The sequence below is a fragment of the Cernens ardua genome (assembly GCF_051251085.1).
GTDB lineage: Bacteria > Pseudomonadota > Gammaproteobacteria > Pseudomonadales > Halomonadaceae > Cernens > Cernens ardua.
The window spans coordinates 1-57,671 of record NZ_JBPCZH010000005.1; the positions used below are offsets into that span (position 1 = coordinate 1).

Consider the following 57,671-nt stretch of genomic DNA (forward strand, 5'->3'; position numbering starts at 1 on the left):
TTAGCGCCGATGGTAGTGTGGGGCTTCCCCATGTGAGAGTAGGTCATCGTCAGGCATCTATCCCAGAGAACCCGTTGTGTCGGAAGGCACAGCGGGTTTTCTTTTTGTCTGGAGGAAATATACCTCGTCAAATGCAGGATAAGGCTCTGTAAGCAAAACTTACGCATCCCTCTTGACCCTTCTGCCTATTCCTTGCGCCATCCCTCTTGACCCTTCTGCCTATTCCTTGCGCCATCCCTTGTTTTCATGACGTTGCTTTTCATGAAGCTGAAGAAATACTCTGGATTGTGAATATCCCTGCCTCATTGAGTTATACTGCGATAATACCGATTATTTTTTCCCGCCAAGCTGATAGAGTAGTACCTGAAAGAGGTAATCCGCAGTAAAGCAACTGCCGTTAATCAGTTTGTCGATGTCAGATTGGAGTTATCTTGAATACCAAGGTCGTAGGCAAGTCTCTGTTGGGTATTGTTAGTCTGATTGTTCTTGTTGTCAGCCTGACCTTTATCCTTTGTGGAATTTATATAGAGTGCACTCAGCAGAATGGCACAGGTTATGAGCTGGCCTTTGTGAGCCTCATTGTCTTTGCTTTTGCTCTCTGGGCAAACCTGTACGCTCGGAAGGGGCTGAATACGGCTCAGTTTGCTGATGAGCAGGCATCGCTTCGTAAAAGAAAGAATTCTGATGCCCCGATGCTACGTACGGGGGATGAATCGGACACTGACCATGAAATGCCGAAGTTACATCTTTCTTCGGAAGATGAGCATCATGAAACGCTAGCGTATAGTACAGAAGAACAACATACTGGTCGTCAGAATGAGCTAGGGCATGTAGATGCTTCTAATCACGAAGAAGCGTCTCATACGCCTCCTAAATGGTGGTATGCCGACAATCGAGAGGAACCAACCCTTAAGTTTGCTCATCGCCATGATGCTGTCGATTCTGACGAGGCAGGCCCCATTGTAGTTCGTCAAAACGATGATGATCTGCATGAAGAGTCTGACTTTGAACGCGAAGATGAATCTGAATATCAACAGGAGCCGGTCTCGCCCATTATCCCCAATGATCAGGATGATGAGTCTGCGCTCAAAAGCAAACATGGGTGGTTTGGATTCGAAGAGTATGAAGAACCTGAATGGGTAGAAGAAGAAATATCATACTCGGAAAAGGATGAAGTGACTGATGAGGAGTACGATCAGCCGGAGTCTATATCAAATCAATCCACTCCAACCGCTACTCTTCACGATAAAACGTCAGAGGGTTCTCATGGCAACCATAACCTGGAACAGGCCCCTTCGACTATCCAGGGGATTCATCCTGCACCTCAGCAAAAACCTCGTATTCGTGTAACGGCCAAAGTTCAGGAAACAATACCCAAAAATTGAAATATATGCGTTTCGTAGAAGAATAGACACATTGCTATTGCCTGGCCGCAGATCTATTTCCAGGGTTGTATGAGTTAATCCAGGCATTTTATACCTCCAGCCCAAACAGGCGATATAGGGCTATGATGTATATTTGTAGCCGCTATATCCTGACTACCCCTATATTTTGACCTCAAAAATTTATAAAAATTGATAACAACAGCTGGTCTTTAGAATTCTATTACGGGAATTGCCGTATTTCCCAGTGACAAGTGAAGTTATTCGGTCGGCCAATACAATTAGATGAAGGTGATAAAGATGAGTATTAACAATAATACGCAAACTCATCGTACCGATTCCGTACGTTCCCCAATAGGATTAAAGAAAGATTCGATTGGAATTGCTCATGTCGTCTTTTTCGTCATAGCCGCTGCTGCACCCATGACAGCCGTTATTGGCGTTACTCCTGCGGCTATGGCATATGGTAATGGCGCTGGGGTCCCCGGGACCTTTATTATCGCTGGCATTATTTATCTCCTCTTTTCACGCCCATACTCTGCCATGTCGTTGTACATCCAAAAAGCCGGGGCTTTTTATGAGTACGTCACGGTTGGCTTGGGAGCTGCATTGGGCCGGGCAAGTGGCGTCATGGCAGTACTGGCATACTTTTCTGTACAACTAAGCATTTACTCTCTGTTGGGGATTTTTATGCGAAATACGATGCTTGGCATCGATGTTTCACTGCCCTGGTGGTTATGGACACTGATTACTCAAATCTTTATTTTTATTTTTGGGCTGAGGAATATCGAAATATCCGGCCGGATTTTGGGGATTTGCATGATCGCAGAAATTGCGATTCTATTACTTCTTGATGTAGCAATACTGCTACATGGAGGAGGGCCTCAGGGAATTGGCCTTACAGGTTTCGGTATATCCCAGGTATTCTCACCGGGGTTGGGAGCTTCCATGGCTCTTGTAATGGGGGCATTCATTGGATTTGAAGCGACGGCCATTTTTGCAGAGGAAGCCAAAACACCCAAACGAACCATTCCTCGTGCTACGTATAGTGCGGTTATTGTCATTACAGCTTTCTATACTTTATCCAGTTGGACTATTTTGCAATATTACGGAGTCGAGAATATCCAGGAAGCGGCCCGGGCGAATCCCAATACGCTTTATTTCAATGCAGCACATATGCTACTTGGCCACTGGGCTGTGGATATAATGAATTTACTGATGTTGAGTAGTATGTTTGCCTGCCTTCTTTCATTTCATAATAGCCTTAATCGCTATTTGTATTCCCTGGGACGTTATATGAAGGTTTACCGAGGGCTTTCACATCTACATCAACAACATAAATCGCCTTATATAGCAGGTATTGTTCAGTCTTCAGCGATCATTATTACGCTTTTCTTGTGTGGTATTAGTAGGGTGGATGTCTATTCTACTGTCTATCTGTGGATGGCGGGTATCGCCATTATTGCCATCGTCGCCGTGCAGATTCTGGTAATGATATCGGCAATGGTATTTTTTCGACGTATTGAACATCATTTTTCAATCATGACTAGCATCATTACGCCTGTATTGGCTTGTTTGGGACTTGGCATATGTCTTGGACTCATTATTTCACGGCTGGGTCTACTGACAGGTATTCATGGTCTTTCTACATGGGTATTCCCGGGCGTTGTGATCATTGCAGCAGTTATTGGTATAGGGACAGGTACAAGGAAAAAGACCTGAGCCGAGGGGAAGCAAGGAGGGATATGAGGTTTCTTCCAGAAGCTTGTGCTTGAATCTCCGCCTGTAGGGAAGTCTTACATCGCTCATTTATTTGCTTTGGCTACTTTGTGACTCGATCCAGTTTTGAACAACGGACATATCTTTTTCGCCCATTTCATTTTTTGCAATGTCCCCGAAAATCGTACGTAGAGTGTTTAGCTGTGGTGTATAGACATGGTGTCGATGGCTTTCATCTTCGGCAAAGGTGAGATCCTTTAGCAAAAATTTGGCTGCCCCGGATACGTGATAGTCCTTTTGAATCAAACGTCGCTTGCGTGATTCCAGTAAGTGGCTTCCTGCATATCCACCTGCTAGAGCCCTGAATAATTGTTCCAGTTTAATGCCCGCACGCTCGGCAATAATACTAGCTTCGCTCAAGGCCGTAATCGTTGAGGCGACTATCATCTGATTGCAGGCTTTTGTAATTTGCCCGGTTCCCAGTTTCCCCATGTAAAGAGGTGTTCCACATGCCTCCATAATCAGGGATATCCTGTCATAAAGTGATCTATCTCCTCCCATCATGATAGAGAGGGTTCCCTCTTTTGCGCCCTCTGTTCCACCACTCAAGGGTGCATCCATTATAGTTATTTTGCCATGTGTCATCGTTGTCAGCTTTTCCGACAGCTCACGCACTCCTTGCGGCGATGATGTTGAACAAATCACGATGACGATAGGATGCCTGGTCCCCGCCAATATCCCATCAGTGCCTTTGAGTAATGCTTCAAGTTCAGGTAAATCTGGAAGCACGGAAATAATAATATCACTGTCAAGAGCAAGATCCTTGGGAGTCTCACGCCATACACCGCCAATTTTCTCCAGCTCTTTAAGTTTCGTGCGACTTCGTCCTGTAATATTTACGACACTGACCAAAGGAGAGGCAAGTAAATGTTCGGCCATTGGAGATCCCATATGTCCCAGCCCTAACATACCGATCCTGAATAGAGGTTTTCCTTCTGTCATATCATCGTTCCAATAATTTATTTATAGTGATAAAGAAAAAACGCCGTCAGAAACGGCGTTTTTGGTTAGAAGCATATGATTGAATGAAAAATATTATTTGATGGAAATAGGTAGATTAGATGCCATGACAGGTGTTTTTTTGCCTATAGAATGACGGGTGGATCTTGTTTTTCTAGAAGGTATATTATTAAAGGCATCGTCGGTTTCGCCAAGATCTCTTCCTTTTGTTTCCGGCGTTGTAAAAGTAGCCCAAATAGTGAGGGTTGCCAGAACCATGACATACAACGCAAGCGGTACCCACGAGTTCGCGAATAGTGCCAGCAACAGCGTACCGATGAAAGGTGCGATACCACCGGCAATTACCGCGCTGAACTCTCGTGTAATGGCTACACAGATATAACGGTTACGGTTGCCAAAGAGTTCGGGAAGTGCTGCGCACTGTGCTCCCAACATAATATTGATGCTAAATGCATAGGTGATTGCGAGTACGGGAATAATCATCCAGCTCGAACCATGTGCCATCAGGGCCCAGGCAGGAATGGCCAGTACCCATTGTACGATGGCTCCGATTCTGTAAATACGCATCCGACCATATCGATCACTCAGGGCGCCAGCGAAAGGAATGATAAAGACACTCAACGCTGCACCTATCGCAATCGCCAGGGGTCCTTTCCATGGCGCTATCCCCACAATATTGGTGATGAAGCTCACTGCCAGTGTTTGGTAAATGGCGGAACTCCCATTTTCTGCCATACGCAGCCCTATACCACGAAGCATGCTGGGTAGCGAAAATTTGAAGGCATCACGCGTCGGATGATTGGCAACCTGTTCCTGACGTTCCAGTTTGACGAACGTGGGGCTCTCTTTCATTTTCATGCGTACATAGACTGCAACGCTGATCAAAAGTGTAGAAAGCAGGAAGGGAACACGCCACAACCAATCCATGACCACTTGTTCATTAACGATACCTAATAGAAAGAATACACCCGATGCGATAATAATCCCTACCATGATTCCGACGAAGGGGAGGGATGCAACGTAGCCACGACGATTGGGGGGAGCATATTCAGCCATTAATACCGTAGCGCCTGCCTGCTCGGCACCGGCTCCCAGCCCCTGCAATACCCTGAGAAGAACAAGCAAAATGGGCGCGGCGATACCGATGGTTTGACCCGTCGGCAATATTCCAATCAAGGTTGTTGAGCCGCCCATGAGAGCGATTGTGATGATGAGAATTGCTTTTCGTCCCAAGCGATCACCCAGTGCACCAAAAAAGATTCCACCTAGCGGCCGTGCCATGAAGCCTACGGCATAAGTGGCGAATCCCGCTGCAATCCCTGCAGACGCACCTAGTTCAGGAAAAAACAGGCGGCCAAAAATGAGGGCCGCGGCGAGCCCATATAAAGCAAAGTCATAGTACTCAAGAGCGCTTCCTACGCAGCTGGCCCATGTTGCTTTACGCAGGTTATCCAGATAATCAGGATCTTCCCAGGCGGAATTGTCTTTTGATTGTGTCGGATTTGGTGCCATTGCCAGCCTCCCGTTATACAAAGACGGTACCAATGCGTCTATGTAACCGATCCCATAATATCGTTCGTACAAATAAGACTATTTAGGTGGATAAAATAGTTCCTAGATGTTAATGGTATGAAGTAGGACGGTAATTAAATTATTGATGCTCACTGGAGCAGTTATCTTCTAAATAAAAATCACTCGTTAGTGTGTTTTCAACTAATGACTAATTCTCAAAGGGAAGTAATAGGACTTCAGCAGTTCTAAAAAATAGAGACAATATTGGAATTGGTTTGCAAGCCCTTGAATACCAATGATTCGAGTGTATAGAAGTTGACAGATAAGTCGTTTAAACGTTGGTCTAAATAAGACTATTACCCTATAAGACATATATTTATTTAATTTATAAGTTTTTTATAGTTTGTTGTTAATAAAACTACATTTTATGGTATGTATTTATATAATGAGAGGTTGAAAAAGAAGACAATATTTAAAATGTGAGTAATTTTATTACCAAACCAACCTCGTGCTGAGGTTGGTTAATGTACATACATGAGTTCAATTTGGAGGTTTTGGTTGCACTCATGGCAAAACGTTAACTAACTCGCTCAAGAAATGCCGCTGTTCTTGGGTCTGTTGGATGGTTGAAGATGTGTTCAGGGGGGCCTTCTTCAATAATGTTGCCACCTTCCATGAAAATGATTCGATCCGCAATCTCTCGGGCAAAACGCATCTCGTGTGTGACGATGAGCATGGTCTGATGGCTTCGTGCAAGATCCTTTATAACGTTTAGCACCTCATCGACCCATTCCGGGTCCAATGAGGATGTAGGTTCATCAAAGAGTATTAGCTCAGCGTTGGCAGCCATCGCACGTGCAATGCCTACACGTTGTTGCTGCCCTCCCGAAAGTTGACTGGGATAGCTATTCGCCTTGTCTGCAAGGCCCACTCGACCAAGAAGTTGCCGAGAATGCTCATAGGCTTTTTCCTTTGGCATTTTGTTAACAACAATGAGCCTTTCCGCAATGTTTTGCAGAGCTGTCTTATTGGCAAATAAGGCATAGTTCTGAAATACAAAAGCCGTATGTCTGCGTAGCATCAGTGTTTGGGATTTTGATGCATGCGCAAGATTTGCAATAAAAAGTGTCCCGAGTGTCAACTGCCCTGTGTCTGGCTTTTCCAGCAGGTTAATACACCGAAGCAGGGTGGACTTTCCTGTTCCTGATGGGCCGATGACCACGACAATTTCACCTTGTTGAATGGTGATATCTATGTTGTTGAGCACCGTGTGTTCACCATAGCGTTTGGTAAGGCTACGCAGGGTGAGGGCATTATTTTCCGAAGTCATGAAGATATCCTGTCAACTGGAAATTCTAGCGGCTATAGGCATGGTTTAGTTTATGCTCTAGCCACCGTTGAGCGAAGGAGAGTATTTCCACCATGACCCAGTAAATGATGGCAACAGTCAGGAATGTTTCGAAATACAGAAAATTGCTGGCGGCCTCTTTCTGGGCGGCACTCATAAGTTCGGTTACACCCAATGTGAAAGCCAGCGAGGTGGACTTTATGACGTCAATGAAGTAGTTGACCAGTGTTGGCACCGCGACTCTGAAGGCCTGGGGGAGCACGATCCGTCGCATCAGCTGACTTTGTGTCATACCGATAGAGAGCGCTGCGTCTACCTGGCTGTGCGCCACCCCCGTAATGGCCGCTCTTATGGATTCTGACATGTAAGCCGCATAATTGAGCGAAAGGCCCAATATCGCAGCTTCAATACCATTGATGGATGTGAGCGAGGCAAACAGCTGCGGTAATCCATAGTAAAACAGAAAGAGCTGCACCAGTATGGGGGTGCCTCTAAAAAAAGAGACAAAAACAAGAGTTAGCTGATTAAGCACCGGTATACGCAATACCCTGATTACAGCAATCAGCATGGCTAATATCAGGGCAAAAAACATGGATGCCACGGCAATTTCCAGAGTGAGTGGAATATAACCGATGAGGTAAGGCACCAATTGCAGCATGTAGTGATAATTCAGCATGGTCGAACTCTTCTATCAATGTGCTGATTCGGGGGCATCCGTCAGGTTACTACCCAGCCATTTTTCGGACAGTTTGGCCAGGGTGCCATCCTGTTGAAGCTGGGCGAGTGCTTTATCTATATTGGTTTTCAGTGCTTCACCCTGCGCATTTTTGCGGAAAGGATAGGCATTCTCGATAATCGAAAATGGCTGACCTACCATTTTCAGCGGCAAGTGAGACATCTTGATAATCCGGGCAATACTGGAGCGATCCATAACGAAAGCGTTGAGCCTGCCCAGCACTACATCCTGCTCGATACCACTGTCATAGGTACGGATATTGATCTGTTTTGCGTTTGGTAATTGCTGCAAGAGCTGTTCGAAATTGGAGCCCAGATTAACACCGACACTTTTACCGCTCAGATCGGCGGGAGAGTTGATGTTATTGGTTGAATTCTTCACCGCAAGCTGCGCACCGTCATAAATATAGGGTGTAGAGAACAGATACTTGGCTTTGCGCTCTGGAGTGATAGTGATCTGGTTGGCGATCGTATCGATACGACCTGCATCCAACATGCCAGCAAGGCCAGAAAAGCTTGCTGTCACAAACTGGACGTTATCTCCCAGCTTTTGGCCGATGGCATTCATCAAATCCACCTCAAACCCCTGGAGTTTTCCAAAGTTTTCGAAGGTATAGGGATAATAGCCACCCGACATGCCGACGCGAATGGTGTCAGCTTTCGCCATAAGCGGGCTTGTCAACAAAAGACCGGCAGTGATAACAGCGAGTAATTTTTTCATGAGGTACCTTCCATAAGGAATCATTTCAGGCGATAAACATGCATGAGACCACAGCACTACATGTTCATCCAAAGTCTAATAGGCGCACAATACAGCTAAAATGGGTAAATGGGAAAGAACCGGCATTTATAAACATAGTGTTATAATCTGTTAATAAACACTGGCTTAGGATAAATGAATGCAGGAAAATAAGTAGGGCATAGTGGTAAGGATAGGCTAATAATGCACACTGCGCCTATGCCCATATGTGACTATCTTTATGGGCGCTTGCTACTGAGAGGGAGCGTTTCACTCTGAGGGAGCGTGTTACTACATCGAAGTTACTACATCTAAGTTACTAGATCGAAGTTTTCTTCCTGTTTCGCTTTTGGTTGCTGTTGTGTGTGTATCGCAATGTTGAGCTACACGTAGATGACAGTATCGCTTATGGTGAAGCGAAGGGTATATGATGATAAAGTTTTTCGAATAATGTCCCCGGGTTGATTTTCATGCATTTTCACCCAACTATATTAGTAAGAAAGCAGGACTTTATTCACTGGGGGAAGTGGGCATGATTATTTCCACCAGAAATGCCGAACAGCGTTGAATACGTCCAACAAGTCTTGAGCACTTACACCGCTATAAAAATAAAATATTGCGCGCACAGGGGCTGGGGAATTCCACCCCTTCATCCTGATTCAAGCCGTTTTATGCTCTCACCCCACTTACCTGACAGGAGATTTTCATGAGTAATTCCAGTCAATATCCGGATATACAGCTTTTCATTGATGGCCAATGGCGCGATGCAAAAGGTGGCAAAACGATTGATGTTGTGAATCCCGCGACAGAAGAAGTTATCGGTAAGATCGCTCACGCAGAACAGGCAGATTTGGATGATGCGCTTGAGGCTGCCGAGAAAGGTTTCAAGGTGTGGCGCAACGTTTCGGTTCTTGAACGCCATGGCATTATGAAAAGAGCGGCTAGCATCCTGCGTGAACGTGCAGATTATATTGCCGACATCATGTCACAGGAGCAGGGTAAACCGGTTCAGCAGGCCAAGTTGGAGACGTTGGGTGCGGCCCACACTATCGAATGGTTTGCCGAAGAAGGCCGCCGTGCTTATGGGCAGGTAATTCCTTCACGTGATCCTGATGTGCGTCAGATCACAATCAAGCAACCGGTTGGCCCCGTGGCTGCCTTTACGCCATGGAATTTCCCGATCAATCAGGTGGTGCGTAAATTGTCTGCTGCCGTATGCGTTGGGTGTTCCATCATCGTTAAGGCGCCTGAAGAAACACCGGCTTCTCCGGCTGAATTGATTCGTGCCTTTGTGGATGCAGGTATTCCGGATGGCGTTGTCAATCTGGTCTATGGTGTGCCGAGTGATATTTCCGAATACCTGATCCCGCATCCTGTTATCCAGAAAATTTCGTTCACCGGGTCGACCCCCATTGGTAAACACTTGTCTGCCTTGGCCGGTCAGCACATGAAACGTGCCACGATGGAGTTGGGTGGACACGCACCCGTTATCGTTTGCGATGATGCAGATATTGAGCTTGCAGCACGTGAGATGGCGAGCACCAAATTCCGTAATTGTGGTCAGGTCTGTATTTCACCCACGCGTTTTCTGATTCAAGATGGTGTCTTCGATAAATTCCTTGATCTCTTCAAGACTGAAGTGGAAAAACTCAAGGTCGGTGCAGGTGATGAAGAGGGCGTGGATGTTGGACCCCTTGCGAATGAGCGTCGTATCCCAGCTTTGGAATCGATGATCAAGGATGCGACTGAAAAAGGCGCGAAGCTGGTAACGGGGGGGAAACGCCTGTCGAGAAAAGGCTATTTCTTCGAGCCCACTATTCTGGCCAATGTTCCGGTCTCCGCTTCTATTATGGAAGATGAACCCTTCGGGCCAGTGGCTATTGTGAATAGTTTTGCGACACTGGATGACGCAATTACTGAAGCAAATCGTTTACCCTACGGATTGGCTGCCTATGCCTATACCAATGGGCAGGCAAATGCGTTGCGAATTTCACGTGATGTTGAAACCGGTATGTTGACGTTAAATCATGTGGGCTTGTCCATTCCTGAATTGCCTTTTGGTGGGATCAAGGACTCAGGATATGGAACCGAGGGTGGAAGTGAGGCAATTGAGTCTTATCTTAATACCAAACTTTACACTCAAAAGGCGCTCTACTGATACGGCCTTGGTAATATGACATTCCTAGGGTGAAATAATCGGGAGGCCTCTACACGGTGTTAATCACCGTGGGGAGGCCTCCCTTTTTTGCTGTTCGTGTATTGCCCTTGTATTGCTACCAGCCTATTGACCGCAACAACGTTTGTACTTCTTGCCACTACCACAGGTACACGGCTCATTCCTTCCCGGTTTCTTGCTGGCAGATATTTCATCAATCATGTCGCCTCTGATGTAATACCAAGAGCCTTGTTCCTTTACGAAACGTGAGCGCTCGCGCAAGGTCCGAAGGGATTCTTTCTGATCAGGTAGTCGAAAGCTGGCGCGGAATTCCACTATAGCTTTGTCATTCTTTTCTCGAACATCCAATATTTCCAGTGCTTTCCAGTCTACCTCTCTGACAGAAAGCCCAGCTGCATTGAGTTGAGCCGCATCGGGAGCTTCTGGATGCCAGGTTTCGAGCAAATAATGGCCTAATCCACCGAGTGCGAATGCGCTGTAACGCGAGCGCATCAATGCAACGGCACTTTGTGCGACATGACGATGATAGTGCAGAGGAGCGCAGCAATCAGAGTAGCTTGACCCTGAACAGCAAGGGCACGCTTCTGTACTGTATTCACTGAGTAATGGAGACATGTTCGTGGATGTAGTTGAGAGGTGGATGTAGTTGAGAGGTGGCTGTAGTTGAGGATGACAAGTGAGCCATAATCACGTAATTAAAACCGAAAACAGCATGTATCACATCATAAGAGATACCTGACTGAAATTCTTGTTAGCGATTAGAACATGTCACCCTGTCGCGAAAACGATTAACTCTCCAATCCGAACGCTGGTCAGGAAACTGCATAATCCCCTTGCTCGGAGCCGGCCAACAAGCCCGTTTCACGAAGATCCAGCTCTCTTACCAGACTATTCAGAAGTTCATCATTGATTTTGTTGTGATTACGTAAACGATAGTATTCCGCACGCTCCGCATGGAGGGCTTGCCGAACCAGAGCCTGCCAAACCTGCCTTTGGAGTCTGGAAAGTTGTTCACCCGCTTCGGTAGAGCCCTCACTTATGCGTTCACGGTAGGCATTGAGGATTTGAGTGCTCTGCTCTGCATAGACAACAATACGATTGTCCTGTTTCGTTTCAGCCTGACTCTCCTGTCCATCACCCTGTTCCAAGGCAGCCTGCTCAGCGTGTACCTTTTCCACCCAATTATGTCGGCAGGCCTCAATACGCCGAATAGCGGCTTCGGCGGCACATTTTCGAGCCCAGGCCTCTTCGTCATCGTGGCTATTATCCTTGGGTAGATCCAAACCATTCAATAACCAGGGGATACCGATACTACCGGACAGCAGTGTCAACAGAATGACGCAGGTAGCAATAAATATCAGCAGATCCCTTGCAGGAAAAGGGGAGCCATTAGCGAGTGTTTGGGGGAATGACAAGGCCGCTGCTAGCGTGATTGTACCTCGTATACCCGCCAGCGTAGCGGTTAGCACCAGCCGTAATGAATAGGGCCGGCGTGCTTTTCCCCTTTTTCTGAAACGTTTGACTATGTTGGCAATAAAGACGGCGCTGGATACCCAGATAAAACGCATGGCCAACAAGGCTAATGTAATGATCACTCCATAAAAGCATAGTTTTACCAGCACCATATATTCGCCATGCTTGAGTGGCTCTGCAAAGGCGCCACCAAGGATGTGAGGAAGCTGGAATCCCAATAGCAGGAATACCAGTGAATTGAGTACAAATTCAATGGTTTCCCACATACTGCGTGTTTTTAATCGAGTCTGGATTTGATCCTGGCGTTTCAGGTCGGTGGCATTGACCACAAGCCCTGCCGATACAGCGGCCAAAATACCCGACATGCCAAAATGTTCGGCAAGAAAGTAGACCGCAAAAGGTAACAATAATTGAAGCAGGACAATCTGGGTAACCGAGTTCTCCCCCCCATGCCGGTCGATCAATTGGGTTCTCAGGATACTGAAGAGCCAGGCAATCAACGCACCCAGTATAAGACCACCGAAGGCAATGAAAATGAAGCTGAGTGCCACTGCCTTGATCGAAAAAACGCCCGTTAATGCAGCCGCTACGGCGAAGTTGAATGCGACAAGCCCTGATGCATCGTTCATCAACGATTCGCCCTCCAGCATGTGGAGCAGGCGTGGGGGAACAGGCAACTTACCTGAAATAGCTGAAACGGCGACTGCATCTGTGGGGGAGAGAACGGCGGCTAATGCAAAGGCAATGGGTAAAGAAATTTGCGGGATTAGCCAGTTGATCAAAAAACCAACAATGAGTACTGTAAACAGAACCAGCCCCAGGGCTAGAGCGACAATCTGCTTGCGCAAGGCCAGTAGCTCACGCTGCGGAAAGCGGCGTGCATCCGAAAAGAGTAACGGCGCAATGAACAATAACAGAAAAAGCTCAGGCTGAAGCGAAACATGTATTCCCTGTGCGGGCCATGCCAGCAGAGCGCCAAATGCAATCTGAACCAATGGTGTTGGCAAGGATGGGACGAAACGCGCCGCAATACCTGTGGCAGAAGCAACAAACAGCAATATCAGGACGAGGTATATGGTATCCATTCTTGGTCAACACGGTAAGCGGTAAACGGGAAGTCAGCTCGGTTGTATCTACGTGATAATGTGGTTATCGAGCGTAGGCTGACGGCATGAAAGTACATGAAATGAACAGCATAAGCGACTGTATCGCTGTATTTACAGAGATAGCTTGGCTGAAAGAGACAAAATAAGGCTATATGTTACTTCTTGCATGAGTAAGGCAATGCTTTACATCACCATCAAGAAGAGAGAACTCTGTATTTTGCGACGCCGCCTTTCCCAGATAGTTAACCCTTTCATGGGGGCCAACAGGGCTCACTGTACTTACATGATTATGCTACCATCATACCATGAGAAAAATGTAAAGTGTGTCAGTCTTAAGTAACAATATGCCTGATATAAATGGCAATATTAATCACTTCATGTAGCGATTAGTGTGCCTGATGTAGTTGACCCTGACGGTTACTGGCACGCCAGAGCCGAATGATTTCTGCTGAACGCGATGTCAGATGTTTCGCAGTTTGATCAAGGGCGACGGAGAGCGTTGTTACTCCTTCGCTTAACGCGAATGCAGCTGTAATTCCCTCTTCATGTGCCTGTTGCCAACCATCTCCCAAATGCCCTACCAGTGCGATACAGGGGATATTCATTCTCTTGGCGATACGTGCAGCGCCCACAGGCGTTTTCCCTCCCAGGCTTTGGGCGTCCAGAGCACCTTCACCCACGATTAGCAGGTCAGTATCAGCGAGTAGTTGTTCAAAACCAATCTGTTCTGTCACTAGCTCGATTCCCGGGCGCAGGTCGGCGTTCAAAAAGGCTTTGGCAGCAAACCCCATCCCCCCGGCAGCCCCAGCACCTGCCACTGCCCGATAGTCAGCACCCAGCACATTGGCGGTATAGTCTGCCAAACGTGTCAGTGCCTTATCCAGTCGCTCAATATCCCTAGGGCTGGCGCCTTTTTGTGCACCAAAAACATGGCTGGCACCTTTCGGACCGGTAAGCGGGCTGGATACATCAACAGCCGCCTGGACCTGCGTCTGGCGAAGACGAGGGTCCAATCCGCTTAGATCAATATAGGAAAGTTGCGCCAGCGCTATACCGCCCGGGGGTAACGGTTTCCCTTCACGGTCAAGTAACTGACCGCCCAGTGCCTGAAGCATGCCGGCGCCACCGTCGTTGGTCGCACTACCACCGAGCGTCAACAAAATTTGATCGACACGATGATCAAGAGCTTCTTTGATAAGCTGACCAACGCCGAAGGTTGAAGTTATTCGTGCGTCGCGCTCTTCAGGGGCAATATCCTGAAGGCCTGCTGCTTCAGCAAGTTCGACAATCGCTGCGCTCTTGCCATCCCCAACATGATGAAGTCCCCAGCGTGCCTGTTTTTTTCTTCCCAGAGCATCGTTCACCTGTAGCGTCTTGAGCTCGATCCCCTCAAGACATAAAAGTGCGTCTAATGTTCCTTCTCCACCGTCTCCCAAAGGGCACTCAATAATCTGACTCTCAGGCCATGCATTACGTACCCCTTGTGCCATGGCAGCAGCTGCTCCTGAGGCGGATAGGGCATCCTTGTAACTATCGGGGGCCACGACCACTTTCATGGAGTCTCCTTTTATGTCGTTTGGGATATTTATCTGTCGAGATCATCGAAGGAACGGAGTCTTAAGGGAAACGAAAGTGATAATCAATCTCGTTTGATGCCTAATACATGTGAAGTCGGAGCCTTGTAAGGGCGTTATCCGTTTTCTTCATATTTGCAGCGGCCTATTGCGGGCAACCGTTATTGCCGCGTTAAGCCGTATCCAGTTCATCCGGAAATTCATGATGAGCTGACTCACATTGACATTATGCTGCCATCAGTCATGCCATTTGCACACCCTTTATAAAAAGACTTTCCTACACAAGCGCATGCTTAAGGTCTTGTAGAGAGATGTAACATTGGGAATTGCTTATGAAGGGATCTCAGGAAACATTGTGTTCCGTCAGCAATGCCGTGCAATACAAAGGTGAATGACTCGCTTATGGCGCTGTTTTTAGGGATTTCTCAAATGTCTCATCCTGCTCGCATTGCCTGTTATCTTACTGTCAGCACCCTTGGATTTTGGACATCTGACCTTTACGCGTCGGACGCCGAGAGAGATTCGAAAGCCTCTTATAGCACCCGTTTTGAAACGCTCACGGTGATGGGAAATGCCCTTTATTCCATGCCCCCATCGGAGCAAATCGGTGGTTATTCGGTCGATTCCGCTTATGTTGGCACGAAGACACCTGCGGCACTTCGTGACATTCCCCAGTCAGTCAGTGTGGTGACATACGATGTTATCCGTGATCAGAACGATCACACGCTCGACCAATTGGCTCGCAATGCTCCTGGCCTTCGCATACTGACTAATGATGCCGGGCGGTCTTCCATCTATTCGCGTGGGTATGAATATGATTCTTTCGAAATCAATGGGCTCTCGGCACCGATGAGCAGCATGATGGGGACCGTTCCTCAGTTGGCAGCGTTTGATCGTGTTGAGATCATGAGTGGCCCTTCTGGTCTGTTTGATAGTTCGAGTGAAATGGGGGGAATCATTAATCTGCGGCTGAAGCGTCCCACCCGTGAGTTTCAGGGTAGTATCAAGGGCAGTTATGGCAATTGGCAGCAGCGTTATCTGGAAAGTGATCTAGCGGGACCTTTTGACAGGGCCGGCCATCTTCGAGGCCGCATTGTTATTGCCAATGACTATTCCCACGGTTTTATACGCCATAATACGAATGATGATAATACGTTCTATGGTACGCTCGCGGCTGATCTTGACGCTGATACAGAGTTGAACCTCTCCTTCCTGCGTCAAACGTACCATATCAATCCCTACAACGGACTGGGAACGCGTACCAACGGTGCACTCTTGAATGTACCAAGGAGTACGTCATTTGGTGCTCATTGGGATACGTTTCGTAATCAATCCAATGACTGGATTGGCGAACTGGGCCATCATTTCGAGAGTGGTGGTTATGGCCATATAGGGGTTCGATATAGCCATCGGGATGTGGCTTTCAACTACCTCTTTGGGGGTGGGCGAGGTGTATCCCCTACGGGCAAGACGCTTGTTGCAGGGATGGGGATGAAAGCGCGGCAGAATGCAGTGTCTGCGGATGCCAATTTCAGCCAGCCTTTTTCTACTTATGGGCAGGTCAGTGAATTTGTCATAGGTGCTGATTATAAGCGTTACAGCACACTGACAAGGCAGGGGAGTGGTATGAATCTGTTAGGGCAGCCCATTGGATATCGCGATATAGCGGGGCTTTCCCATATCAATATTCTGGGTGTTGCAGAAGGTACCTCGAGACGACCTGAAGGATATACAGGCAGGCTTGGGTTCGCCCATCAGCGAACCGTGCTGGAAGATTATGGTCTTTATTCGAAGCTTACGTTCCGACCTGTCTCTCGGCTGGCACTCATTGGGGGTGTTCGCCTAAGTGCGTATCAGCAAACATTGCATGACTACAAAGCACCTCAGCGCGATGCGAAGCGACATGAACACCTCAAGGTAACTCCTTACGGAGGACTGGTAGTTGATCTGAACGACGCACATTCCCTTTATGGTAGCTATTCACGTGTGCTGAATCCCCAAACCCAGATGGGAGAAGGGGGGACTATGCTGAAAGCACGCAAGGGTGAGCAATATGAAGCGGGTATTAAAGGCAGTTATTATGATGGGAAACTGAATGCACGTGTCAGCGCATTCAGGCTTTATGACAAGCATCGCGCTGCTCCGATTGTTAATCAGCCCGGGCGATATACCGCATTGGGGAAAACGCGCATACAAGGAGCAGAAGCTGAAATTTCCGGCCGTTTGGTGGATAACCTGAATGTGGTCGCCGGATACACGTATCTTTCCACGAAGGTATTGCAGACCGGTGATGTGCGTCGTGATGGTCTGTTCCTGCTCATGCCGAAGCATGTGGGCAATCTATGGGCAGATTACAAGTTCACCCGTGGCTGGTTTGATCGCCTAACCTTTGGTGCAGGCATGAATGTGCTGAGTGATATCAGTTCCAGTCAGGGGATTCATGGACCCGGTTATGCTGTTGTAAATGCCATGTTGGCCTATGACTTTACTCCACGGCTACGCGCGCAGTTGAACGTCAATAATATTTTTGACCGGAAATACTATGAGCGCGTAGCGTTGTTCAATACCTTTAATATGTATGGCGCTCCGCGAAACGGGATGGCGACGCTTACCTATCAGTTGTAGCGACAACAAGTTTAGTAACAGCCAGTTTAATGGTAGGTTTTGCTGGTTGAATGGGTTCAGTCAGAGGCGTTACCCGTTATTTCAATGTCTCTGGCTGACGCCGATTTAGCAGTACCATCAGGCTCTCTGTCAACATGGCCGGGGATCTTTGTTATTGTTGGGCTTATCCACGCTTGCTTCGTCCCACATTATTGTTATCGAGGAATAGCCATGACGCTAAAAGCTTTATTATTCGATTTCGATGGCACTCTGGTTAATTCCGAACCTACCCATTTCAAAATATGGCAGACATTACTGGGAGGCTATGGGTGCCGCTTCACAGAAGAAGAGTTCGAAAACCATTACGCTGGTTTACCTATTGTGGCAACGGTTGAACGGCTCATTTCCCACTTTGGGCTTTCGGTTTCAAAGGATGACCTGATCCAGCAAAAGCTGGCAAAAACACTGGAAGTGTTTGGTGAACATCCTCCCGCGCTGATGCCTCATGTTTTATCCACGTTGGAGTGGGCCAAAGCACAGGGACTTCGCTTGGCATTGGTTACAGGGTCGAGTCGTGATGAGGTAATACCCGTATTCGATCATTACCACTTCGAACGTTTCTTCGATACTGTGGTAACCCGCACAGATGTCGTGAATAGCAAGCCAGATCCCGAATGCTACCTGAAAGCATTGGATGCGTTGCATATTCAGCCAGACGAAGGCATAGCGCTTGAGGATACACATTCAGGGGTAATGGCGGCACATAATGCACACCTGGATGTGATCGCGATTCCCAATGAACAAACAAGCGATCATGATTTTGCGCATACTGTTTATATAGCCAAAGGTCTGGACGATGCCCTGGGCTGGATCAAAACGAATAGATTGGATGCACGATAAATAGGCTGGTATCGGGATGTCCTTTGGCAAACTGGATCAGGAGCAATCCCTGAATGATCGAAGACTATCGTAACAAGCCTGCACAGGATATTCATGGCCCTGAAGAGGTACCCGTCACACTCGCTTTGAATGAAGTCGAATATGCGACTTCACTGGTGACCCCCAGTTGCCTTGAAGCGTGGGCTATTGGTTTCTGTTATACCGAAGGATTGATCGAAAATGCAGCGCAGGTTGACACCATCGAAAAGGAGCCATTGAGGCATGGTTGGTTGGTGCGTTTGCGTGTAGATGCACGATTGGCAGATATGGCTTCCCGACAACGGCGAGTAGGAACGTCCGTCAGTAGTTGCGGCCGCTGCGGTAGTGCATCAGAAACCGTCATGATGCTGGGCCTGAAACAACTCGCTCCCCAGCCCATGATTACCGAATCCGTCTTGCAGGTTGGTCTCAGGCAGTTATCCGATCAACGACGTTCCGGTATGCATGTGGCACTTGGCGTATACAAGAACGAACATGGCGAAGCTGCAGCACCCGTGACGGGATTCGATATTGGCCGGCATAATGCTCTGGATAAATTGATTGGTCAGGTATACAGAGGCAACCTGCCATTGCCCTCTGTTGTCATCATGTCGAGCCGATGCAGTCTCGAGCTGGTACAGAAGGTGATTCGGGCGAATATTCCCGCCTTGGCCACGTTGGCGATTCCCTCAACACTGGCTATTGAGACCGCTCGACTGTGTGGCCTACAGCTCTATTATTGTCATCGTGGGGAGCGTATTGAACTGTTATCGGGACGCACCCTCTAAGCTTTAGCACTCGGCGTTGAAGTTGCGGAGGGTATTGAAGTTGTGGAAGGCATTGACGTCGCGAAGAGTGTTGAAGTGGCGCAGTATGTTGAGGTGTGAAGATACTGAACTGTCGAGATGCCGTTTGCGTACAGGTTCTATTCGTACCCCAGGGGATCACACGCTATCGGGTCTGCGCTTTCGTCATAATGTCTACCGAATCTATACACACACTTACTGAACATGATGGAAAAATAGAACTTTTAAAGAGCCCTCGTCGGGACGGGGGCTTATTGCCACAAGGATAAGGGCTTATGAGATTTTTGATGTTGATGATGTCTGCTGTGTTGATTGCCGGTTGTTCCAGTGGGGGTGGAGTTTCAGGGGGGAGCTGTAGCAAGTCCCAATGGACACGCCAAACCTGTGCCGGAACCGATTCACAATGTATTCAGCGCCAGATGGATCAGATCAAACACTATGAAGATTGCCATCGCCGCTGATCTTCCTACTCCATGACAATCCAGTTAGCCAAATCTGCCAACTGTTGTGTGAGCCGTTTGTCTGCAGTTTTGCGATAGATGAGCGTCAGACAGGCCTCTGTCGGAGTAAACCCCCACGGGGCAATGAGTCTACCCCGTGTCAGGGCGTCTTCCACCAGCATTTGTGGGGCGATGGCAATGCCAAGCCCAGCTTCTGCCGCTTCCAATAGGTAATAGAGATGCTCGAAAGATTGCCCTTGCTGCAGCCGTTCGAGGGGTATCTCATGTGAACGGAACCAGGTAGGCCACGCCTGTGGGCGCGAGATAGTATGCAATAATGGATGGTCGTACAGTCGTGTAGGAGGTAGAGGCTCATCGATAGGCAGTCCTATCTTTTCAGCAAAGGAGGGAGCGAGCACTGGCCCTATTTGTTCCTTCTTTAGTGGCTGAACCTTGTATGTACCTGATGAAACCGAGTGCATGAAGCCAATATTTGCATCCACGCCTTCTGCAAGTGAGTCCTCATCCCCCGTCACTAACCGTAGGTGCAAGTGCGAAAGTTCGCTTTTCAAACGTTCAAGACGCGGGATAAACCAGCGAGCCAGTAGACTGCCCGGGCAGTTGATAACGAGGGGCGTTTCCTTTTGTCGCTGTTGAAAATCGTGTCGAGCAGAGCGTAACTGATCAAGAGCCTGTGTTACCTGATCAGCAAAAGCACGGCCTGCCTCATTCAAAACAAGGCGTCGGCCCTGGCGAACGAACAACTCCCCACCCAACTCTTCTTCCAGCAGGCGAAGCTGCCGGCTTATTGCGCCATGCGTGACGTTTAGCTCTTCTGCAGCCGCACTGGCAGTTCCTCGCCGTGCTGTGGCCTCAAACGCACAAATTGCTTTTAGGGAGGGGAGTGTATTCGATGTCATCAAATTATCCTCACAAGAGTGCGCTATAACGTTTATACAAGTGAACCGATCAGGGTATGGCTAACAATGAGGCGACTAACAGTATCTCCTCGAATGGGGCCCGAAGCCGCTCTGAAATAAAAATATTTTCAGCATTCTAGAAGAGTTATATGTGAGTTTATCTCACATGGACGATAAAATTTATCGTTTTTCATACACGGTTAGATGTTTTATTGTGATCAGCATGTTGTCGCATATGAATGCAGGCTAAAGGTAAGCTGTCCTCTTCCTGAATGAGGATGAATCATGTCACTGCATTATCTATCAATTTGATACTTTTTTTCCTGTTTCAGATGATTCATTTTTCATACGCATAGCGAAACAAGAGAACTAGCGAGACAAAAAATTTCAAAAAGGATTATCCATGAGTACGCCAGAAACCATGAACGAAAATACGGGGGAGGGGCCTGATAGCGCAGGTTTCTTCGGGCAGTTTGGTGGTCGTTTTGTTGCTGAAACCCTGATGCCGCTGATTCTGGAATTGGAACAGGCCTATCGGGATTCCAAACACGACGAAGAATTTCGTCGCCAGCTTGCGTACTTTCAGCGTGATTATGTCGGTCGTCCGAGCCCCCTTTATTACGCCGAACGCCTCACAGAAGCACTGGGTGGTGCCAAGATCTTCTTCAAACGAGAAGATCTGAACCATACCGGTGCGCATAAGATCAATAACTGTATTGGTCAAATCCTTCTAGCGAAAAAAATGGGTAAAACGCGCATCATTGCCGAAACCGGAGCGGGTATGCATGGTGTTGCCACGGCGACGGTTGCCGCGCGTTTTGGCATGAAGTGCGTCATCTATATGGGCTCGACCGATATTGTCCGTCAGGAACCCAACGTATTCCGTATGCGACTGCTTGGCGCGGAAGTGGTACCCGTGAAATCCGGTACAGGTACGCTAAAAGATGCCATGAATGAAGCCTTGCGTGATTGGGTCACTAACGTAGACGACACCTTCTATATCATTGGTACCGCAGCCGGGCCGCATCCTTATCCTGAGATGGTGCGCGACTTCCAGTCTGTCATCGGGCGCGAGGCACGTGAACAGATGATCGAACAGGAGGGGCGTTTGCCTGATTCACTTGTGGCCTGTATTGGTGGCGGGTCGAATGCGATTGGGTTGTTCTCCCCCATGTTGAATGATGCCTCAGTTGAAATGGTGGGTGTTGAAGCAGGCGGCCATGGCATCGATTCCGGCGAGCATGCAGCTAGCCTTAACGGCGGGCAACCCGGTGTATTGCACGGTAACCGTACCTATTTGCTACAAGATGAAGATGGACAAATCAAGGATGCCCACTCTGTATCTGCTGGATTGGATTATCCGGGGGTGGGGCCCCAGCATTCTCACCTGTTCGAAACAAAACGGGTCCGCTATGTATCGGTAACAGATGATGAAGCCATTGAAGCATTCAAACAGTGCTGCCATTTGGAAGGCATTATCCCTGCGCTTGAATCTGCACATTCGGTTGCCTATGTCGCCAAGTGGGCGCCTACATTGCCGAAAGATCACCTGATGATTGTCAATATGAGTGGTCGTGGTGACAAGGACATGAACAGCGTAGCCGATTATCTGAAAAGCCAGGGTGAATATCTGGGCTTGCCCGGACAGGAAAAAGAGGAGTCACAGGGATGAGTACACGCATAGACAAACGCTTTGCCTCCCTTCGTGAGGAAAATCGAGCAGCATTGGTTACCTTTGTGACAGCTGGTGATCCCTCCTATGAAGACTCACTGGATATCGTTAAAACATTAGCCTCCCATGGTGCCGATATCATCGAATTGGGTATGCCTTTTACTGACCCAATGGCGGATGGCCCAGCGATTCAAAAAGCGGCTTTGCGTGCACTGGAAGGCGGCCAAACCCAACGCAAGACACTGGAGCTGGTTAAGCAATTCCGTGCTTCTGATAAAGAGACCCCTATCGTATTGATGGGTTATTACAACCCGATTTACCACTACGGTGTTGATCGCTTTCTGAAAGATGCCGTGGCAGCGGGTGTTGATGGATTGATCGTGGTTGATTTGCCGCCGGAGCACGACGACGAACTGTGTATTCCAGCGGGTCAGGCCGGTATCAATTTCATTCGATTGGCGACGCCAACTACGGACGAAAAACGGTTACCCAAAGTATTGGAAAATACATCCGGTTTTGTCTATTACGTCTCTGTTGCGGGGGTGACAGGTGCCAGAGCACCGACACCTGCGGATGTAGAACGCTCCGTGGAGCGCATCAAGGCGCACACACAATTACCGGTCGGTGTGGGCTTCGGTATTCGTACGGCTGAACAGGCAGCCACCATCGGTAAATTCAGTGATGCCGTCGTCGTAGGCTCTGCGCTGGTTGACTGCATTGAAAAATCCGATACGCCGCAAGCGGCTATTGCATCGATAGGCGAGCTTACGGCAAGCTTGGCGGAAGGCGTGAAAAAGGCTCGTCACTAATCGAAGCGTGTGACTTCGCGTATTGAAGAAATGGCAATCATATTTGCAGGGCATGGTGAAATATCATGCCCTGCGCTACGATCAAGCCATGCTCCCGTGACGTATCACTCATAGTCATCGCTGTTCGCTATAGTTAAGAATAATCATCAACATGTGATGAACACCGGTGTGGGAACGATCCCCCGCCTGAGGGTTGCCTACCCCGCTATATACGACTAACGTTAGGAAATGCCTCTTCGCAAGGTAAATACTGGGCGGTGGCTAAGAAGTAGACATGTCGTTGCGTAAAGATAGGCATATCACCACGGTAATCATCCAGTGCCGTTTATCTATATGCCTAACTACTATCGTTTCAAGGCTCTTCCCATGTGCGCGACATATTCGTAATGACGCAAGGCCCCTTGGTAAACTGCCGAGGTTTGTTGATAGGAGAATTTTATGAAGGTTAAAACACGAGTATCAGGCGCCGTAGTTGCCACGACACTACTTTTTTTAGGCGGCTGTGCCTCGACCTCAACGCAGTATCAAGAGACGGACGTCGCCCCCGAGGGTGCCAATGCCTATTCGTTGTCCGCCCCGGGGAGTGATCAGGCGGCGGGTGCCTACAAAAATGATCCTCAAGCATTAGTGAGCGCCCATTGTGATGCGCAGTCACTGGCTCGCTATAATGGGCAACACGGAACGTCCCAACTCTACAGCCAAATGATGCAGCAGAGTGGTGCGAGTATTCAGCGTATTTTGACTCCCCAATCCATTATGACAATGGATTATCGTAACAACCGGCTGGATATTCGTGTGGATAATCAGGGTAACGTCCTGAATGCCACTTGCGGATAATGCCACTTGCGGTTAATGACGTTGGCTATCATCAGGCTTCCCAGGGGTATTGGATAGTCGAGAAATGTCACATGCAACGGTTATTGAGCCTGCGCTATACATCGGGTTGATTGCTATCAGCCCGATATTTTCCTTCACACGGCAATCACTTGCCCGATTATCTGATTTGCTTGACCTTTAATAACTATAAAATGAGGCGGGTATGATTCGGATTGTGGATTATGAAGACTGGGGAGGCGGCCCTGCGCCTATCGCCGAGCATTTTAAAATTTGCTGGCAGGATGAGCATGATAGTGCTGAAAATGCTACGGCAAGTGCTTACATGATGTCCATGCTGGACGAAATCAGCGATGAATCCCTGACATGGATCAAGCGGGAAGAGGCGACTTTGCTGGTCGCGATTCAGCAGACGGATGGCTCTGATGGCATACTGGTGGGGACTCTCGTTTTCATTACGCCCTCAGGAATTGATAGCCCCAAAATGATAATCAAGTGGGCTGGTTCTGGGGGCTCTATATTCATCCTGACCATCGCGGGATGGGGATTGGTAGCCAGCTACTGTCTGCTATGGAATCCAGGGTTCTTACAGGTCAATGCCTTTGTGCCATAGTGGATGTCAATAATGAAGCAGTTGTACGTTTCTATGCAGGTCATCACTATCACAAGCGTCCATTGCCTCCCGAATGGCAGGAAAAAATGCACGAGAACGAGGTGAATATGGGAACGTCGTTCATTATGGTAGGCAAGGTTATCATTTAAAATAACGTACGTTATTCTTTGACTGTAGTACGCTCTTTTCGTGGCGTTGATAACCCGAGGTGATTTTTCAACCAGCGTGAAGCGCCTTTTTCAATAAAAGTGAAGCTGAGCCACGAGAAAAGCACGATGAACGGAATACTCATGATCAGGGTCTCGATCGGGCTAAAGCCCAATAGCTGATGAAGCGTATAGGCAGCGCACCACAACACGATAATATGGACCAGATACACGGAATACGACCAGTCTCCCATATGCTTAAGCACCGGAATGTTAACAAATAGATTTTCCATGCTGATCAAGGCGCCTATCATCACGAGAGCAGGAATCCCCCACGTGAAGAAACGGTACGGATTCAGGTCTCTGGACTGCAGGATGATGGCAATACAGCCCACCACGATCAACGCGGGAATCAGCAGCCATTTTCCATTCAGGCGAGGAATCCAGCCCTTCTTGAAGACAATGGCGAGGCCGATGCCAAGCAGAAATTCGTAAATAACGGGTTGCCGATAGAAATTGGAGACCCATTCGCTTTGATACGCCCAGCCGACGAGCGAGCATACCAACAGGACTGCAAGCCATGGCCGATAGCGTTCGGGAAAAATCAGTGATACTGAAAACAACAGGTAGAACATCATTTCGAAATTCAGTGTCCAGCCTACCGGTAGAATAGGGTAGAAACCGAACCCTGCGGGATTCTGCGAGGGAACAAAAAAGAGTGATTTCAACAGGGCCGTGACACTCACCCCATAGACAGGCATGACATGGTGCGCAAAATAGATAATGCCTGCCGTAATCAGGGTGAATAGCCAGTAGGTGGGCGCTATTCGGATGATCCTGTCCATAAAGAATATACGCATGGGCTGCTTGCGCCGTGTGGTGGACAGATAGATAACGAAGCCACTAATGATAAAAAAGATATCCACACCGACTTGCCCACGCGTAGAAAGCAGATGTTCGGCTGTATTGTGTGCATGGAAATTGAAAAACACTTGCATGAAATGGTGAAACACCACGATCCATGCGGCCAGGGCGCGTAAGGCTTGAACAGAAATCAGCATAAAGCATGCTCTCGTATCAGAGGGCGTTTCAATGAAAGCCGGCAGGTGCGAAGTGGTAACCCAAGGCAGCTATTATTGATGATTGTCTTGCGGGTTTGAGTGTGTAATGTGAAGGCATGAGTGTTCACAGTATCTGCCTTGAACATATGGGCTTCCGACAATAACGACTGAATAAAAATAACGGACACTTAGTGTGACCCTGTTTTTTCAATTTCGATCACCTATTATGCAAAAAAATTGCACAACAGCGCTTCTTTGCGAGGAAGCGGGGCCATGTAATAAATTCAGTTGGATGAGCTTTCTTTAGCCATAATGGCATGCCTATAACGCACGTTCATGACTTTTCACCGCATATAACTCGGATCAAAGATAAAAAAGAGGCTAATTCCATGGCTTGGCTGCAGTGTCGTTTTTATTCGGAAGTGCTTGAGATTGATACGTCCCTTCAGGCCATTATCCCGGAAGGTGGTGAGGGGCCATGGCCCACACTGTATTTGCTGCATGGCTTGAGTGACGATGAAAGTGGCTGGTGTCGGATGACATCGATTGAACGCTATGCCAGACAATATCAGCTCGCGGTGATTATGCCCGCCTGTGGGCGTGGGTATTATACGGACATGGTACATGGACCAAATTGGTACGAATTCCTGACACAGGAAGTACCCCGGGTCGCTGGTCGACTGTTCCCGCTTTCACATGAACGACAGGATACCTTTGTAGCGGGCCTCTCGATGGGAGGATACGGTGCTTTCAAATGGGCCTTGAATGAACCTGAACGCTTTGCTGCCGCGGCTAGCCTTTCAGGTTCTCTGGATATTCTTGCGGTACAAAAGCGTAAGACCGTTCCTTCGGATTTCATTAATATTTTCGGTGATACCGATCCCTCGGGTACTTCCGGCGATCTATTGGCACTTGTAAAACATGCCCCTCTGAATATTTCAGAATTACCGCGTCTTTATCAGTGGTGTGGTACCGAGGATCATCTTTACAGCGTCAATGCGGCTTTTAGGGATGCTGCACGGGAACGTGGTATTGCGCTTGATTATAGTGAGGCACCCGGAGATCATGATTGGCGCTATTGGGATGAGCAAATCGCCACGGTGCTGGCATGGCTACCACTTCGAAAACAACATTGATGTGCTGTGATGAAGAGCGCTTTCTTTTTGATTGAGAGGCTTTTTCATTCTTGCCGAGACAGGTTTCTAACTCACATTATTTTTCAGGAAATATTTAATGCTTCAAAGTGCTCAATCCACGCGAGGTATGGTGGTCGCACCGCATCATCTGGCTTCTCAAACGGGGCTCTCCATTTTGCGTGAAGGGGGGAGTGCCATCGATGCCATGGTGGCCGCCGCTGCAACAATTGCCGTTGTTTATCCCCATATGAACAGTCTGGGAGGCGATGGTTTCTGGTTGATCGTACCGCCGGAAGGGGAGCCGATCGCGATCGATGCCAGCGGGCCTACGGGTTTGAGTGCGACACTGGATTACTACTGCGATCGTGGTTACCAGCAGATTCCTTACCGTGGACTTGATGCGGCGTTAACTGTGCCTGGCACTATCAGTGGATGGCAAAAGGCGCGTGAATATGCAGAAAGGCATCACACGGCGGATAGCCTTCCCCTGGAAAGGCTTTTGGCCGATGCGTTGACCTATGCGCGGGATGGTTTTCCCGTGTCGCATTCACAATCAGTCATTACACACGAGAAGCGGGACGAATTGCGTCATGTGCCGGGTTTTGCCGAAACCTTTCTCGATAACGGTGAAACTCCGTCAGTACACGCCCGCTTTAAACAACCTGCTTTGGCCAGAACGTTGGAGACGTTGGCTCGAAATGGGCTGGATGACTTTTACCGCGGTGAGCTAAGCCAACGCCTGATTGGTGAATGGGCAGAATTGGGCGGCATCTTGACGGAAGAGGACTTGCATCAGTATCAGGCGAAGATTGAGACGCCCCTGTGTCTAGAACACTCGATGGGAAAAATCTACAACGTGGCACCCCCTACTCAGGGGATCGTCTCTGAGCTGATTCTGGGGATTGCGGATCAACTCAATATACAGAACGTCGTCACTGAAAGTGCCGATTACGTTCATATTCTGGTAGAAGCAACCAAGCGTGCTTTTGCCATTCGTGACCGATATGTCACAGACCCGTCACGTATGACGCATGACATGCAGGCATTCCTAACGCCTGAAGCATTGGCTGCGGAAGCATCGCAGATAAATATGGGCCATGCCGCCGCATGGGGGAGTGATAAAGGCCCGGCGGATACCATCTGGATGGGCGCGATAGATGCAGAAGGCTGGTCTGTCTCTTTCATCCAAAGCATCTACCATGAGTTCGGTAGCGGTGTTGTTTTAAAGGATGCCGGTATTATCTTGCAAAATCGGGGGGCTTCTTTCAGCCTGAATCCATCCGACCTAAACGTGCTGGCACCCGGAATGCAACCCTTTCATACGCTTAACCCTGCGGCAGCATGTTTTCACGATGGACGCCGTATGGTCTACGGCTGTATGGGCGGCGATGGACAACCACAAACACAATCTGCCCTCTTTACTCGGTATGCATTGTTTAATGAAGGCCTACAGCGGGCAATCACTGCGCCGCGATGGTTGCTGGGGCGTACCTGGGGCAAGAGTAGTATGAACCTGAAGCTGGAGGATCGCTTTCCACCTGCCGTAATAGAGGCGCTTGTCGCCCGCGGGCATGACGTCGAGCTATTGGCTTCTTTCAGCGAGGTTGTCGGACATGCAGGGGGCATTGTCCGCTATCCTCAGGGTATTCTGGAAGGTGCTACCGACCCCCGAAGCAATGGGCTTGCTGCAGGTTTCTAGCCTATGTGAATCTCATTGGGAACGGTCGTCATCATAGCGTGTTTTCCAACGTTGTATGGCGATCTCTTCCTTGATGACCTGCAAGCATTCAATCATTAACTGGCTGAATTGTTGTTCACTGACGAGTGAATCCTGAAGTGTGTTATTGAAGGCATCGTGTACGATGCTCTGGATGGCCGCTTCGTATGAAGGTGAATACATGCTTTGGTGGGTTTCCCTGACCAGCTGTTCCACGACATCAGTGAGGCTGCTTTCTAACATATGGGTCATGCTTTTACCAAACGGGAGCTGGTTAAGTGCTTTCACGCCTGAATTGGCACTCACCACTCGGCGCGTTGTCTGTTTCAGATAATTTTCCAACTGGGCCGAATGTTCTCGTCCAATAGAACGGCTGATATCCAGCACATGTTGACTGATATAGCTGACCCATTGTTCCTGATAAGGGATTAGTACGCGTGAGATCATGTTCTGCTTCAGGCCATTTCCTTCACGAAGGTCTTCCTGGGCATTACTCAATAGTTTGTTCGCAATACGGTCTGAAAGCTCTTCCATCACAATGTCATAATACTTGTGAAAGAAGGCGTAGGTTTTCCACGTTCTGACATTGATCGTACCGCTGTTTTGAAGGCGGATTCCCAAACCGATGACTCGAAGAATACGCAGCCAACGCAACCCGGGAAAGGGGAGTGAGCCGAGTACGTCATACCAATGCACGAATGGATAAAAGAACCAGCGATAATAATGTTTGTTGATGATCGACATGATCCATCCCGCCGCGAGGTCGACGACAAAAAAAGCGACAAAACAGAGGTCGATATGCGTCTCGTTAACCGAGGCCCAATGGGCATGGTTATTAAGAACCGGTGAAATATCACTGAGTAGAGAGGGCAACGGCGTATGGCGATAAAACCAATCAAAGATGATCAGAAACAGGCTAATGATAGCTGCGATGATCGCAATAACATCCCAAAGCTCATACCACTTGGCCTGGCGTCGTGACAGTCGTTGCTGCATAAAGGGGCGCGTCTTGTCCTTATCGGGCGAGTGAGTGTCTGAAAGCGGAATGTCTGCTTCCCGCCCGCTGGCGATGTTGTCCCTTGCGTCATGTGTCGAAAACCTGGATCTACCCATGTGCTATGACTCCCTGACAGGCGTTGAAGACCATCTTCCCTTGCGCCACTTCAGATAAATACCGCTCAAGCTGGCAGAACGTACCAATGTAAACATCATGAAGGAAAACCATAAACCATTATTGCCCCAGCTTCGGGTGAAATACCATGTTGGCAGAAAAACGAAAAGTGAGAGCAATAACGTATCACGCATGGGTTTTGTGGCCGTGGCACCTACAAACACACCATCCATCAAATAGGCCCAGACGGCAATCAACGGCATGATGATCATCCAGGGCAAGTACGTCTGCGCAGCGTCCTGAACACTCTTCAGACTTGTCAACAGCTCAATTAGCCATGAGCCAAATACTGCAAGCAGCACGGAGGCTGTCAATGCTGTCCAGAACGATAAACGGGCGCAGGCACGTACGGATGCGCCGAACAGGTCAAAGCGTTTGGCGCCGATAGCACTGCCCGTCATGGCTTCAGCAGATTGTGCAAAACCATCCAGCGCGTATGACGTCAGCATCAGGAATTCCATCAGTACTGCATTGGCTGCCAGCAGCGTGGTGCCTGACACTGCACCCCGTGATGTAAAGAAAGTATTCACGAACAATAGGCACAGGGTACGAATGAAGAGATATTTATTGACGTTGAACAGTGCCAGATAATCGTCAATATGTTTGAGCATGGTGGTGGCAAACTTTCCTGATAATTGTCCACTCCGTCGCCATATCAGGGCGATACCTACCAGCAGAGTGAAGTAATCGGAAACTAGTGAAGCCCATGCTACGCCATTGCTGTGTAATCCCATCCATAATACGAACAGTAGTAATAACAGGATGTTGATGCTATTGCTGACCAGTACCAACAGCAATGTTGTCCGTGAATGCTGTTGCCCTAGAAACCAGCCGAGAATCACATAATTGGCCAGCACTGCAGGTGCCGAGAAAATTCGGATGTGTGCAAATTGCGTCGCCAGTGCCTGTACGCTTGGACTGCCCCCAATCAAATGAATTGCCCACGGGATAATCAGCGGCGAGAGTGCAATAAGGAGAATGCCAAGCGAACAGGCCGTTGCCAGTGATTGCATCAATATCCTGCGTAAACGGTCGTCGCTTTCTTGCCCGAAGGCCTGTGAGGTCAATCCCGTTGTTCCCATGCGAAGAAAACCAAACGCCCAGAACAGGAGGTCGAAAAGGGTGGTGCCTAATGTGACGGCGCCCAAATAACGTGCGTTGGATAGATGCCCGACCGCGGCAGTACCAATCAGACCAAGTAACGGAACGCTAATATTGGACAGAATGATGGGCCATGCCAGATGCCATACCTTGCGCATTGGAACATGAGGTGGGGGCGAGGTGATAGCGTGCTCGGGCATGGCATTGGACATGGCGACAATATAATCAGGAAAGCGAGTATAGACTGGAAATTGAGTATAAAAAGGAAAGAGCGTTGCTTATTCGCTGCTGGAAGTAATCAATTCATACTTGGCCATCAGTTGAGCATGGCTCTCTGCGTGTTGAGGATCGTGTGGAATACAATCCACAGGGCATACCTGCTGACACTGAGGCTCATCGAAATGTCCTACACACTCGGTACAAAGCGTGGGATCAATTTCGTAGATCTCTTCACCGGGATAAATAGCACCATTGGGACACTCTGGTTCACATACATCACAGTTGATGCATTCATCCGTAATCATCAACGCCATGATTGATCTTCCTCTGCCATGCTCTGGCAATTGCTGATATGCGCGTACTTAAACCACTATTGGGGACGGGCAGAAAAGCGGACTTGTAATGCCTCGGCGACCGGTGGTGGAACCAGCCTGGATACATCCCCTCCCAGGCGTGCTATTTCCCTCACAATACTAGAGGAAATACCCGCATATTCGGGGGAGGCCGGAAGAAACAGGCTTTCTGTTCCCGGTCGCTGTATCCGATTGATCTGCGCCAATTGGGCTTCGTACTCCATATCATGACTGCTACGAATACCCCGTACCATAGTGTACGCCTGCTGCTCATTCAGTAAGTCAGTCATTAGCCCTTCAAAGCCGATCACCGAGACATTGGGCAAATCGTGGGAAACGGTTTCAAGTAATCCGATACGTTCCTCAAGACGGAATATTGGCTGCTTGCCTGCGCTGGCAGCCACCGCCACAACCACCTCGTCAAATAGCGGCGCAATACGCTTGATGATATCCAGGTGCCCCAGTGTGACAGGATCAAACGTGCCCGGATAAATAACCTTGGTCATGGCGAGACGTGTCTCCATTAATGCGACGGCGCAGCGTGACAGAATGGACTCATGCTTTCTTGTTTCCCGAAAGAACCGTTCTCTGGCGATTGGAAATCAACAGAGAACGAAATCAATAGAGTTTCCGGGGCTGCGGCGCTTACCTGATCGTACCAAATGGGTTTTCGATATCCAACGAAATCGGCTGTGCGTACCCCGGAATCGAGATCTTTTCAGCCGTAATCTCCAGCTCTGGCCCTTCCAGCACATTTTCACCAAAGACATAACGTGGCGAGAATTCACCGGATAGTGAACGCTCTTCGAATGCTTCGGCTGCCTGACGCACGTGATCCCGCTTATGACGCCACTCAGTCATGGCCTTTTCACCGTGGCGCTGTTTAAGCAGCTTTTCCGTCACTTCAGGTGATAGTAAGGGGGCTGTTGCGTTATTCCCACCGAAGCCTTTGGCATTGATAAAGGCAATGTCGGCATGGGATTCCGCCGTTTTTTGCTGAAGCGAAAGGCATTCGGCGTATACGTCATCTGCCACTTGGTCCAGATGCGCAATCCCCGGCATCAGTTTGTGGGAGAAGCCACTTAATGCACTGGTGATTTGATCACCTGCAGCGCTTCCCTGAGTATGCCCGATGAAGGATTTGATCGCTGTTACCGGCCATTCCCTGATATCGAAGGCTGTCGCTACCTGATGCAGTACGTGAGATTCTGTCGTCCTGTTCTTCGGTGTGCTGGTGCCATGCGCATGGACATAGCTGCGTTCACGAATGGCATCCTCACCGAGCATGGAACGTGCAAAGGCCACGCTTTTCGCTAGAGTGATGTAATTGCCGATACCCGGGGCCGAAATGGAGCGTTTCCAGCCGTCAGCGTTGACATGCACCTCCGGTACACAACCGAGAATTTCTGCACCCAATTCAAGCGCCAATGAATCGTCCATCAGTAAAATGAACTGCGATGCTTCCGCAATGGTGAAACCACAGTTCTTGGCGAAAGGGCGACACGCACGCTGATAGTCTTCGTCGGTCAACAGTTCCAGAGCATCGAGTGCCTTTAGGCTGTTATCGTCCGCCAATGCGCTCATGGCGCGGAAACCTTCGATGATTTCAGGCGTGACCGGTGCGTCTGCTGTACCTACCATGACAACACGGCGACGGCCTTCACGGATATCTTCTACTGCAGCACGCAAGTTATAAAGGAACGTGGCGCACGCGCCGAAGAGTCCGGCGGTTGTCCCCACATTGCCAAGCACATAGGCATTCAGGAAGTCGGCAGGCATTTGCCCATAGCCCAACGGCATCTGTTTGGAGGTTGCCCGTTGCCCTGTGACATAGCTTTGCAACAGTCCACCCCAACCTTGCTTATCGAGTTGCCCGGTGGAGTTGCTGGCGTATACGCCAATTTTATCCGGCGCGACGTGGTCGATAACCGTTTGCCAGTCAAGACCGCTCTGCCCTAGACAGTCCGATGCACCAAAGATGGTCATGGCGAGGGCGCGTGGATGGTGGACACTCCGATAGAACGCCGTTGGCTCAAACCCGGTAGGAAGCTGCCCGGCACTGTTAACCAGCGGTTTCTTGTGGTCCGGTAACAGGGCATGGAATTCACCTGCCGGGATGTTCACTTGTACGGTTTTCGAGTCTATTTCGCTTACCTGCCATGTTTCAGGCACTGTTTCCGGCAGCTCTCTCTTGCGCAGTGTGAACTGTACAGGTTCGTGCAATTCAAGCCTGGCATTGCTATTGGCAACAATACCCTCGGCCCCGAATGCGGGTTCTTCCGTACGGCGAATCAGCGTATGGTTCAGGATATAATCCCGATGTTGGGCCACGATCTCTTTTGGAGTAGAAACATCACCGTTGCTGTTGAGCCATTCCCCTTGCGCGTTTCTGTGGGCCAGTCCCATCAGCGAAGCGAGCCCCAGTAGGGTATTCTCGTGATCTTCACTGGATAGGGCGTCAAGGACGGTGCGTCTGAAGGCCTGATGCCCTGACACTCTACCGGCGGGATTAATACCTCCCATCCCGACAATTACTGGTAAATAAGACAAGCCTGAATCCTCACTCTTGCACGGCCGCCACCTCAGAAACAAGACGAGTGAAATTGCACTCCGCCATCCGAGTAATGGCAAACCGCTGAAATACTGTAGATATATCAATATACTATGCGCAATGCTTCACACTTGGAAGCATTCAGAGAGTGACTATGACGGTCAAAGCGATTTCAGCTAAAAACGACAATAATCACAGACGCACACAAAACTTTTAGCGATGATACCATTGCAGAGTAAAGCCCGTCATGGAGCGGCAATAAATTAATTGAAAGGTTTAGATACACTGTTCTTGAACAGTGGTCCCGAGATCAAGCATGCAGGCCAATTCAACCCCCGTTTACAGCACTCAGCAAGGCCCACATTCTGACCTTGAAAGGCAGGTTCGGCGTGCACTTTCATCGACGTGGCAACGCCCATTCGCTGAACATAGTCGTCGGGCATTCGATGAGAGTATGGCGTGGCGCGCCCGTTATCCGCATTCCCCGCTGATTCTGGATTCCGGCTGTGGCGTAGGCCTTTCAACGCGTCAATTGGCAGAAGCCTTTCCGGAAAGCGTGGTGATCGGAGTTGACCGCAGTGATGATCGCTTGAATCGTGAACATGGTGTTCTACCTGAAAACGCGTTACTGGTAAGGGCGGATCTAGTGGACTTCTGGCGTCTTATGCGGCACGCAGAAGTCTCTGTCAGCCAGCATTATCTTCTGTACCCCAACCCGTATCCGAAAGCCTCCCAGCTGAAGTATCGTTGGCAAGGGCATCCCGTGTTGCCGGATTTGCTGGCGCTTGGAGGAAGGCTTGAAATGCGGACCAATTGGGATATCTATGCGCATGAGTTTGCTCTGGCGGTCGAATGGGCCAAGGGCATAGTGTGTTGCGCTAAGCCTTTCGATCCCGGCGAGCACTACCTGACGCATTTCGAACGTAAATATAGCCAAAGCGGGCATGTTCTCTGGCGTGTGGTTGCAGAGCTATCTGAATGATGCCGGTGGCCAACGCTTGTCTTCCGTATGAATTGCCAGATAAAAATGCTGTAGTAAACACGTGTTTGAGGTCATTAATGCATGAAAATCGGCAACTAATGCTGAGTGGGCCTGCTTCCCGTGCTAGAGTAATAACCCTATAGGCTTTATTTGACTGGGCGAATAGTCCTTGCTGTTCAGTACCGGCTTATAATCTTGCAAGGTAAACCTGTAGTACTGCCTTGCCAACCATCAGGTTTGAGGAGAAAAAGCGTTGTTGTCGACCATTCGCCGGAATTTGCCAGGTCTACGCAAAGGGTATGCCCTTTTGGCAGGCACCTTGCTTGCAGTAATGCCCGGAGTTACACATGCAGCCGGATTACCTGCATTGGAGAAGTTGTCTGCTGGTAAATTCGAAATCAGTGCGGAAGTCCAGATGCTGGATAATCATCGTGTTCTTGGGCAAGACAACGCACGTAGCCTTTTGACGCCTGCTTCTCTATCGAAACTTTATGTCTCCTCGGCGGCTCTGGATCGCTTCGGGCCCCAGCATCGTTTTACGACTCGGCTGATGTCTACCGGCCAGATTCGTGGCAACGTATTGTATGGCAATTTATACGTGGATGGCGGGGGTGCCCCCGCGATGACAACAGAAGAATATTGGAGCCTTGTCCAACAATTGCATGCGATTGGTATAGACCATATTCGTGGGCAAGTGTTGCTGGCCCAATGGCCTTATGGCCCATCACCGTGTCTCGTGAGTGACCGTTGCAAGGCGATGACGGCTTCTTCCAATTCCTATGATGCTTTATTGTCTCCCGTGGCGGTTAATTACGGTAATTGGTGTACCGAAGTTGTACCTACACAGCCCGGGCAACCTGCGCATGTTTCGAGCTGCTTTGGGCCGCGTTCGTTATTGCCTGTTCGAGGTACTGTCCGTACAGTATCGGCGGGTCATGCAACGGGCATCGGAGCCCGTCGGGTAACCGAGAACGGTATTGATACGCTGATGCTCTCAGGGCAAATATCCACTGCTGATGGTCCGCGGCAGCTGTTTCGGTCGTCATCCAACCCTTCCTCCGAAACAGCTGAAATCCTGCGTAACCTGTTGGCACAAAACGATATAAGTGTTTCGGGTGGCGTCTCCGTTTATCCCCATGCCATTCCTCAAAGTGCCTCTGAAGTGGCCTCGGTGGATAGCCCCCCCTTGCAAATGGCGTTAATGGATATGCTGGATTACTCCAACAATTTCATGGCCGATACGCTCACCATGGATATGTCATCCAGTACCCCTGCCACGATGGCAAGTGGAACGAGTTACATCGAAAACTTTGTGAGCCAGAATGTCCCGGATCATGGTCCATTGACGTTGATGAGCGGTAGTGGACTAACACCGGAAAATCGTACCAGTGCCCATGGTTTGGTCACTCTGTTGAACTATATGTATCATCGTTCCGAACTCTTCCCTACACTCTATGCGGCCATGCAAACGCCGTATAACGGGGTGGCAGGTCATATCCGGCATGGAAGTGCGTTGTTCCAGCGTAATGTCATGGTGAAAACCGGAACGTTGGATCAACCTGTGGGTGTTCGCTCCATTGCAGGCTATTTCCGTACCGCCAGTGGTCGTTGGGGAGCTTTTGCAGTGTTGTTGCGCGGGCATGATGGCCCTCCCTATCTGAACTGGCCGATTGCCATACAAGCATTGTCGGATGATCTCACACCGATCATTCGCAACAATTAATACGCATGTTGAGCACTGATTGAATGATGAGAGAATTCGGGGGGGAAAGAGGCTGTTCTGGTTTTCCCCCAATAGATCGAACGTTCACCGGAGCGTGCTTTCAGGCTAAGCGCCCTCTATAGAGAAAGATCGGGAAAGGCATTGTATTCTATCTCCCCATAGTAGGATGCAAGCCCTCCCAACACCGTTGGATTCGCCAATGAAACCCAGCAACAATTTCGGCTTCAAGAAAGTCTACAACTCAACTCGATATTCCCTCTATGGCTTACGTTCCGGCTGGCGCTGTGAGCAAGCCTTCCGTTTCGAGGTGATTCTGGCGATCATCACTTTTCCTGCTTCGTTCTGGTTGGCCGAGAGCTTTATCCATTGGGCCATGATGATCTGCACCTCCTTGCTGGTATTGTTGACTGAACTGGTTAACTCTGCCATTGAGGCTGTCGTGGATCGCATGGGCGATGACTACAATGAGTTGTCCGGGCGGGCGAAGGATCTGGGGTCAGCGGCAGTCATGATGAGCGGGATTATGGCAGCAATAGTGTGGGGGGGATCCTTGCTTATTCGCTTGGGTATCCTTCCTGTTCACTGTGGTTAAGTTCCGTTTGTTGTGATGCAATGATATTGCTCACAACACCCCGTACAGCGTCATACTGGTTGACCTCTCAAGTGTTTCGAATTGTATGGCCTGCGCAGGTCCATTTCCTCAAGGCGCGATTATGGCTGAATTATTCGGTATAGGCACTTTGCAGACACTCTGTGTTTAATTGATGGTTTGTCTCTTATTGAGTGCGCATCTCTACCATTAACCGGCGCATTACATCGTAAATGTAGGGGGACTGACATTGTGCAACATTGAAACGCATGAAGTTGTCCGCGTTGTGTGACTCACTGAATACGGTTCCCGGAGCCAGAAGCACCTGTTGTTTTACAGCCTCCTGAGCCAATAGCTTTGCGCTAATGCCTTCTGGTAATTTAGTCCACAAGAACATTCCTCCCCGAGGTTCGATCCACGGTGAAATGCCTACGGATGATAAACGCTCAATCACCATGTTCATGGCAGATGATAGGCGTTTCCGCATACCCTCTATATGTTTTCGATAAGCGCCGCTACTTAATAACAAGTGTAATAATTTGGCTGAAAAGTGCCCTGATTCAAAAGCGGTAGCCAATTTGAGGTCGATCAGTTCTTCCAGCCATCGCTCGGATGCCGCGATATAACCTACCCTGACAGAGGCTGACAGCGTCTTCGAAAAACTTCCTGTATGAATAACGCGGTTCAGACCATCCAATGCGGCCAGCCTGGGAGCAGGACGCCATTCGAAATCGGCAAAAACATCATCTTCAATAATCATGAGGTCGAACTGTTCAGCCAATTTCAGTAGTCGGTGTGCTGTATCAAACGATAATGAAGCACCGGTGGGGTTATGAAGGGCTGCATTTGTAATATAAAGGCGTGGAGAAGCGGTTTTGAGCGCGTGTTCAAATACTGCCAAATCTGGTCCATTCACGGTATAAGGGACTCGGACAACCTTGGCCTTGTGGGCCTTCAGCAGGGCTTGAAAACTGAAATAACAAGGGTCATCCACGATGACGGCGTCCCCTGGCGTGAGTAATACGCGACAAATCAGATCCACCGCCTGTGTTCCCGATTCAGTCATCATTAATTGTTTTGGCGATGCCACAATGCCACGGTCATTGATTCGATGGGCAAGCAGTTCACGTAAGGCAGGTAGCCCTTGCGGTGTCCCATATCCGGTAAGCGGGGCGGCCGGTTGACGTGAAAGCATGCGAAGTGCTCGACGAATTTCATCCGTCGGCATCCATGTTTCGGGTAACCATCCACATCCAGGCTGATAATTTACCCGACTGTCATCCAGCGAGTGGCGAATGATCCAGACAGGATCAATATCCTGCTTTCCCAACGCTGGGCTTTTATTAGGCGTATTAATTGTATTCGAGAGCATCTCTGGCTTAATGTAATCGGCTGCTTCGTGCATTGCGCGCTTGATAGGGCGATCATTGACATAAAAACCTGAACCCGCGCGGGGTTCTATCACTCCTTCGGCAACCAGCCGCTCGTAGGCATTTACGACGGTAGATTTCGAGACACCTATAGAGGCAGCCTGTGCTCGAATCGAGGGGAGGCGGCTTCCGGCAACAAGATGCCGATCTTTGATGCGTTGACGAATATCTTGCATCACCCGTGTGATAAGGGGGGCATCGCTCTTTTTGTTTTCCACTGAATTTCCCTCGCCTTCTGCCATACCTAACTACTACACCTAACTAACACACCCAATGGGATAAAAACTGTGCTGCTCTACAGAGGAGTACAGTTCATTAAAATTGTACTCTTATTGTCTCTGTTTTAGTACTTGAGTGCAGGTCACTATGGACTAACACTTTGTTGTTTAAATTCGTCTGAGTGCTGGTGTTTTGTTGGGCGTACCGTCAGGGAAAGTGCTGTTCGGTAAAGGTGATATTCAGGATTGTCCTTCTGTGTATAACTTTATTTGTATGCATGATTTTTATGCATGGATTGAAAGTCTCTTCCTTCTGTTCGTTGCTCGATTCCACTACTCGAATGAATGTCCCGCACACTTCATATACATGATAGACACTGGGGAAACTTTCCATGGTAAGTATTGATATTCAGGAATCCAGCGCTGACAGAATGCGTTTGAAAATCGGGTTGGCCGAAATGCTGAAGGGCGGCGTCATTATGGATGTATGTACCATTGAACAGGCAGAAATTGCTCAGGAAGCGGGAGCAGCGGCCGTGATGGCACTTGAGCGTGTACCTGCCCAGATTCGTGCCGAAGGGGGGGTGGCCCGAATGGCAAACCCGCGCCTTATCCAGCAAATCATGGAAGTGGTGTCCATTCCCGTTATGGCGAAAGCACGTATAGGGCATTTTGCCGAAGCCAGTGTGCTTGAGAGTCTGGGGGTGGATTTCATCGATGAAAGTGAAGTACTGACCCCGGCAGATGAGGTATACCATATCGATAAAACAGCGTTTGATACCCCCTTTGTATGTGGTGCACGTAATTTGGGGGAGGCCTTGCGGCGTATCAATGAAGGCGCCGCCATGATTCGTACAAAAGGAGAAGCCGGTACCGGTGATGTGGTGCATGCAGTACAACACATGCGTCAGATCATGGCAGATATTCGCGCCATCGCCAGCATGCGTGAAGATGAGCTTTACGTAGCTGCACGGGATTACAAGGTCCCTTTTGAACTGCTGAAAGTGGTAGCTGAAACCGGAGCTTTGCCTGTTCCCAATTTCTCTGCAGGGGGAATTGCTACGCCTGCTGATGCGGCACTGATGAGAAGCCTGGGCGCGGAAGCCATTTTCGTAGGCTCGGGTATTTTCATGAGTGATGGTATGCATTATGCGCCCTACGAAGAAGCGGTGCAGCGAGCGCGTGCCATTGTTCGTGCGTGTACTTATTATGAGCAACCTGATGTGGTAGCGGAGTGTGCTGCCGAGTGTAGTGGGGCAATGAAGGGGCTGGCTGTCAGCACGTTACAGGCTAATCAAATGCTCCAGGGGCGGGGTGATTAGTATGTCTACCAAAAGGAGTCCTACTATTGGTGTTCTCGGGCTTCAGGGGGCTTATCAGGCACATATGATTCGCCTGCAATTACTTGGTGCTCATACACGGTTGATATATCAGGCCAGGGATTTGGATCAGGTCGATGGTGTCGTGCTGCCCGGCGGTGAATCGACCACTATGCTACATTTTTTGACGGGGGACGGAGTCCGCTCGGATTCGACAGAGGAGGGGCCATCCCTATGGCAGGCGCTGCAGCGTTTTGTAATGAAAAAACCGGTATTGGGCACCTGCGCGGGTTTGATCCTTCTTGCAAAGGAGGTCCTGCCTAAGCAGCCCTCTTTAAAAGCGTTGGACGTTGTCGTAAAGCGCAATGCCTATGGACGACAGCGTGACTCGCGTATTGTATATGCGGAGAGTGAGCTGGGTGATGAGCCTACAGAGATGGTCTTTATTCGAGCGCCCACGATTGAGCAGGTGGGCTCTGATGTCGAAGTACTTGCCTATAGGGATGAACATCCCGTTCTGGTACAGCAAGACAATGTAATCGGTTGTGCATTTCATCCGGAACTGGGTAGGGAAATGCGTGTTCACCAGCGCTTGCTGTCCCTTTGCGTTTGAAAATGGTCAGGGCTTATGCATTTGAGCCATGAGCCCTGATGATATTGCCTTGTCTTCACGCAGGATTGTTTCAAGGGTGAAGGTGTTGGTAACGTTGTATCAATATGGGGGCTATTTCATTTTTGAGCAGGGGCGCAAGCTCAGGTAGATTGGGGTTGAAATCTTTTAGGGATAATAGAGGCAACCAACGAAATTCTTCAATTTCGGCAGCGCAGCTGATCTCATTGTTATCACTGACTTTATCGTCATCATCAAGCGACTCATTGCCTATGTGATGGATTAGATACGCGGTTGCTCTTACCTGATAGCCTTGTTCGTTGGCAGCATCAGCCTGAAATTGCCCCAATAACGTCAGCCTACCTGTTGGTGTTACTCCAAGCTCTTCCTGCCATTCACGCCTCAATGTTACCTCGGACGATTCACCTGCCTCCGGTTTACCCCCCGGCAACATGAATGCCGTTGTGTTGCGTTTCCTGACGACCAGAAGTTTTTCCTGATTGTTGACATAACAACCGGTTACTATGTGAATGATGGAGCCGGACATATGGAGTTAGTAGCCTTTATTGAAGAGGATTATGTTCCGCTTTTCTTTTAGATAATTACTGCGAATGAGGATGACCGTCGCCCTTTTCTACCGCAAAGCGCGCAATTTGTTTTGCCATCCATGGCCCTGCCAGTACGACAGAGAACATCCGTAGAATTTGCAATGCTGCGACTATCCCCACATCAGCATGTGTATCCAAAGCGATGATTGTCATTGAATCCAATCCGCCGGGGCTAGTGGCCAAATAGAGGCTGAGGTAATCGGAGCTAATGAAAAATTGCAAAACATAGGCGGAAATCGCACACAACCCAATCAATAGCATGGAAGAGACGACCATCATGGGAATAGCCTTGATGACATACATGATCGTGGGTTTATCGAAGCGCAATCCCACGTAGGCGCCAATAAGCCCGTAGGCAATCGACAGAATGGGTAGTGGTAAATCCAGATGAATCCACCCCAGTAGCTGAAGCGGTGTGGCAATAATCACGGGGCCCAGCATGGCACCGGCGGGTATCAGTTTGCGACCGATCAGAGAACCTGCGGCGAGGAGTACAAGGGTAATGATCAGCATTATCGGATCGTGAGTGATACTGGCACTCGTGGCGGCTGAACTGGATGTGGTTCCAGATGACGGGTGAAGAAAATGCGCGACTATAGCCCCAGTGAGCACAACACAGACTACACGTACATACTGCATGGTCGCGACAACCCGTGGATCGCCCCCATTATCTTCTGCCATGGCTACCATGACAGAGGCACCGCCGGGAGACGTTCCCCATGCCGCCGTTGTGCCCGGCATTCCCCCGAAACGAACATTGAAAAGCCCAACCGGAAAACTGATAAACAATAGAATAACGGTGACCACCAGCATGGCAATCCAGTGGTGTGCGATATTCATGATAACGGCGAGCGTGAATGCCTCACTAATAAGTATGCCGATGGCCCCCTGGCCAAGATTGAACCAGACGCGTTCCACCTTGAGGGAGATACCCAAGAGAGCAAGCACGATAGAGGCGAGCATGGGGCCAATAAACTGGCCTCCGGGGAAATTGATGTAGACCAGACATTGGCTGGCAATGCCGCATAAAACAACAAGAAGTAGCCAGCGAAGAGGGCGTGGTAGGCGTGTTAGCGGCTGAGACAACGTGGTTATCTCCAGTTGGATTATTGGAATGTGTGCATGTAGAGAGATAATAGCTTAACAAAAAACAAAGTGGTTTTCTTTTCTGAGCAACTTCCGCCAGTTTCGCTTCAGGTTGGATGATCGCTCTTCATCTAATGATTGCGTTCCCAATTTGCGTGATATTGACGGTGATCCCGGTACTTTTTCTTTTGGTATGATGGCTGGCTCAATGATCCCCCCTATAAGTCAGCAATGCAGTATGTAGCGCTTCGTCCAAAGAGGTATGAAGTGGAGAGTGGATGCTCTCGGTAATCATTAAGTTATCAAAACCGCCAAAGTTTTCGATGGTCATGCCATCTTCCCTGACGCGCGAGAAATACTCGGTATGAATATCGCTATAGGCCCATACCGGTTTTCCCAGTCCATATGCACATCCGACTTCCCACACCGTCCCCACATCCGCTGAAGGGCCTCTAAATGGAGTGAGGTTGGCAATCACAAAGTCTGCCCTGCGTATCAATTCCATATTATTGGCAAAAATAAGTGCACGCATGGCGGCCCCCTCCGTTTCAACAGGCAATTCGTTATCCATAGGCGTAAGCGGGATAAACCCTGCCTGACGTACCCGCTCCCTGATGTCTTCGGCATGTTCGAGCGCATTCGGAAAGAAAACATCGGGCCCTGCCAGATAGACTTGCTTGGTCATCCTGATCTCCCTTTCTATCAAATGTGTATTGTATGGCATAAGAGGCGTAGGCAAAGGGGGTAGCCTCTCTATTGTTATTCTTAAAATGAATAAAAGTGTTTATTGTAATAACAAAATGTATTGTTTAGGCTAGCACTATTAGGCGATGGAATTGTGATAAAGAGGCGCCAGGGTACCAACTCCTCATGTTATACCACGCCATGACAATACCTATAATGACACTCGCCAATGTCACGACTTGTTTGCGGAGACTCACATCTCATGTCTACCCTTTCCGGACGTTTGCCATTGCCACGTATGCCTCATCCTTGCGCGACGTTGCGTCGAAATATCAAGCGTTGTCTTCTTGTGTGTCTCCTGCTTCCGTTGGGAATGGGATACACGGCCTTTGCCTATGCAGACACCGTACTGACCAACGCATCGTTTGATGTTTCCCGTGAGCTCTATAAAGCGCTTAATCCCCCTTTTATCGCACAATGGGATAAATCCCATGGGGGGCAACTCTCCATCGTGCAATCACATGCAGGTTCTTCAGCACAGGCCAGATCTGTCATTGAAGGGTTGAATGCCGATGTGGTGACCTTTAATCAGGCCAGTGATATTGACATGATTGCGCAGGCAGGATTGATCGATTCTCATTGGCAGCAACGATTACCTCATCAGTCATCCCCCTATTATTCGACGATGGCCTTTCTTGTTCGCAAGGGGAACCCGAAACACATAAAAACCTGGCAGGATCTAGCGCAGAAAGGAGTGAGTCTGGTCTTCCCGAATCCCAAAACGTCAGGGAATGGGCGCTATACCTATTTGGCTGCATGGGCTGCGGAACAGCAACAGGATCACAATGATGAGGCAACCACAGAAGCATTCATGCGCAAGTTCCTTGGCAATGTGACCACGTTTGACAATGGTGGTCGTGGTGCTACCACCTCCTTTGTTGAGCATGGGGTCGGCGATGTGCTGATCAGTTTTGAATCAGAAATAGACAGTCTGGCAAAACAGCACCCCGGGCAGTACGACGTCATTATTCCAACGGTGGATATTCTGGCTGAGATGCCCGTGACATGGGTAGATGCCAATGTTGAGCGCAATCATAGTCAGGTATTGGCACAGGCCTATCTCCACTATCTTTACACGCCCTTGGCACAGAAAATTATCGCTGAACATTACTATCGTGTGAGCGATCCCACTGTAGCCAGGCAATTTGCTCATCAGTTCCCGGCTACTCACTTGCTCTCTATCAACAAAGTATTCGGTAGTTGGAATAGCATATTGAAAACCCACTTTTCCTCGGGTGGCAAGTTGGATCAATTGGAGCAGCCATGATGCGGGGGACTCTCCTTTGAAGAAGCGCCGAATACTTCCCGGGTTTGGCCTGTCGCTCGGTATCAGCCTGACCTATGTATGCATTATTCTTCTTTTACCAATAGGCAGTTTGATCGGGCAGCTCTCCCATTTGAGCTGGGCATCCTATTGGTCAGTGATTACAGATCCTCGAAATCTGGCAAGTTATTGGGTGACTCTTTCCAGTGCGGGAAGTGCGGCGTTGTTCAATATGGTCTTTGGTTTATTGGCTGCCTGGGTATTGGTACGTTACCAGTTCCCGGGGAAACGCGTGTTGGATGCACTGATAGATCTTCCCTTCGCACTTCCGACAGCTGTAGCCGGAATTACGCTTTCTACGCTTTATTCAACACATGGCGCGATAGGACATTGGCTCGGCTTCAAGGTGGCTTACGCCTGGTGGGGAATTGTCGTGGCGATGTCATTCACCAGTATTCCTTTTGTAGTGAGGAATGTGCAGCCTGTGCTGGAAGAGTTGCCACATAGTGTTGATGAAGCCGCCATTACCCTGGGCGCCAGTAATTTCCACGCTTTCCGTAAAGTCATTTTTCCTTTTATCTGGCCTGCTTTATTGACGGGCACGGCATTGGCCTTTGCGCGTTGCCTGGGGGAATACGGTGCCGTCATCTTTATTGCAGGTAATTTGCCCTACAAAACCGAAGTCACCTCATTGATGATCGTCACGCGATTGCAGGAGTTCGACTACCCCGGCGCATCGGCCATTGCGTCTATCGTATTGCTGGCCTCTTTGGTGCTTTTGCTGCTCATTAATAGCTATCAGGCCCGTTTTTTTCACCGAATTCATGGCAATCGTTAGGGGGCTGGTTGTGATGAAAAAAGCGATTGCTACAAGAAATAGCGAACGGTGGTTTGCATATGACAGGGCGACTTACAGTGCTGGAATGATCAGTATGGGAGATGGCTATGTATCGAGTTGGTGATTCCGTTGGGGTGCGTCGGACACTCATAGGGCTATTGATTGTATTGTCTCTGCTGGTGTTGGTGGCGCCTCTGCTGGAGATTGTGCATCAAGCATTTTCTTCCGGAATACACGGTTTTATTACGAACCTGTGCAATACCTATACCGTCAAGGCTGTATTACTGACGTTGTTGATTGCCTGTATCACGGTTCCAGTCAATATCGTGTTTGGCATCGTGTTTTCATGGTTGATTACGCGGTTCGAATTTCCCGGGCGGCGTATTCTTCAAACATTGATTGATATTCCATTTGCGGTTTCCCCCGTTATCGCAGGCCTTGTGTATCTGTTGCTTTATGGCCGTAACGGCTGGTTGGGGCATTGGCTGGATCTTCACAATATCCAATTGATGTTTGCGTGGCCGGGCATGGTGTTGGTGACGATATTTGTTACCTGCCCCTTCGTTGCGCGTGAACTGATCCCGCTGATGCAGGCACAGGGAGTGCGTGAAGAGGAGGCGGCCGTGAGTCTGGGGGCACGCGGATGGACGTTATTTCGGCGCATCACCTTGCCTAATATCCGCCTTGGCCTGATTTATGGCGTCATTCTGACCAATGCACGCGCAATGGGGGAGTTTGGTGCGGTATCCGTGGTCTCTGGCATGATCAACGGCGTCACTATTAGCCTACCTCTTCAGGTGGATCAGCTGTATCAGGACTACAACACTGTCGGGTCATTCGTTTCTGCACTGCTATTAGCGGTGTTGGCGGTTATTACACTCTTTATTCGTGCTTTTCTGGATCATTGGCAACAGCGCCGGCTTGTTGTTGAGAGCAATGATGATAGAAATGCCTGATGTCAGGATAAACATTGTGTCTGGAGAGCAACGCCAGAGCGGCGTGAATATTAATGCCCATGGTAGTGGATAGCTCCCCCCTTTAGCGTTCATTCAAGCCCGTTTATTCGATACTTATTGCGAGTCAGGATGTTGTCATGAGTATTACTGTTGATCAGGTTGCGCGCCATTACGGCCGAACGACAGCGTTACAGTCCAGTTCCCTGAAAATTCACGAAGGTGAAATGGTGGGGCTGTTGGGGCCGTCGGGCTCGGGCAAAACTACGTTGCTGCGTATTATCGCCGGGTTGGAAACGCCTTCACAGGGGCGTATTACCTTTGGCGATAAAGAGGTGACCCATCTACACCCGCGGTATCGTCGGGTAGGTTTCATGTTTCAGGACTACGCATTGTTCAAGCACATGAACGTATTTGAAAACATTGCGTTTGGCTTGAAAGCACGTCCCAGAAAGCACAGGCCTTCTGCCCATGAAATCAAACAACAGGTGAATGAGTTGCTTGAGCGTATGCAGCTGACACCGTTTGCCAAACGCCTGCCAGCACAATTGTCCGGAGGCCAGCAGCAACGTGTAGCACTGGCACGTGCACTGGCGATAAAACCGGATGTATTGCTGATGGATGAACCTTTTGGCGCGTTGGACGCCAAGGTACGTATTGAATTGCGTCGTTGGCTGAAGCAATTGCATCAGGAGCTGGGCTTTACCTGTATTTTTGTGACCCATGATCAGGAAGAAGCATTGGAGCTTTCGGATCGGGTAGTGGTGATGAGCCAGGGGCGTATCGAGCAAATCGCTAGCCCTGATGAGCTTTACCGAGCCCCGAAGAATCGATTTGTGTATGACTTTCTAGGGGCCTCCAACTCCCTGAAAGGGGAGCTGAGGGCGAATCGCCTTCAGGTGAATAAAGAGCTGGCATTGCAAGTGGAAAGTACGGCTGTGGAAAGTACAGCCGATAGCGACGTTGAACTCCTCTGCCGCCCCTATGATGTTGCATTGGCACGTGAGCCGATCGTGGGCCACTCTCTCCCTTTTCGCATTAGTACGATCACCCATGTAGGCCCCGCCGTGGATGTGGAGCTCTCTGCCTCGTGGAGCGATGCGCACTGGCACGCAGCGTTATCTCACCTTGATTTGATAAAGGAGGGCTGGACGGTAGGGGATCGTTGCCATGGTATACCTCATACTCTTTTCAGAGTCGGGGAAAAAGGGCAACTGCATCAATTGGACATAGCTTCGGCGTAATCACTGAGCGGTCAATATGCAGCACATCTTTGCCTTATTATTGAAGTGGCCGTGTAGAGAGGTGTAGTGAAGCTTCCTGTTTTTATACCAAAACGGAATTTCAAAGAGAGGTTTTAATATTTTTACAGACATTTAAAACCGCCTATTATCCCGATTTATACAAGAATGGATGCTGATATCCTCAAACAGGGAGCAGGGACATGAACCTACGCCATTTGATCGCTTCTCTTACCGCTGCGTCGTCGCTGGTGATTTCTGTTGCTGCTCATGCGGCGACGTTCTCATTATTGAATGTCTCTTATGACCCGACGAGAGAGCTTTATCAACAATACAACAGTGCATTTACCCAATGGTATCAGCACAAAACCGGCGATACCGTCAATATTCAGCAAAGTAACGGTGGTTCGGGAAGCCAGTCCCGCAGCGTCATTGAAGGGGTGCCGGCGGATGTGGTAACGCTTGCGCTAGCCTACGATATTGATGCCATCGCTGATCGCAATGCCGGCGTTCCCAAAAATTGGCAGCACTTGTTACCGGATAACTCATCCCCCTATACCTCTACCATCGTCTTTTTGGTACGCAAGGGAAATCCCAAGCATATTCATGATTGGGGGGATCTCATAAAACCTGGCGTATCTGTGATTACTCCAAACCCGAAAACCTCGGGTGGGGCACGGTGGAATTTCCTTGCAGCGTGGGCGTGGGCGCTCAAACAGAAACTGGGTAATCTAGACAAACTGCATGACCCGAAATATGCAGATCAGGTGAAGGACGCTCAGGCATACGCGCGTCAGTATGTGACGCAATTGTTCAAGCATGCTTCCGTTCTTGATAGCGGTGCACGTGGTTCGACCAATACCTTTGTACAGAATGGGCAAGGGGATGTGCTGATTGCGTGGGAAAGCGATGCGCTTTTGGCCAGCAAGAAATTGAGCAAGGGGAATGTAGAAGTGATCGTTCCCAGCCTAAGTATTCTGACCGAACCTCCGGTTGCTGTGGTGAAGGGTAACGTAGAACATAAAGGTGCCGCGGCGGTTAAAGCAGCGGATGCTTATCTCCAGCATCTTTATTCCCCACAGGGGCAGACGATTATTGCTGAAAACTACTATCGTCCCCGTAATACCAAAGGCGTGCCGGAAAAAGACCTGAGTGTGTTCCCCAAACTGAATCTGGTGACGGTAGACGGCATCTTTGGGGGGTGGCAAAAAGCACAGAAGACCTACTTCGCTAATGGTGGTGTATTCGATCAGATTGAAGGGCGATAAGATCCGCTCCCTTTATTCCATGTCTTGAAGGCTGCGATACTCTAGCGCCCCGGTTTCTTAAGGAGATCGGGGCTTTTTGCATGAAACGGTACATATTGGATACAAGGGGGGGGAAATGATCAGGGATAAGGGTGTCAGCCCTATCATTTGTTCAAGAATGTCGCCACTGCTGCATAATCATAAGTGGTTAATTCAAGGCAATTTTCATCGGGATCCATGAAGTATATCGACCATGCGACGTCATGATCTACGATATCTGCTGTGCCGGTGATGAGCGTTTTCGTTCGTGTCCCGACTAATCCATATTCAGGCATCTGATGTACAAATGTTATGAATTCAGTGCCTGACACTCGGAAAGCGATGGTATTGTCTCGTGAACGGGGATTTTTCGGACGAACAACATCGTCCCATTGAAAAAGAGCCAGTGCCGGTTGGTCATCAATTGTTGCCAATATCCATGGCCCATGCTTGTTATCTCCCCACTGAGCCAGTTTTTTGCACTGTACGAGCCCTAATACCTGTTCGTACCATTTCGCTGATGCGGCTCTATCCGTCACTTCGATATGAACATGATCCACGCCATCTACATTCACTGTGTACACCTCTCTTGAGGACATTCTTTTTTATCACTATAGAGCTGAATGGCATTGGTGAGTAAGTTGGCTGCTACTTCAACACATCTACCCATAGAGTCCCAACGTATTTCGATCTATCCTGTGGGCTCACCCAGAGATTCATGGCGACGGGAGAAACACGTTGGCCGCCCAGAGTAATGTCATTCCCACCCAGCTTCATGCTTTAGAGAAGGATACCAAGGCGCGCATAAGTGCATTATCGCTTCATCAGGCTATCCCTGACGCTGATGAGAAACTGCGAGCCGATCTGCTTCGTGTCTGCCTTGTTTCCGAATTTGTATTGTCGTCGTTAGAGCGTTATCCAGCGTTGCTGCCTCGCCTCTACGTACAACATTTTCTTCAGCATGCCCCAACGCCTGAGCAATTGACGACAACATTGAACGAAACACTGGAGCAATGTGACAGTGAAGAAGCATTCGAAGTTGCATTGCGACATTTCCGCCGAGAGCAAATGATTGGCATCCTCTGGCGCGACCTATGCAGGAACACAAGTGATGTCCGTTCGGCATGGGATACCTCTCGGGCAGTGACACAACTGGCGGAGGTTATCCTTCAGCAGGCCATCAGCTGGCTACAGTTTTTTTATCAGCCTCGGTGGGGGCAGGCGGTCGATGAAGAGGGTCGGCCAATGTCATTGATCGTGTTGGGAATGGGGAAATTTGGTGCGGGTGAGCTGAACCTGTCGTCCGATATTGACCTGATATTCGTCTATCGTCATGAAGGGAATACGCAGGGCGGGCGGCGTTCTCTTGCTCATCAGGAGTATTTTACCCGTATTGGTCAACGGTTGATTCACGCGCTGGATGCGCCATTGATGGAAGGCTTTGTCTTTCGAGTAGACATGCGTTTACGCCCGCTTGGGGAAGGCAGCCCTTTGGTCAGCAGTTTTGCCTCGATCAACCGTTACTATCAGGAGCAGGGACGTGAATGGGAACGCTTTGCTCTGTTGAAAGCACGCCCTGTGGCAGGTGATATAGCAGCGGGTTACCAGTTGCTGGACGAGATCAGGCCCTTTGTATACCGCCGTTATGTGGATTTTGGTGCGATCCAGTCCCTGCGTGACATGAAAATCATGATCAACCGTGAGGTCAGGCGGCGAGGGCTGGAACAAAATATTAAACTGGGCGCGGGTGGTATCCGCGAAATCGAGTTCGTCGTGCAGGTGTTCCAGTTAATGCGTGGTGGGCGTGATACGGAACTTCAAACCCCGTCGCTTCAACTGGCGATGAAGCAAATAGAACGATTAGACCTGTTACCGCCCGCCAGTATTGACCAGTTGCAGAGTGATTACCTGCAGTTGCGGGATATCGAACATGTTCTTCAAGGGATGAAAGATACCCAGACTCAAACGCTACCCACTGATGATGAAGATCGTGAGCGCCTGGCCTATGCGCTGGGCTATGCTGATTGGGAGGCACTTGTAAGTAATCTCGCCCCCTTGCGGGCACGCGTCCACGATATATTCGAGTCTATCATTAGTGCCGAAGAAGATGATGATACATCTACCATCAGCGATTCATTACTAGACTGGTATGCGCTTTGGCGGGGCGAATTGGAAGAAAATGAGGCCTTGGCATTGTTGGCAGCGCATCAGTTCGAATATCCGCAAAAGTGCTTAAAGCGTATTGAGGCGCTTAAATATTCGCGTCCGGCAAAAAACATGCAGCGTATCGGGCTGGAAAGGCTGGATGCATTGATGCCCGCGTTGCTGGATACACTCTCGACAGAGCATGTCGAAGCAAATGCTGAAAGTGTTCCTGCGAGCTCTTCGACGGACTTGAGTCCTTCAGCGCTCGCATTACGACGTCACTTTGTGCATCAGCCACCGGATATTGCGCTGGAAAGAGTGTTGACGCTGATCGAATCAGTGTTACGGCGTACGGCGTATCTTTCCCTTTTACGAGAGAGCGATTCCGCCCGCGTGTATTTGGTACGGTTGTGTGCTGCCAGCGCATGGATTGCGGATGAACTGACCCGCTATCCGATGTTGTTGGATGAACTTTTAACCCCCGCTGTACTATTCGATACACAAACACGGGAAAGCCTGACGGCCACCCTGGATCTGGAGCTTTTACGAATTCCTGAACAGGATGAAGAGGCGCAGTTGGAAGCCTTGCGGCGCTTCAAACATGCACAGGTATTGGGTGTTGCTGCTTCGGATCTGGCAGGTGCCCGGCCACTTATGCAGGTCAGTGATGTCCTGACCCTGATCGCTGAAGTGTTGCTTGAGCGCGTGGTGACACTGGCCTGGCGCAGTATGGTGGCGCGTTATGGTGAGCCCGCTGGGCTATCGCCGAGTGATATGCTGAATCCCTCCGGCTTTACGGTGATTGGATATGGCAAACTGGGCGGTATAGAGCTGGGATATGGATCTGATCTTGATTTGGTATTTATTTACGATACTTCATCAAAGGGAATGACCAACGGCGCTCGATCGATCGATAACACCAGTTTCTTTACGCGGCTAGGGCAGCGCATTATTCATCTGCTGACCGCCGTTACCCCCAGTGGTGTGCTATATGAGGTCGATATGCGCTTACGGCCTTCCGGCAATTCTGGGCTGTTGGTCAGTACCATTGAAGCGTTCGCCGAATATCAGCGGCATCAGGCATGGACATGGGAACATCAGGCGCTGGTACGTGCACGTCCGGTGGCGGGTGATAGACAACTTGGATACCGCTTCGAGACATTACGCCAAGAGATACTGGCTCAACCTCGTGATAGGGCAGTATTACGCTCGGAGGTAGTGTCAATGCGTGAAAAAATGCGTCAGCATTTGGACAAAACAGCAGGGGAGACAGCGCACTTCGATATCAAACAGGGCATCGGCGGTATGATTGATATCGAATTCATGAGCCAATATGCCGTATTGGCTTTTTCCGTAACGCATCCGGATCTTCTACGCTGGACGGATAACGTGCGGATTCTTGAGGTATTGGAAGAGGAAGGGCCGTGGCCCGGCATCGATGTGGTGTCGCTTCGGAATGCTTATTTGGCTTATCGCGATACCAGTCACTTCAATGCATTGGAGAAAAAGGGCAGTACCGTTGCGGAAAGCATGTTTTTATCTGAGCGAGCCTCGGTTATTCGATGTTGGCAGCGCTGGATGGTCGCATCGGATATATAACGGCAAAGCCCAGTAAAGTTAAAGTCCGCCAACGCCTCATGTTTTCCGTTGTTTTTTCAACGCCCTGATGAAATCGATCCCAATTCGATGCAGTGACCCACGAATTTCCTGTTTGGTATCGATCAGAGTAATGGGAGGGAGGTGGATTTTTTCCCCTCTTGGACTTTTTTCGTCACGCTGGTCCACGCTCTCTACCGCGGATAGTGTATGGAAACCATCCACATAAGGTGCCGATTGTTGGGGGGATTTCAATAAAGGCCCTTGTGTGACAATTGGCATTTTATGATGAGTGGCAGCCTCGCCGCATGAGATCATGTGCAAATTGTCCAAAGGGAAAGAAAGTAGCCGCAATGCGCCCCCATAGGTCCGTGTGCAATCCTGAGTCGGAAGAATCACCTGATTATCATGAATAAACGGCGTACCGCCCATACGAGCACCGCCGCGATCATGATGAATGGGGCTCTCTGAAATATTCTTCCATGGGCCGAAAATGGAAGTGGACCTGGCCAGCATTAACGTACTGGTACGAGCCTCTTTGGGCGAAGGCAACGTATAAAAAAGCCACCACGACTCTTCAGCGTGAAGTAATGAGGCATCGATCCCTGCACAGGGAAATTCCACGTCTTCCATTCGCTCCCACTGCCACGGAAATTCTTTCGCCCGATAGAGTGTAAGGGCGCCCGATTTATATCCTTCAGGTAACATCCATATTTCCCCCTCTGCTTCGACAATATAGGGGTATGAAAGATGCCAGGGCTCTTCAAGGACTACACGATGCTCCAGTTTGTTCAGATGACGATCCAGCAGGTAGACGACAATCACACCCTTGCGCGTTCGGTAATCATATAATTCAGCAAATACATAGAGCGTATTGTCACGCCATATACCGAAGGGGTCGGCCAGGAAGCAAAATGAGGTCTCTGCTTCCAGCCAGGTGATCCTGGCACTCTCCAGATAGGCCTGCTCAGCGACTTTGTCGATGGGAGCCGGAATAATACCGATACGCCAGATTTCAGTTTCGAGGAGGCTCATGATCAATCCTTTATTCAGGGGCAAAGCTCACGGGCAAAATCAATGCCTATGGATGTTGCCCCTTGTCGTTTTCCAGTTGGGTTTCAATTAGCGCGGGTTTGGTCAACGTATTGATCAAAACGAGACGAAATAGTGCTGATAGCCTGTTCGAACTTTTGTTTGCTGAAAGTCCTGCGTACATAATCCTGTGCATTTTGACCATAGCCTGCCAGAGCATCTGGAGTGGCGAATACCTGCTCAAGTACCTTACAGACGGCCTGCGAAATATTTCCCTGCAGAATAAAACCGGTTTTATTGTCTTCAACATCATAGCGAAGTTCACCCACGGGTGTGGCCATGACAGGCAACGCTGCATTCATCGCCTCATGGGCTGCCAGACACATACCTTCGTAGCGAGAAGGTTGTGCATAAAGGTGAAGCCCTGCCAGAAAACGGTTGATTTCATCTGAGTGCCCGGGGAGAGAGACGACTTCTTCGAGTTTCAATTGGCGAATCAGTTTTTCCAGCGTTTCCCTTTCAGCCCCATCACCTGCGATAGTCAAGTGTAGTCGATGTTTCCATTCAGGGTGTCGACAGATAAAAAGAGCAACCCCCTTGATCAACTGATCGTAATTCTTGACCTTATGTAGCCTCCCGACGCTACCCAATTCGAGGCGCGACTTGCCATCCCAGCCCGTCGCAGAGGGTGCATTTTCATCACTGATATAGAGGGGAAGAGGGAGTGTATCGCTTAGCGGGATCCCCATCTTTTCATGCAAATAGTGTACGACTGTTTGCGAATCACCGATCCAAAGCTTCGACATGTACCGCATCCGATAAGTCGCCCGGCGTACACTGGCACTATGCTTGAAGCTGATGACCGGTATACGGGTTATCCGCCCCGCCCATTGCCCAATACGTGTCCCCCAACTCAACGATGTCCAGATAATATCGGGTCGATCTTTCCGTACTACGTTCAGATATTTTCCCAATACAACCGGAAGGGGCCTGCGTTTGCTACAAAGTATCCTATAGCCCAACCCGACGGCATCAAGACGCGGTGCAGCCCCCATATCGCGTGGTTCGCAAGCAATGATATGAACATCATGCCCTAGTCGTTGCAATGCAGTCACGACTTCCGGTATGGAGAATTCGGCTCCTCCGGTTTCAAGGCTCGTGACAAGGTAATGTATTTTCATGCGTTCGCCACCATCAATAAAGGAGGTCAATACTCAAATTATCCAACCATGACTGTGAAATGGTGCGATAGGTTCTTTTTCTCTTGTCTGAATTAATATAATTTTAAGCTTTTAAATGCAATATTTTTTTAACTATCGATAATTGTCATTTTCATGCCTTGCAAAACAAGGTGCTAATATTCCTCAAAAAAACGCAAAAATTGAGAAATGGGAAAGGAAAATTAGCCAATAATGTTATTCGGGATGAGGGGCAGAATGCGTTCTACAAATAGAGAACGCTGGTTGAAAATGAGGAATGTTTCTGGAGGAAAAGCGTCGAAAGCAAGAGGTAAAAAACGATCGACTCAGGGGCATCGCCTGAAAAAGGCCAAGGGATGGCGTTGTTTTCCCTGAGAGGTAAAATTGTCTTCTGCCAGCCATTGTTGAAAAGCGCGACGGTGTTCGGGCCATTCGTAGTCAAGTAGCGAAAACCAGGCGGTATCCCGATTCAGCCCTTTCACAATCCGATGTTGGCGAAATACGCCTTCCCATGTGAAGCCCAATCTCAGCGCAGCTTTTTTCGAAGGTTGATTATGGTTGTCGCACTTCCATTCAACACGGCGATACCCAAGTGCAAACGCATGATCGATCATTGAATACAAAGCATCGGTGGCCATGCGAGTCTGTTTCAGTGCGGGAGAGAAGTTAAGATGCCCTATTTCGATCACGCCATTGGTGCTATCAATACGCAGATAACTGATAATGCCCAGAGCCGTATGGGGGGGATGTTGAGAGCTCCCCGTTTGTTTTTCCACGATGGCAAAATAGAGCGTATCCTCGGCTACTTGAGCAGCTGACAGCCATGCGATGAAATCTTCCCGAGTAGCAAAAGGGGGTGTGAGCAGGTAACGCCAGTTTTCTTCTGCACCTTGATATTTTTGCCACAATGAGGCCGCATGACGGGCTGCGTTGAGTGGCTCCAACGTGATGTAATGACCTTCAATCACTGTTTTGTTGGGGGTATCTACACCTCTCCAGTCTTTCATGTCTTGAGTTTGCATTTTCATGTTATCTCCCATTGCCATGCCCCTTTTCAGTAAAAATAGTCTTCTCTGGTGATTTAGCCCTTATGCGTGTTTATCTTCCGGTTCTTTAACAAGTGCCTTGATAATACGAGAGTCCAGCCCTTCCTGTTTCATCCCTTCCCGTACGCCATTGCGATCCTCAAGGGAGCGATTCTGGCTGGCTTTTGTCTTCGCCTCGATGGAAGTGACAGTCAGGTTAACGCCCACAATGCCACGCAGCATGCCTGATAAAAATTCGGTTGATAGATCCGACATCTTCCAAGGTTGCCCATTTTCAATTTGCTGCTCGAAAGGGTGGCTAAGCTCTGTCACATGGTGTTGAAGCCACGCCGAATCGTCTTCCAATGACAACATCCCGTGAACGTGCACGACCTGATAATTCCAGGTGGGAACGGCTTCCTTTCCATGTGCTTTCGAGGGATACCAGCGAGGAGAAACATACGTCTGTTCGCCATGGAAGATAGCGGTTGCTTGTAGGGTTGACCCTTCTTCGCCTTGGGCAGATGTGAACTCTTTTACAAGAGGGTTATGGCGCGCGAGATGACCCTGAAGGCAGGTGATCTCCTTGGCGTGACCGGTGTCGAAAGAAGGAATCAGGGGGAGATGGTCGACAAGATAGGGCACATTGTTAGCGTCGGCCAGTGCGACGATTAGTGTTGCAAAGGGATAATGCCGTATGACGTCAAGAAGGGACGATTCGTTTTGTTCAGTGAAAAGACGCGGTAGATACATGCCATAAGCTCCCATTCAATGCTGCCATATTGGTTCCTCAAATGACTATAATGAAATATTGGTTCCATTAAGAGAGCCAGTCAGAGTGAATATGATGGGGCCGGTTGGAGCGCATATGGCATCAGGCGAGAACATGCAATTACGAATCGAGGGCACACGTATTAATAACACCCGTATTGATAATAAATGCATTAATGACGAATGGATTTGTGATGCGCTTTTGCTGGATATTCAGCACTCTTCGGCAGAAACATTACAGGCGACCCTTTATCGGGGAATACGTACGCTCATTGAGGAAGGCAGGATAACCGCAGGCATTCGTCTTCCTTCAACCAGAAGGCTCGCTGCCCGTCTTCCTGTTGGTCGTAATACGGCCATGCTCGTCATGGAGCAGTTGGCACATGATGGTTTTGTTGAAGCGCGTGCTGGAGCTGGATGCTTTGTTTCTCATGCCTACAGGGCTCGAAACGGTATCCATAAAAGTGATCGCACAAACGTTCATGTAAACAAGAACGATCATGTTCAGAAAGAAGAAGTGACTGCCAGTGCGGTAACTGGCAATGAAAGGCTCTCTGCACGTGGCGAGCGGTTGCTGAACTTGAGTCAGCTCAGGAATCACACCGATGCATTGGCTTTCTCTCCCGGTCTTCCTTCCTTATCTCTGTTCCCTTGGGAAAAGTGGCGTCGTTTGCAACAACGATACTGGCGCCGTACGCCTCTGGACTGGATGCGCTACCACACTGAGGGCGGGTTGCTCCGGCTCAGGGAAGTACTTTGTGACTATCTGACATTGTCACGCTCTGTGCGGTGCACACCCAATCAAATCGTTATTACGCAAGGTGCCCAACAGGCCTTTTCCCTGATCGCAACCTTGCTCGCAGAAAAGGGAGAGACGGTTTGGTTTGAAAATCCAGGCTATCGCGGCGCGCGTGCTGCATTTGAAGCGGCAAACCTGACGGTGGAACCGGTACCTGTCGATAATGAAGGTATGGCTCCCCATCCTGATTTACCTGAACCGTCACTGATCTACATTACGCCGTCCCATCAATACCCAACGGCGGTTACACTCAGTATGGCTCGTCGCATGTCGCTTTTGACCAGGGCAGAGCAAAGTGGGGCCTGGATCATCGAGGACGATTACGACAGCGAGTTTCGTTATGACTCAAGGCCGCTGG

At 49.2% G+C, this 57,671-nt stretch carries 50 protein-coding genes (1 of these 50 running past the window's edge); 26 read left to right on the forward strand and 24 right to left on the reverse strand.

The genetic code is table 11. The features are described 5' to 3' along the window. Nucleotides 1-431 precede the first annotated feature (431 nt). Entirely contained in the window at nt 432-1,385 is a 954-nt protein-coding gene (locus tag LMG33818_RS09455) for a hypothetical protein (RefSeq protein WP_442323138.1), read from the forward strand. 297 nt (nt 1,386-1,682) lie between these two features. Continuing rightward, nucleotides 1,683-3,104: an APC family permease gene (locus LMG33818_RS09460; protein ID WP_442323139.1), complete on the forward strand. Its 1,422-nt coding sequence runs from the start codon at nt 1,683-1,685 to the stop codon at nt 3,102-3,104. 87 nt (nt 3,105-3,191) lie between these two features. On the opposite strand, the gene LMG33818_RS09465 is transcribed toward LMG33818_RS09460, so the two are convergent. The 5 genes from LMG33818_RS09465 to LMG33818_RS09485 form a co-directional block, all read right to left on the reverse strand. After that, a complete protein-coding gene (locus LMG33818_RS09465) occupies nt 3,192-4,103 on the reverse strand; it encodes an NAD(P)-dependent oxidoreductase (RefSeq protein ID WP_442323140.1) in 912 nt (303 codons plus the stop codon). 93 nt (nt 4,104-4,196) lie between these two features. Next, nucleotides 4,197-5,633 carry an MFS transporter gene (locus LMG33818_RS09470; RefSeq protein ID WP_442323141.1) on the reverse strand — a complete coding sequence of 479 codons (1,437 nt, stop codon included), beginning with the start codon at nt 5,631-5,633 and terminating at the stop codon, nt 4,197-4,199. Nucleotides 5,634-6,210: 577 nt separating this feature from the next. After that, nucleotides 6,211-6,963, reverse strand: coding sequence for an amino acid ABC transporter ATP-binding protein (locus tag LMG33818_RS09475; protein WP_442323142.1), 753 nt, complete (start codon nt 6,961-6,963; stop codon nt 6,211-6,213). Between the two features lie 25 nt (nt 6,964-6,988). Beyond that, nucleotides 6,989-7,657 carry an amino acid ABC transporter permease gene (locus LMG33818_RS09480; RefSeq protein ID WP_442323143.1) on the reverse strand — a complete coding sequence of 223 codons (669 nt, stop codon included), beginning with the start codon at nt 7,655-7,657 and terminating at the stop codon, nt 6,989-6,991. A 15-nt stretch (nt 7,658-7,672) separates the two neighbouring features. Then, nucleotides 7,673-8,437, reverse strand: coding sequence for an amino acid ABC transporter substrate-binding protein (locus tag LMG33818_RS09485; RefSeq protein ID WP_442323144.1), 765 nt, complete (start codon nt 8,435-8,437; stop codon nt 7,673-7,675). A 724-nt stretch (nt 8,438-9,161) separates the two neighbouring features. Between LMG33818_RS09485 and LMG33818_RS09490 the strand changes: the two genes are divergently transcribed. After that, entirely contained in the window at nt 9,162-10,613 is a 1,452-nt protein-coding gene (locus LMG33818_RS09490) for an NAD-dependent succinate-semialdehyde dehydrogenase (RefSeq protein ID WP_442323145.1), read from the forward strand. Between the two features lie 123 nt (nt 10,614-10,736). Here the strand turns inward: LMG33818_RS09490 and LMG33818_RS09495 are convergent, their stop codons facing one another. The 3 genes from LMG33818_RS09495 to LMG33818_RS09505 form a co-directional block, all read right to left on the reverse strand. After that, nucleotides 10,737-11,246, reverse strand: coding sequence for a YchJ family protein (locus LMG33818_RS09495; protein ID WP_442323146.1), 510 nt, complete (start codon nt 11,244-11,246; stop codon nt 10,737-10,739). Nucleotides 11,247-11,443: 197 nt separating this feature from the next. Continuing rightward, nucleotides 11,444-13,189 carry a Na+/H+ antiporter gene (locus tag LMG33818_RS09500; RefSeq protein WP_442323147.1) on the reverse strand — a complete coding sequence of 582 codons (1,746 nt, stop codon included), beginning with the start codon at nt 13,187-13,189 and terminating at the stop codon, nt 11,444-11,446. A 407-nt stretch (nt 13,190-13,596) separates the two neighbouring features. Then, the gene (locus LMG33818_RS09505) at nt 13,597-14,766 is read right to left on the reverse strand and encodes a glycerate kinase (RefSeq protein WP_442323148.1); all 1,170 of its coding nucleotides are present in this window, start codon (nt 14,764-14,766) and stop codon (nt 13,597-13,599) included. Between the two features lie 447 nt (nt 14,767-15,213). Between LMG33818_RS09505 and LMG33818_RS09510 the strand changes: the two genes are divergently transcribed. The 4 genes from LMG33818_RS09510 to LMG33818_RS09525 all read left to right on the forward strand — a co-directional run bounded on the left by LMG33818_RS09510 (nt 15,214) and on the right by LMG33818_RS09525 (nt 19,573). Further along, nucleotides 15,214-17,409, forward strand: coding sequence for a TonB-dependent siderophore receptor (locus LMG33818_RS09510; RefSeq protein WP_442323149.1), 2,196 nt, complete (start codon nt 15,214-15,216; stop codon nt 17,407-17,409). 210 nt (nt 17,410-17,619) lie between these two features. Then, a complete protein-coding gene (locus LMG33818_RS09515; protein ID WP_442323150.1) occupies nt 17,620-18,288 on the forward strand; it encodes an HAD family hydrolase in 669 nt (222 codons plus the stop codon). Between the two features lie 53 nt (nt 18,289-18,341). Beyond that, a complete protein-coding gene (locus tag LMG33818_RS09520; protein ID WP_442323151.1) occupies nt 18,342-19,094 on the forward strand; it encodes a formate dehydrogenase accessory sulfurtransferase FdhD in 753 nt (250 codons plus the stop codon). A gap of 293 nt (nt 19,095-19,387) precedes the next feature. Next, nucleotides 19,388-19,573, forward strand: a complete 186-nt coding sequence (locus LMG33818_RS09525) for a hypothetical protein (protein WP_442323152.1) — start codon at nt 19,388-19,390, stop codon at nt 19,571-19,573. 5 nt (nt 19,574-19,578) lie between these two features. Here the strand turns inward: LMG33818_RS09525 and LMG33818_RS09530 are convergent, their stop codons facing one another. Then, nucleotides 19,579-20,472: a LysR family transcriptional regulator gene (locus tag LMG33818_RS09530; protein ID WP_442323153.1), complete on the reverse strand. Its 894-nt coding sequence runs from the start codon at nt 20,470-20,472 to the stop codon at nt 19,579-19,581. A 403-nt stretch (nt 20,473-20,875) separates the two neighbouring features. Here LMG33818_RS09530 and trpB point away from each other — a divergent pair, with 403 nt between their 5' ends. The 5 genes from trpB to LMG33818_RS09555 all read left to right on the forward strand — a co-directional run bounded on the left by trpB (nt 20,876) and on the right by LMG33818_RS09555 (nt 24,549). Next, nucleotides 20,876-22,144 carry a tryptophan synthase subunit beta gene (gene trpB, locus LMG33818_RS09535; protein ID WP_442323154.1) on the forward strand — a complete coding sequence of 423 codons (1,269 nt, stop codon included), beginning with the start codon at nt 20,876-20,878 and terminating at the stop codon, nt 22,142-22,144. Next, nucleotides 22,141-22,953: a tryptophan synthase subunit alpha gene (trpA, locus tag LMG33818_RS09540; protein ID WP_442323155.1), complete on the forward strand. Its 813-nt coding sequence runs from the start codon at nt 22,141-22,143 to the stop codon at nt 22,951-22,953. The genes trpB and trpA overlap by 4 nt, the downstream gene beginning before the upstream one ends. 438 nt (nt 22,954-23,391) lie before the next feature. After that, nucleotides 23,392-23,790 carry an I78 family peptidase inhibitor gene (locus LMG33818_RS09545; protein WP_442323156.1) on the forward strand — a complete coding sequence of 133 codons (399 nt, stop codon included), beginning with the start codon at nt 23,392-23,394 and terminating at the stop codon, nt 23,788-23,790. 202 nt (nt 23,791-23,992) lie between these two features. Further along, complete coding sequence (locus tag LMG33818_RS09550; RefSeq protein WP_442323340.1) at nt 23,993-24,400, forward strand: hypothetical protein; 408 nt, start codon at nt 23,993-23,995, stop codon at nt 24,398-24,400. Continuing rightward, the gene (locus LMG33818_RS09555) at nt 24,328-24,549 is read left to right on the forward strand and encodes an N-acetyltransferase (RefSeq protein ID WP_442323332.1); all 222 of its coding nucleotides are present in this window, start codon (nt 24,328-24,330) and stop codon (nt 24,547-24,549) included. Before LMG33818_RS09550 ends, LMG33818_RS09555 begins: the two co-directional genes overlap by 73 nt. Nucleotides 24,550-24,560: 11 nt before the next feature. Here the strand turns inward: LMG33818_RS09555 and LMG33818_RS09560 are convergent, their stop codons facing one another. Beyond that, nucleotides 24,561-25,607: an acyltransferase family protein gene (locus LMG33818_RS09560; RefSeq protein WP_442323157.1), complete on the reverse strand. Its 1,047-nt coding sequence runs from the start codon at nt 25,605-25,607 to the stop codon at nt 24,561-24,563. Between the two features lie 389 nt (nt 25,608-25,996). On the opposite strand from LMG33818_RS09560, the gene LMG33818_RS09565 reads away from it, so the two are divergent. Beyond that, complete coding sequence (locus tag LMG33818_RS09565) at nt 25,997-26,743, forward strand: alpha/beta hydrolase (RefSeq protein WP_442323158.1); 747 nt, start codon at nt 25,997-25,999, stop codon at nt 26,741-26,743. Between the two features lie 97 nt (nt 26,744-26,840). Next, the gene (locus tag LMG33818_RS09570) at nt 26,841-28,442 is read left to right on the forward strand and encodes a gamma-glutamyltransferase family protein (protein ID WP_442323159.1); all 1,602 of its coding nucleotides are present in this window, start codon (nt 26,841-26,843) and stop codon (nt 28,440-28,442) included. A gap of 12 nt (nt 28,443-28,454) precedes the next feature. On the opposite strand, the gene LMG33818_RS09575 is transcribed toward LMG33818_RS09570, so the two are convergent. From LMG33818_RS09575 to LMG33818_RS09595, 5 genes are all read right to left on the reverse strand, one after another. Next, nucleotides 28,455-29,573 carry a hypothetical protein gene (locus LMG33818_RS09575; protein ID WP_442323160.1) on the reverse strand — a complete coding sequence of 373 codons (1,119 nt, stop codon included), beginning with the start codon at nt 29,571-29,573 and terminating at the stop codon, nt 28,455-28,457. Nucleotides 29,574-29,576: 3 nt separating this feature from the next. Then, nucleotides 29,577-30,944: an MATE family efflux transporter gene (locus LMG33818_RS09580; RefSeq protein WP_442323161.1), complete on the reverse strand. Its 1,368-nt coding sequence runs from the start codon at nt 30,942-30,944 to the stop codon at nt 29,577-29,579. 66 nt (nt 30,945-31,010) lie between these two features. Next, entirely contained in the window at nt 31,011-31,265 is a 255-nt protein-coding gene (locus LMG33818_RS09585; protein ID WP_442323162.1) for a YfhL family 4Fe-4S dicluster ferredoxin, read from the reverse strand. Nucleotides 31,266-31,321: 56 nt separating this feature from the next. Beyond that, entirely contained in the window at nt 31,322-31,810 is a 489-nt protein-coding gene (gene coaD / locus LMG33818_RS09590) for a pantetheine-phosphate adenylyltransferase (protein ID WP_442323163.1), read from the reverse strand. Between the two features lie 139 nt (nt 31,811-31,949). Further along, on the reverse strand, nt 31,950-33,827 hold the full coding sequence (locus LMG33818_RS09595; protein WP_442323333.1) for a beta-ketoacyl synthase: 1,878 nt from the start codon (nt 33,825-33,827) through the stop codon (nt 31,950-31,952). Nucleotides 33,828-34,171: 344 nt separating this feature from the next. Between LMG33818_RS09595 and trmB the strand changes: the two genes are divergently transcribed. The 3 genes from trmB to LMG33818_RS09610 all read left to right on the forward strand — a co-directional run bounded on the left by trmB (nt 34,172) and on the right by LMG33818_RS09610 (nt 37,152). Then, nucleotides 34,172-34,837, forward strand: coding sequence for a tRNA (guanine(46)-N(7))-methyltransferase TrmB (gene trmB / locus LMG33818_RS09600; protein WP_442323164.1), 666 nt, complete (start codon nt 34,172-34,174; stop codon nt 34,835-34,837). Between the two features lie 256 nt (nt 34,838-35,093). Further along, complete coding sequence (gene dacB / locus LMG33818_RS09605; RefSeq protein ID WP_442323165.1) at nt 35,094-36,560, forward strand: D-alanyl-D-alanine carboxypeptidase/D-alanyl-D-alanine endopeptidase; 1,467 nt, start codon at nt 35,094-35,096, stop codon at nt 36,558-36,560. A 199-nt stretch (nt 36,561-36,759) separates the two neighbouring features. Continuing rightward, on the forward strand, nt 36,760-37,152 hold the full coding sequence (locus tag LMG33818_RS09610) for a diacylglycerol kinase (RefSeq protein WP_442323166.1): 393 nt from the start codon (nt 36,760-36,762) through the stop codon (nt 37,150-37,152). Nucleotides 37,153-37,336: 184 nt separating this feature from the next. Here LMG33818_RS09610 and LMG33818_RS09615 read toward each other — a convergent pair whose 3' ends face one another. Continuing rightward, nucleotides 37,337-38,821 carry an aminotransferase-like domain-containing protein gene (locus tag LMG33818_RS09615; RefSeq protein ID WP_442323167.1) on the reverse strand — a complete coding sequence of 495 codons (1,485 nt, stop codon included), beginning with the start codon at nt 38,819-38,821 and terminating at the stop codon, nt 37,337-37,339. A 368-nt stretch (nt 38,822-39,189) separates the two neighbouring features. Between LMG33818_RS09615 and pdxS the strand changes: the two genes are divergently transcribed. Both pdxS and pdxT read left to right on the forward strand, forming a co-directional pair. Further along, entirely contained in the window at nt 39,190-40,119 is a 930-nt protein-coding gene (pdxS, locus tag LMG33818_RS09620; protein WP_442323168.1) for a pyridoxal 5'-phosphate synthase lyase subunit PdxS, read from the forward strand. A 1-nt stretch (nt 40,120) separates the two neighbouring features. After that, entirely contained in the window at nt 40,121-40,729 is a 609-nt protein-coding gene (gene pdxT, locus LMG33818_RS09625; RefSeq protein ID WP_442323169.1) for a pyridoxal 5'-phosphate synthase glutaminase subunit PdxT, read from the forward strand. Between the two features lie 70 nt (nt 40,730-40,799). Here the strand turns inward: pdxT and LMG33818_RS09630 are convergent, their stop codons facing one another. From LMG33818_RS09630 to LMG33818_RS09640, 3 genes are all read right to left on the reverse strand, one after another. Then, nucleotides 40,800-41,273, reverse strand: coding sequence for an NUDIX hydrolase (locus LMG33818_RS09630; RefSeq protein ID WP_442323170.1), 474 nt, complete (start codon nt 41,271-41,273; stop codon nt 40,800-40,802). A 55-nt stretch (nt 41,274-41,328) separates the two neighbouring features. Then, nucleotides 41,329-42,420 (reverse strand): AbrB family transcriptional regulator, encoded by a 1,092-nt coding sequence (locus tag LMG33818_RS09635; protein WP_442323171.1) that lies wholly within the window; start codon nt 42,418-42,420, stop codon nt 41,329-41,331. Between the two features lie 205 nt (nt 42,421-42,625). Continuing rightward, nucleotides 42,626-43,105: a nucleoside 2-deoxyribosyltransferase gene (locus LMG33818_RS09640; RefSeq protein WP_442323172.1), complete on the reverse strand. Its 480-nt coding sequence runs from the start codon at nt 43,103-43,105 to the stop codon at nt 42,626-42,628. 261 nt (nt 43,106-43,366) lie between these two features. On the opposite strand from LMG33818_RS09640, the gene cysP reads away from it, so the two are divergent. The 5 genes from cysP (at nt 43,367) to LMG33818_RS09665 (ending at nt 48,728) form a co-directional block, all read left to right on the forward strand. Further along, nucleotides 43,367-44,431, forward strand: coding sequence for a thiosulfate ABC transporter substrate-binding protein CysP (cysP, locus tag LMG33818_RS09645; RefSeq protein WP_442323173.1), 1,065 nt, complete (start codon nt 43,367-43,369; stop codon nt 44,429-44,431). 16 nt (nt 44,432-44,447) lie between these two features. Beyond that, nucleotides 44,448-45,266, forward strand: coding sequence for a sulfate ABC transporter permease subunit CysT (cysT, locus tag LMG33818_RS09650; RefSeq protein WP_442323174.1), 819 nt, complete (start codon nt 44,448-44,450; stop codon nt 45,264-45,266). Nucleotides 45,267-45,373: 107 nt separating this feature from the next. Beyond that, entirely contained in the window at nt 45,374-46,222 is an 849-nt protein-coding gene (gene cysW / locus LMG33818_RS09655) for a sulfate ABC transporter permease subunit CysW (protein WP_442323175.1), read from the forward strand. Nucleotides 46,223-46,359: 137 nt separating this feature from the next. Then, nucleotides 46,360-47,463: a sulfate/molybdate ABC transporter ATP-binding protein gene (locus LMG33818_RS09660; RefSeq protein ID WP_442323176.1), complete on the forward strand. Its 1,104-nt coding sequence runs from the start codon at nt 46,360-46,362 to the stop codon at nt 47,461-47,463. Nucleotides 47,464-47,663: 200 nt separating this feature from the next. Beyond that, nucleotides 47,664-48,728, forward strand: coding sequence for a sulfate ABC transporter substrate-binding protein (locus tag LMG33818_RS09665; protein ID WP_442323177.1), 1,065 nt, complete (start codon nt 47,664-47,666; stop codon nt 48,726-48,728). Nucleotides 48,729-48,871: 143 nt separating this feature from the next. Here LMG33818_RS09665 and LMG33818_RS09670 read toward each other — a convergent pair whose 3' ends face one another. Then, nucleotides 48,872-49,345, reverse strand: coding sequence for a VOC family protein (locus LMG33818_RS09670; RefSeq protein ID WP_442323178.1), 474 nt, complete (start codon nt 49,343-49,345; stop codon nt 48,872-48,874). Between the two features lie 139 nt (nt 49,346-49,484). Here LMG33818_RS09670 and glnE point away from each other — a divergent pair, with 139 nt between their 5' ends. Then, complete coding sequence (gene glnE / locus LMG33818_RS09675; RefSeq protein WP_442323179.1) at nt 49,485-52,490, forward strand: bifunctional [glutamate--ammonia ligase]-adenylyl-L-tyrosine phosphorylase/[glutamate--ammonia-ligase] adenylyltransferase; 3,006 nt, start codon at nt 49,485-49,487, stop codon at nt 52,488-52,490. Nucleotides 52,491-52,526: 36 nt separating this feature from the next. Here the strand turns inward: glnE and LMG33818_RS09680 are convergent, their stop codons facing one another. The 4 genes from LMG33818_RS09680 to LMG33818_RS09695 form a co-directional block, all read right to left on the reverse strand. Next, on the reverse strand, nt 52,527-53,522 hold the full coding sequence (locus tag LMG33818_RS09680) for a glucosamine inositolphosphorylceramide transferase family protein (RefSeq protein ID WP_442323180.1): 996 nt from the start codon (nt 53,520-53,522) through the stop codon (nt 52,527-52,529). 83 nt (nt 53,523-53,605) lie between these two features. Next, complete coding sequence (locus LMG33818_RS09685) at nt 53,606-54,700, reverse strand: glycosyltransferase family 4 protein (RefSeq protein ID WP_442323181.1); 1,095 nt, start codon at nt 54,698-54,700, stop codon at nt 53,606-53,608. A 344-nt stretch (nt 54,701-55,044) separates the two neighbouring features. Further along, nucleotides 55,045-55,746, reverse strand: a complete 702-nt coding sequence (locus LMG33818_RS09690) for a GNAT family N-acetyltransferase (protein ID WP_442323182.1) — start codon at nt 55,744-55,746, stop codon at nt 55,045-55,047. Between the two features lie 60 nt (nt 55,747-55,806). Then, on the reverse strand, nt 55,807-56,496 hold the full coding sequence (locus LMG33818_RS09695) for an FMN-binding negative transcriptional regulator (RefSeq protein WP_442323183.1): 690 nt from the start codon (nt 56,494-56,496) through the stop codon (nt 55,807-55,809). 115 nt (nt 56,497-56,611) lie between these two features. On the opposite strand from LMG33818_RS09695, the gene pdxR reads away from it, so the two are divergent. After that, nucleotides 56,612-57,671 carry the 5' portion of a MocR-like pyridoxine biosynthesis transcription factor PdxR gene (pdxR, locus tag LMG33818_RS09700; protein WP_442323184.1) on the forward strand. 581 nt of this gene lie beyond the right edge of the window, so 1,060 of the gene's 1,641 nt are visible here — the first part of the coding sequence; it begins with the start codon at nt 56,612-56,614; its stop codon lies off the right edge, out of view.

Bases quoted from the DNA above. Each gene is read 5' to 3' on its own strand.
- LMG33818_RS09460 (WP_442323139.1), top strand. From the start codon at position 1,683: ATGAGTATTAACAATAATACGCAAACTCATCGTACCGATTCCGTACGT.
- LMG33818_RS09465 (WP_442323140.1), bottom strand. From the start codon at position 4,103: ATGACAGAAGGAAAACCTCTATTCAGGATCGGTATGTTAGGGCTGGGA.
- LMG33818_RS09470 (WP_442323141.1), bottom strand. From the start codon at position 5,633: ATGGCACCAAATCCGACACAATCAAAAGACAATTCCGCCTGGGAAGAT.
- LMG33818_RS09475 (WP_442323142.1), bottom strand. From the start codon at position 6,963: ATGACTTCGGAAAATAATGCCCTCACCCTGCGTAGCCTTACCAAACGC.
- LMG33818_RS09480 (WP_442323143.1), bottom strand. From the start codon at position 7,657: ATGCTGAATTATCACTACATGCTGCAATTGGTGCCTTACCTCATCGGT.
- LMG33818_RS09485 (WP_442323144.1), bottom strand. From the start codon at position 8,437: ATGAAAAAATTACTCGCTGTTATCACTGCCGGTCTTTTGTTGACAAGC.
- LMG33818_RS09490 (WP_442323145.1), top strand. From the start codon at position 9,162: ATGAGTAATTCCAGTCAATATCCGGATATACAGCTTTTCATTGATGGC.
- LMG33818_RS09495 (WP_442323146.1), bottom strand. From the start codon at position 11,246: ATGTCTCCATTACTCAGTGAATACAGTACAGAAGCGTGCCCTTGCTGT.
- LMG33818_RS09500 (WP_442323147.1), bottom strand. From the start codon at position 13,189: ATGGATACCATATACCTCGTCCTGATATTGCTGTTTGTTGCTTCTGCC.
- LMG33818_RS09505 (WP_442323148.1), bottom strand. From the start codon at position 14,766: ATGAAAGTGGTCGTGGCCCCCGATAGTTACAAGGATGCCCTATCCGCC.
- LMG33818_RS09510 (WP_442323149.1), top strand. From the start codon at position 15,214: ATGTCTCATCCTGCTCGCATTGCCTGTTATCTTACTGTCAGCACCCTT.
- LMG33818_RS09515 (WP_442323150.1), top strand. From the start codon at position 17,620: ATGACGCTAAAAGCTTTATTATTCGATTTCGATGGCACTCTGGTTAAT.
- LMG33818_RS09520 (WP_442323151.1), top strand. From the start codon at position 18,342: ATGATCGAAGACTATCGTAACAAGCCTGCACAGGATATTCATGGCCCT.
- LMG33818_RS09525 (WP_442323152.1), top strand. From the start codon at position 19,388: ATGAGATTTTTGATGTTGATGATGTCTGCTGTGTTGATTGCCGGTTGT.
- LMG33818_RS09530 (WP_442323153.1), bottom strand. From the start codon at position 20,472: ATGACATCGAATACACTCCCCTCCCTAAAAGCAATTTGTGCGTTTGAG.
- trpB (WP_442323154.1), top strand. From the start codon at position 20,876: ATGAGTACGCCAGAAACCATGAACGAAAATACGGGGGAGGGGCCTGAT.
- trpA (WP_442323155.1), top strand. From the start codon at position 22,141: ATGAGTACACGCATAGACAAACGCTTTGCCTCCCTTCGTGAGGAAAAT.
- LMG33818_RS09545 (WP_442323156.1), top strand. From the start codon at position 23,392: ATGAAGGTTAAAACACGAGTATCAGGCGCCGTAGTTGCCACGACACTA.
- LMG33818_RS09550 (WP_442323340.1), top strand. From the start codon at position 23,993: ATGATTCGGATTGTGGATTATGAAGACTGGGGAGGCGGCCCTGCGCCT.
- LMG33818_RS09555 (WP_442323332.1), top strand. From the start codon at position 24,328: ATGGGGATTGGTAGCCAGCTACTGTCTGCTATGGAATCCAGGGTTCTT.
- LMG33818_RS09560 (WP_442323157.1), bottom strand. From the start codon at position 25,607: ATGCTGATTTCTGTTCAAGCCTTACGCGCCCTGGCCGCATGGATCGTG.
- LMG33818_RS09565 (WP_442323158.1), top strand. From the start codon at position 25,997: ATGGCTTGGCTGCAGTGTCGTTTTTATTCGGAAGTGCTTGAGATTGAT.
- LMG33818_RS09570 (WP_442323159.1), top strand. From the start codon at position 26,841: ATGCTTCAAAGTGCTCAATCCACGCGAGGTATGGTGGTCGCACCGCAT.
- LMG33818_RS09575 (WP_442323160.1), bottom strand. From the start codon at position 29,573: ATGGGTAGATCCAGGTTTTCGACACATGACGCAAGGGACAACATCGCC.
- LMG33818_RS09580 (WP_442323161.1), bottom strand. From the start codon at position 30,944: ATGTCCAATGCCATGCCCGAGCACGCTATCACCTCGCCCCCACCTCAT.
- LMG33818_RS09585 (WP_442323162.1), bottom strand. From the start codon at position 31,265: ATGGCGTTGATGATTACGGATGAATGCATCAACTGTGATGTATGTGAA.
- coaD (WP_442323163.1), bottom strand. From the start codon at position 31,810: ATGACCAAGGTTATTTATCCGGGCACGTTTGATCCTGTCACACTGGGG.
- LMG33818_RS09595 (WP_442323333.1), bottom strand. From the start codon at position 33,827: ATGGGAGGTATTAATCCCGCCGGTAGAGTGTCAGGGCATCAGGCCTTC.
- trmB (WP_442323164.1), top strand. From the start codon at position 34,172: ATGCAGGCCAATTCAACCCCCGTTTACAGCACTCAGCAAGGCCCACAT.
- LMG33818_RS09610 (WP_442323166.1), top strand. From the start codon at position 36,760: ATGAAACCCAGCAACAATTTCGGCTTCAAGAAAGTCTACAACTCAACT.
- LMG33818_RS09615 (WP_442323167.1), bottom strand. From the start codon at position 38,821: ATGGCAGAAGGCGAGGGAAATTCAGTGGAAAACAAAAAGAGCGATGCC.
- pdxS (WP_442323168.1), top strand. From the start codon at position 39,190: ATGGTAAGTATTGATATTCAGGAATCCAGCGCTGACAGAATGCGTTTG.
- pdxT (WP_442323169.1), top strand. From the start codon at position 40,121: ATGTCTACCAAAAGGAGTCCTACTATTGGTGTTCTCGGGCTTCAGGGG.
- LMG33818_RS09630 (WP_442323170.1), bottom strand. From the start codon at position 41,273: ATGTCCGGCTCCATCATTCACATAGTAACCGGTTGTTATGTCAACAAT.
- LMG33818_RS09640 (WP_442323172.1), bottom strand. From the start codon at position 43,105: ATGACCAAGCAAGTCTATCTGGCAGGGCCCGATGTTTTCTTTCCGAAT.
- cysP (WP_442323173.1), top strand. From the start codon at position 43,367: ATGTCTACCCTTTCCGGACGTTTGCCATTGCCACGTATGCCTCATCCT.
- cysW (WP_442323175.1), top strand. From the start codon at position 45,374: ATGTATCGAGTTGGTGATTCCGTTGGGGTGCGTCGGACACTCATAGGG.
- LMG33818_RS09660 (WP_442323176.1), top strand. From the start codon at position 46,360: ATGAGTATTACTGTTGATCAGGTTGCGCGCCATTACGGCCGAACGACA.
- LMG33818_RS09665 (WP_442323177.1), top strand. From the start codon at position 47,664: ATGAACCTACGCCATTTGATCGCTTCTCTTACCGCTGCGTCGTCGCTG.
- LMG33818_RS09670 (WP_442323178.1), bottom strand. From the start codon at position 49,345: ATGTCCTCAAGAGAGGTGTACACAGTGAATGTAGATGGCGTGGATCAT.
- LMG33818_RS09680 (WP_442323180.1), bottom strand. From the start codon at position 53,522: ATGAGCCTCCTCGAAACTGAAATCTGGCGTATCGGTATTATTCCGGCT.
- LMG33818_RS09685 (WP_442323181.1), bottom strand. From the start codon at position 54,700: ATGAAAATACATTACCTTGTCACGAGCCTTGAAACCGGAGGAGCCGAA.
- LMG33818_RS09690 (WP_442323182.1), bottom strand. From the start codon at position 55,746: ATGAAAATGCAAACTCAAGACATGAAAGACTGGAGAGGTGTAGATACC.
- LMG33818_RS09695 (WP_442323183.1), bottom strand. From the start codon at position 56,496: ATGTATCTACCGCGTCTTTTCACTGAACAAAACGAATCGTCCCTTCTT.